The organism is Streptomyces sp. NPDC091972 (assembly GCF_044756385.1).
Classification (GTDB): Bacteria; Actinomycetota; Actinomycetes; order Streptomycetales; family Streptomycetaceae; genus Streptomyces.
In genome coordinates this window covers 672,715-728,141 of record NZ_JBIVSV010000003.1, presented here as the reverse complement: position 1 = coordinate 728,141, position 55,427 = coordinate 672,715, and the positions used below count along the sequence as shown (strand labels likewise).

51 protein-coding genes (2 of these 51 only partly in view) are annotated in these 55,427 nt (G+C 72.5%); 28 read left to right on the top strand and 23 right to left on the bottom strand.

The genetic code is table 11. From position 1 onward, the window contains the following. Together ACIQJT_RS12415 and ACIQJT_RS12410 are read right to left on the bottom strand one after the other, a co-directional pair. A protein-coding gene (locus ACIQJT_RS12415; protein ID WP_365449500.1) for an ATP-binding protein crosses the window boundary here: on the bottom strand, positions 1-303 show its 5' portion. It extends 141 nt beyond the left edge of the window; the window shows 303 of its 444 coding nt (coding positions 1-303); it begins with the start codon at positions 301-303; its stop codon lies off the left edge, out of view. Between the two features lie 14 nt (positions 304-317). After that, entirely contained in the window at positions 318-455 is a 138-nt protein-coding gene (locus ACIQJT_RS12410) for a hypothetical protein (protein ID WP_159044259.1), read from the bottom strand. Between the two features lie 62 nt (positions 456-517). On the opposite strand from ACIQJT_RS12410, the gene ACIQJT_RS12405 reads away from it, so the two are divergent. The 3 genes from ACIQJT_RS12405 (at position 518) to ACIQJT_RS12395 (ending at position 2,975) form a co-directional block, all read left to right on the top strand. Continuing rightward, positions 518-727 carry a hypothetical protein gene (locus ACIQJT_RS12405; RefSeq protein WP_365449498.1) on the top strand — a complete coding sequence of 70 codons (210 nt, stop codon included), beginning with the start codon at positions 518-520 and terminating at the stop codon, positions 725-727. Positions 728-782: 55 nt separating this feature from the next. Continuing rightward, positions 783-2,261, top strand: coding sequence for an aminotransferase class I/II-fold pyridoxal phosphate-dependent enzyme (locus ACIQJT_RS12400; RefSeq protein WP_402642550.1), 1,479 nt, complete (start codon positions 783-785; stop codon positions 2,259-2,261). Between the two features lie 258 nt (positions 2,262-2,519). Then, positions 2,520-2,975: a cyclic nucleotide-binding domain-containing protein gene (locus ACIQJT_RS12395; protein ID WP_402642548.1), complete on the top strand. Its 456-nt coding sequence runs from the start codon at positions 2,520-2,522 to the stop codon at positions 2,973-2,975. A gap of 3 nt (positions 2,976-2,978) precedes the next feature. Here the strand turns inward: ACIQJT_RS12395 and ACIQJT_RS12390 are convergent, their stop codons facing one another. Together ACIQJT_RS12390 and ACIQJT_RS12385 are read right to left on the bottom strand one after the other, a co-directional pair. Beyond that, entirely contained in the window at positions 2,979-4,277 is a 1,299-nt protein-coding gene (locus ACIQJT_RS12390) for an MFS transporter (RefSeq protein ID WP_402642546.1), read from the bottom strand. Positions 4,278-4,384: 107 nt separating this feature from the next. Further along, positions 4,385-5,002: a LysE/ArgO family amino acid transporter gene (locus tag ACIQJT_RS12385; protein WP_365449490.1), complete on the bottom strand. Its 618-nt coding sequence runs from the start codon at positions 5,000-5,002 to the stop codon at positions 4,385-4,387. A gap of 69 nt (positions 5,003-5,071) precedes the next feature. Here ACIQJT_RS12385 and ACIQJT_RS12380 point away from each other — a divergent pair, with 69 nt between their 5' ends. After that, complete coding sequence (locus ACIQJT_RS12380; protein ID WP_402642639.1) at positions 5,072-5,962, top strand: LysR family transcriptional regulator ArgP; 891 nt, start codon at positions 5,072-5,074, stop codon at positions 5,960-5,962. Between the two features lie 104 nt (positions 5,963-6,066). On the opposite strand, the gene ACIQJT_RS12375 is transcribed toward ACIQJT_RS12380, so the two are convergent. Next, on the bottom strand, positions 6,067-6,795 hold the full coding sequence (locus ACIQJT_RS12375) for a TetR/AcrR family transcriptional regulator (protein WP_365449488.1): 729 nt from the start codon (positions 6,793-6,795) through the stop codon (positions 6,067-6,069). A 111-nt stretch (positions 6,796-6,906) separates the two neighbouring features. Here ACIQJT_RS12375 and ACIQJT_RS12370 point away from each other — a divergent pair, with 111 nt between their 5' ends. Next, entirely contained in the window at positions 6,907-8,127 is a 1,221-nt protein-coding gene (locus ACIQJT_RS12370) for a saccharopine dehydrogenase family protein (RefSeq protein ID WP_402642542.1), read from the top strand. 109 nt (positions 8,128-8,236) lie between these two features. Beyond that, positions 8,237-8,491, top strand: a complete 255-nt coding sequence (locus ACIQJT_RS12365; RefSeq protein WP_053852174.1) for a WhiB family transcriptional regulator — start codon at positions 8,237-8,239, stop codon at positions 8,489-8,491. Between the two features lie 39 nt (positions 8,492-8,530). Here the strand turns inward: ACIQJT_RS12365 and ACIQJT_RS12360 are convergent, their stop codons facing one another. From ACIQJT_RS12360 to ACIQJT_RS12340, 5 genes are all read right to left on the bottom strand, one after another. Beyond that, positions 8,531-8,980, bottom strand: coding sequence for a DUF6098 family protein (locus tag ACIQJT_RS12360; RefSeq protein ID WP_402642539.1), 450 nt, complete (start codon positions 8,978-8,980; stop codon positions 8,531-8,533). Positions 8,981-9,048: 68 nt separating this feature from the next. Beyond that, entirely contained in the window at positions 9,049-10,866 is a 1,818-nt protein-coding gene (locus ACIQJT_RS12355) for a sensor histidine kinase (RefSeq protein WP_402642537.1), read from the bottom strand. After that, complete coding sequence (locus ACIQJT_RS12350) at positions 10,863-11,564, bottom strand: response regulator (protein ID WP_402642535.1); 702 nt, start codon at positions 11,562-11,564, stop codon at positions 10,863-10,865. Before ACIQJT_RS12350 ends, ACIQJT_RS12355 begins: the two co-directional genes overlap by 4 nt. Positions 11,565-11,582: 18 nt before the next feature. Continuing rightward, complete coding sequence (locus tag ACIQJT_RS12345) at positions 11,583-12,326, bottom strand: L,D-transpeptidase family protein (protein ID WP_402642533.1); 744 nt, start codon at positions 12,324-12,326, stop codon at positions 11,583-11,585. 41 nt (positions 12,327-12,367) lie between these two features. Next, the gene (locus tag ACIQJT_RS12340) at positions 12,368-13,753 is read right to left on the bottom strand and encodes a M1 family metallopeptidase (protein ID WP_402642530.1); all 1,386 of its coding nucleotides are present in this window, start codon (positions 13,751-13,753) and stop codon (positions 12,368-12,370) included. Between the two features lie 140 nt (positions 13,754-13,893). Between ACIQJT_RS12340 and ACIQJT_RS12335 the strand changes: the two genes are divergently transcribed. Then, entirely contained in the window at positions 13,894-14,244 is a 351-nt protein-coding gene (locus ACIQJT_RS12335) for a DUF488 domain-containing protein (protein ID WP_402642528.1), read from the top strand. On the opposite strand, the gene ACIQJT_RS12330 is transcribed toward ACIQJT_RS12335, so the two are convergent. Both ACIQJT_RS12330 and ACIQJT_RS12325 read right to left on the bottom strand, forming a co-directional pair. After that, positions 14,241-15,914 (bottom strand): FAD-binding dehydrogenase, encoded by a 1,674-nt coding sequence (locus ACIQJT_RS12330; protein WP_402642526.1) that lies wholly within the window; start codon positions 15,912-15,914, stop codon positions 14,241-14,243. The two genes, ACIQJT_RS12335 and ACIQJT_RS12330, sit on opposite strands and share 4 nt — an antisense overlap. Positions 15,915-15,931: 17 nt before the next feature. Then, complete coding sequence (locus tag ACIQJT_RS12325) at positions 15,932-16,558, bottom strand: TetR/AcrR family transcriptional regulator (RefSeq protein WP_402642524.1); 627 nt, start codon at positions 16,556-16,558, stop codon at positions 15,932-15,934. A 116-nt stretch (positions 16,559-16,674) separates the two neighbouring features. On the opposite strand from ACIQJT_RS12325, the gene ACIQJT_RS12320 reads away from it, so the two are divergent. From ACIQJT_RS12320 to ACIQJT_RS12310, 3 genes are all read left to right on the top strand, one after another. Then, positions 16,675-17,304, top strand: coding sequence for an alpha-ketoglutarate-dependent dioxygenase AlkB (locus tag ACIQJT_RS12320; RefSeq protein WP_402642521.1), 630 nt, complete (start codon positions 16,675-16,677; stop codon positions 17,302-17,304). A 463-nt stretch (positions 17,305-17,767) separates the two neighbouring features. Then, complete coding sequence (locus tag ACIQJT_RS12315) at positions 17,768-18,514, top strand: MBL fold metallo-hydrolase (protein WP_402642519.1); 747 nt, start codon at positions 17,768-17,770, stop codon at positions 18,512-18,514. Between the two features lie 40 nt (positions 18,515-18,554). Beyond that, positions 18,555-19,796, top strand: a complete 1,242-nt coding sequence (locus ACIQJT_RS12310; protein WP_402642517.1) for a DUF4032 domain-containing protein — start codon at positions 18,555-18,557, stop codon at positions 19,794-19,796. Positions 19,797-19,798: 2 nt separating this feature from the next. On the opposite strand, the gene ACIQJT_RS12305 is transcribed toward ACIQJT_RS12310, so the two are convergent. Next, positions 19,799-20,671 (bottom strand): universal stress protein, encoded by an 873-nt coding sequence (locus ACIQJT_RS12305; protein ID WP_402642514.1) that lies wholly within the window; start codon positions 20,669-20,671, stop codon positions 19,799-19,801. A 61-nt stretch (positions 20,672-20,732) separates the two neighbouring features. On the opposite strand from ACIQJT_RS12305, the gene ACIQJT_RS12300 reads away from it, so the two are divergent. From ACIQJT_RS12300 to ACIQJT_RS12280, 5 genes are all read left to right on the top strand, one after another. After that, a complete protein-coding gene (locus ACIQJT_RS12300) occupies positions 20,733-21,086 on the top strand; it encodes a VOC family protein (protein ID WP_365449462.1) in 354 nt (117 codons plus the stop codon). Positions 21,087-21,206: 120 nt separating this feature from the next. Beyond that, entirely contained in the window at positions 21,207-22,883 is a 1,677-nt protein-coding gene (locus tag ACIQJT_RS12295) for an FAD-dependent oxidoreductase (protein ID WP_053852161.1), read from the top strand. Further along, positions 22,880-24,337, top strand: coding sequence for an ATP-binding protein (locus ACIQJT_RS12290; RefSeq protein WP_365449460.1), 1,458 nt, complete (start codon positions 22,880-22,882; stop codon positions 24,335-24,337). The genes ACIQJT_RS12295 and ACIQJT_RS12290 overlap by 4 nt, the downstream gene beginning before the upstream one ends. Further along, positions 24,334-24,687: a UBP-type zinc finger domain-containing protein gene (locus ACIQJT_RS12285; protein WP_365449458.1), complete on the top strand. Its 354-nt coding sequence runs from the start codon at positions 24,334-24,336 to the stop codon at positions 24,685-24,687. Before ACIQJT_RS12290 ends, ACIQJT_RS12285 begins: the two co-directional genes overlap by 4 nt. 113 nt (positions 24,688-24,800) lie before the next feature. Then, on the top strand, positions 24,801-27,746 hold the full coding sequence (locus ACIQJT_RS12280) for a helix-turn-helix transcriptional regulator (protein WP_402642510.1): 2,946 nt from the start codon (positions 24,801-24,803) through the stop codon (positions 27,744-27,746). A gap of 7 nt (positions 27,747-27,753) precedes the next feature. Here the strand turns inward: ACIQJT_RS12280 and ACIQJT_RS12275 are convergent, their stop codons facing one another. Genes ACIQJT_RS12275 through ACIQJT_RS12260 form a run of 4 tightly spaced genes read right to left on the bottom strand, consistent with a single transcriptional unit; the run spans position 27,754 to position 34,314 of the window. Next, positions 27,754-28,959, bottom strand: a complete 1,206-nt coding sequence (locus tag ACIQJT_RS12275; protein ID WP_402642507.1) for an SGNH/GDSL hydrolase family protein — start codon at positions 28,957-28,959, stop codon at positions 27,754-27,756. Beyond that, positions 28,956-31,298: a glycosyl hydrolase family 95 catalytic domain-containing protein gene (locus ACIQJT_RS12270; protein ID WP_402642504.1), complete on the bottom strand. Its 2,343-nt coding sequence runs from the start codon at positions 31,296-31,298 to the stop codon at positions 28,956-28,958. The genes ACIQJT_RS12275 and ACIQJT_RS12270 overlap by 4 nt, the downstream gene beginning before the upstream one ends. Positions 31,299-31,318: 20 nt before the next feature. After that, positions 31,319-33,106, bottom strand: coding sequence for an alpha-galactosidase D (locus ACIQJT_RS12265; protein WP_402642502.1), 1,788 nt, complete (start codon positions 33,104-33,106; stop codon positions 31,319-31,321). Between the two features lie 29 nt (positions 33,107-33,135). Beyond that, the gene (locus tag ACIQJT_RS12260; RefSeq protein ID WP_402642499.1) at positions 33,136-34,314 is read right to left on the bottom strand and encodes an ROK family protein; all 1,179 of its coding nucleotides are present in this window, start codon (positions 34,312-34,314) and stop codon (positions 33,136-33,138) included. Positions 34,315-34,489: 175 nt separating this feature from the next. Between ACIQJT_RS12260 and ACIQJT_RS12255 the strand changes: the two genes are divergently transcribed. The 7 genes from ACIQJT_RS12255 (at position 34,490) to ACIQJT_RS12225 (ending at position 42,957) form a co-directional block, all read left to right on the top strand. Beyond that, on the top strand, positions 34,490-35,701 hold the full coding sequence (locus ACIQJT_RS12255) for a serine hydrolase domain-containing protein (RefSeq protein WP_402642496.1): 1,212 nt from the start codon (positions 34,490-34,492) through the stop codon (positions 35,699-35,701). Between the two features lie 68 nt (positions 35,702-35,769). After that, a complete protein-coding gene (locus ACIQJT_RS12250) occupies positions 35,770-37,218 on the top strand; it encodes a CAP domain-containing protein (protein WP_365449444.1) in 1,449 nt (482 codons plus the stop codon). Positions 37,219-37,288: 70 nt separating this feature from the next. Beyond that, on the top strand, positions 37,289-37,966 hold the full coding sequence (locus tag ACIQJT_RS12245; RefSeq protein WP_365449442.1) for an AIM24 family protein: 678 nt from the start codon (positions 37,289-37,291) through the stop codon (positions 37,964-37,966). 172 nt (positions 37,967-38,138) lie between these two features. Next, positions 38,139-39,179 carry a tetratricopeptide repeat protein gene (locus ACIQJT_RS12240; protein ID WP_402642492.1) on the top strand — a complete coding sequence of 347 codons (1,041 nt, stop codon included), beginning with the start codon at positions 38,139-38,141 and terminating at the stop codon, positions 39,177-39,179. Further along, positions 39,176-40,150 carry a polyprenyl synthetase family protein gene (locus ACIQJT_RS12235; RefSeq protein ID WP_402642490.1) on the top strand — a complete coding sequence of 325 codons (975 nt, stop codon included), beginning with the start codon at positions 39,176-39,178 and terminating at the stop codon, positions 40,148-40,150. The genes ACIQJT_RS12240 and ACIQJT_RS12235 overlap by 4 nt, the downstream gene beginning before the upstream one ends. Before the next feature lie 72 nt (positions 40,151-40,222). Further along, a complete protein-coding gene (locus ACIQJT_RS12230; RefSeq protein ID WP_365449437.1) occupies positions 40,223-41,182 on the top strand; it encodes a threonine/serine dehydratase in 960 nt (319 codons plus the stop codon). A gap of 152 nt (positions 41,183-41,334) precedes the next feature. Then, a complete protein-coding gene (locus tag ACIQJT_RS12225) occupies positions 41,335-42,957 on the top strand; it encodes a serine/threonine-protein kinase (protein WP_365449435.1) in 1,623 nt (540 codons plus the stop codon). 44 nt (positions 42,958-43,001) lie between these two features. On the opposite strand, the gene ACIQJT_RS12220 is transcribed toward ACIQJT_RS12225, so the two are convergent. Next, positions 43,002-44,429, bottom strand: a complete 1,428-nt coding sequence (locus ACIQJT_RS12220) for a serine hydrolase domain-containing protein (RefSeq protein WP_365449433.1) — start codon at positions 44,427-44,429, stop codon at positions 43,002-43,004. A gap of 87 nt (positions 44,430-44,516) precedes the next feature. On the opposite strand from ACIQJT_RS12220, the gene ACIQJT_RS12215 reads away from it, so the two are divergent. From ACIQJT_RS12215 to ACIQJT_RS12200, 4 genes are all read left to right on the top strand, one after another. Continuing rightward, positions 44,517-45,488, top strand: coding sequence for an LLM class F420-dependent oxidoreductase (locus tag ACIQJT_RS12215; protein ID WP_402642486.1), 972 nt, complete (start codon positions 44,517-44,519; stop codon positions 45,486-45,488). Positions 45,489-45,582: 94 nt separating this feature from the next. Continuing rightward, a complete protein-coding gene (locus tag ACIQJT_RS12210; RefSeq protein WP_402642484.1) occupies positions 45,583-46,650 on the top strand; it encodes a hypothetical protein in 1,068 nt (355 codons plus the stop codon). A gap of 60 nt (positions 46,651-46,710) precedes the next feature. Beyond that, positions 46,711-47,148 (top strand): SsgA family sporulation/cell division regulator, encoded by a 438-nt coding sequence (locus ACIQJT_RS12205; RefSeq protein WP_365449431.1) that lies wholly within the window; start codon positions 46,711-46,713, stop codon positions 47,146-47,148. A gap of 110 nt (positions 47,149-47,258) precedes the next feature. Next, positions 47,259-47,951, top strand: coding sequence for a DUF2238 domain-containing protein (locus ACIQJT_RS12200; protein WP_402642481.1), 693 nt, complete (start codon positions 47,259-47,261; stop codon positions 47,949-47,951). On the opposite strand, the gene ACIQJT_RS12195 is transcribed toward ACIQJT_RS12200, so the two are convergent. Together ACIQJT_RS12195 and ACIQJT_RS12190 are read right to left on the bottom strand one after the other, a co-directional pair. Further along, entirely contained in the window at positions 47,872-48,357 is a 486-nt protein-coding gene (locus tag ACIQJT_RS12195; protein WP_053849650.1) for a DUF6328 family protein, read from the bottom strand. The two genes, ACIQJT_RS12200 and ACIQJT_RS12195, sit on opposite strands and share 80 nt — an antisense overlap. Before the next feature lie 81 nt (positions 48,358-48,438). Then, the gene (locus tag ACIQJT_RS12190) at positions 48,439-49,422 is read right to left on the bottom strand and encodes an aldo/keto reductase (protein ID WP_402642478.1); all 984 of its coding nucleotides are present in this window, start codon (positions 49,420-49,422) and stop codon (positions 48,439-48,441) included. 136 nt (positions 49,423-49,558) lie between these two features. Here ACIQJT_RS12190 and ACIQJT_RS12185 point away from each other — a divergent pair, with 136 nt between their 5' ends. After that, a complete protein-coding gene (locus ACIQJT_RS12185; protein WP_402642475.1) occupies positions 49,559-51,271 on the top strand; it encodes a cholesterol oxidase substrate-binding domain-containing protein in 1,713 nt (570 codons plus the stop codon). On the opposite strand, the gene ACIQJT_RS12180 is transcribed toward ACIQJT_RS12185, so the two are convergent. From ACIQJT_RS12180 to ACIQJT_RS12170, 3 genes are all read right to left on the bottom strand, one after another. Beyond that, positions 51,268-51,852, bottom strand: coding sequence for a TetR family transcriptional regulator (locus ACIQJT_RS12180; RefSeq protein ID WP_365449425.1), 585 nt, complete (start codon positions 51,850-51,852; stop codon positions 51,268-51,270). The two genes, ACIQJT_RS12185 and ACIQJT_RS12180, sit on opposite strands and share 4 nt — an antisense overlap. A gap of 142 nt (positions 51,853-51,994) precedes the next feature. Then, positions 51,995-53,473, bottom strand: a complete 1,479-nt coding sequence (locus ACIQJT_RS12175; RefSeq protein ID WP_402642472.1) for an MFS transporter — start codon at positions 53,471-53,473, stop codon at positions 51,995-51,997. A 94-nt stretch (positions 53,474-53,567) separates the two neighbouring features. After that, entirely contained in the window at positions 53,568-54,785 is a 1,218-nt protein-coding gene (locus ACIQJT_RS12170; RefSeq protein WP_402642470.1) for an FAD-dependent monooxygenase, read from the bottom strand. Positions 54,786-55,118: 333 nt separating this feature from the next. Here ACIQJT_RS12170 and ACIQJT_RS12165 point away from each other — a divergent pair, with 333 nt between their 5' ends. Beyond that, positions 55,119-55,427, top strand: partial view of a tyrosinase cofactor gene (locus tag ACIQJT_RS12165; RefSeq protein WP_365449419.1) — the 5' portion only. The gene runs 36 nt beyond the window's last position; 309 of the gene's 345 nt are visible here — the first part of the coding sequence; it begins with the start codon at positions 55,119-55,121; its stop codon lies beyond the right edge, outside the window.

The following is a 55,427-nucleotide window of genomic DNA, read 5'->3' as shown; positions in this document are numbered from 1 at the left end:
GGCGACCGGCAGCGCGGCGCTGCGGTCGCTGACCGAGACGCACACGCCCCTGCCCTCGACGGTGACGCGGAAGTCGGTGACGCCGCCACCGTGCAGCATCGCGTTGGTGGTGAGCTCCGAGGCGACGAGCAGGGCGTCCGAGAGTGCCTGCGCGTCGCACGGGGTGTGGGTGGCGCGGCAGCGTTCGGACACGGCTCGTTCGACCGCCTGGCGGGCCTCGGCGGGCCGGTACGGCCGCGGGCTCACGCGCCGGCGCGCGACAGAGATTTCGGGGGTGGCTGCGGTCCTGTGCTCGTCGCACATGACGTGGCTCCTGATCAGTGGATCGACTGGTCGTTGAGGTCGGTGAAGCAGAAGCCGGGCCCGGCCGGACCCACGGACACGGTGACCGTGCTGTACGGTGCGCGCCCTCCGTAGGCCTCCAGTAATCGGCTCACCTCTGTGCGCGGGGTCAAACCTCCCCGTTCCGGGCGGGAACCCGGGCGATTCGATCGTGATCCCTGGGTACGCGAAGTGCATGACGGATGTCGTGGACTCAGATGAACTGCTGCGCCGTATCCAGCGCGCCCGGGCCTGTGCGGCGGAGGAGGAGCGCTCCTGGCGGGCCCGCAGCGACGAGCTGGAGGCCTCCGATCCGCAGGCCGCGCGGGACGCCGCCGTGCGCACCCTGGCCTACGAGGCCGTGACCCGGGTGCTGGACGAGGTGCTCAGGCCGGGCAGTCGCTGACCGCCGGGCGCCACGGTCCGGATTGACGCACGTCCGGGCCGGGCACCCGGGGCCAATGACTGTGGATCACACCCGAGCACCGGTTCTGGAAGCCCTGGCCGACTACCACCGCAGGGGGCAGCTCTCCTTCGCGCCCCCGGGGCACAAGCAGGCGCGCGGGGCCGATCCGGCGGTGCGGGAGGTCCTGGGGGACGCGGTCTTCCTCGGGGACGTGCTGGCGTCGGGCGGTCTGGACGACCGGCTGACCCGGGGACGGGTGCTGGAGCGGGCCGAGGAGCTGATGGCCGACGCCGTGCACGCCGACCACACGTTCTTCACCACGTGCGGGAGTTCCCTGTCCGTCAAGGCTGCGATGCTGGCCGTGGCGGGCCCGCACGAGAAGCTGCTGATCGGGCGGGACGCACACAAGTCGGTGGTGTCCGGGCTGATCCTGTCCGGGATCGAGCCGGTCTGGGTCGAACCGCGGTGGGACGCCGAGCGTCACCTCGCGCACCCGCCGTCCGCCGAGGAGTACGAGCGGGCCTTCGAAGCCCACCCGGACGCGAAGGGCGCGCTGGTCACCAGCCCGACCCCGTACGGAACGTGCGCGGCTCTCGGGGACATCGCCGAGGTGTGCCACCGCCGTTCGGTGCCGCTGATCGTGGACGAGGCGTGGGGCGCGCACCTGCCCTTCCACCCCGACCTGCCGTCCTGGGCCATGGACGCGGGCGCCGACATCTGTGTGACCAGCATCCACAAGATGGGCAGCGGTCTGGAACAGGGGTCCGTCTTCCATCTGCGGGGCGATCTGGTGCCGCCGGACCTGTTGAAGATGCGGGCCGACCTGCTGGGCACGACGAGCCCCTCGGTGCTGCTGTACGCCGGTCTGGACGGCTGGCGCCGTCAGATGGCGTTGCGGGGCAAGGAGTTGATGGGCGGGGCACTGGATCTCGCGGCCCGGGTCCGTGCCGCGATCGAAGAGATCGACGGGATGCACGTCAACGACCGCGACGACTTCTGCGGGCCCGGCCTGGCCGACGACCTCGATCCGCTGCCCGGCGTCATCGACCTCTCGGAACTCGGCATCTCGGGGTTCCAGGCGGCGGACTGGCTGCACGAGCACCGGCACATCGACGCCCACCTCAACGACCACCGGCGCATCGGCATGCAGATCACCCACGGCGACGACGAGGAGACCACGGACGAGCTGCTCGCGGCGCTCAGGGATCTCGCCCGGGTCGCGCCGGAGCTGGCCCCGGCCCCGCGGATGGAGGTGCCGCCGCCGTCCGAGCTGCGGATGGAGCAGGCCAGGCTGCCCCGGGACGCGTTCTTCGGCCCGGCCGAGAACGTGCCGGTCGCCCGGGCCGCCGGGCGGATCGCGGCCGAGATGATCACGCCGTACCCGCCGGGGATCCCGGCCGTCCTGCCCGGTGAGCTGCTGACCGGACCCGTACTGGAGTATCTGCGGACCGGGCTGGCCGCGGGCATGAACCTGCCGGACCCCGCCGACGCGGAGCTGGAGACGATCCGGGTGGTCGACACGTCCGCCGAGTGAAACCGGTCACGCGCCCCGGATCCGATTGCGCGAAATCGCCATGGATGGTTTACGGTTCATCCATACGTGGTGACGGGGTCGACACACCGTCCTCCGACACCGCCTCTGACTGCCCTGGCTGGCCTCCCCCGTCCAGCCAGGGCTTTTTCATGCCCTTCGCAGATCCTCACATCCGCCGAGGTGCCCCGAACGGCGGCAGCCGCTGAAATGGGCGTAGGCACAACACCGGAATCCATCGCCGGCGAGGAGCCCCGCGTCATGACCAAAGCGACAAAACTGCTGACCGCACTACCGCAGCCGCAGCGCCAGAGCCTGATGACGCTCGCCAGGGAGGTCTCCTTCCCCGAGGACTTCCACATCTTCGAGGCCGGCGGTACGGCCGACCGCTTCTGGGTCATCCGCTCCGGAGCGGTCTCGCTGACCCAGCAGGTGACCAGCCATCACCTGGTCACCGTCGCCGGACTCGGCTCGGGCGACCTGCTCGGCTGGTCCTGGCTGTTCCCGCCGTACCGGTGGGACTTCGGCGCGGAGGCCTTCAGCCCGGTGCGGGCCTACGAGTTCGACGCGGCGGCGGTGCTGCGGCTGTGCGAGGAGGACCGGCAGCTCGGCATGATCCTGGTGCGCAGCGTCGCCGAGATCCTCGCCCACCGCCTGGAGACGACCCGGGGCAAGCTCATGGAGCAGTACGGCTCGCACCGCAGGGGGGCTCTCTAGGGTTCAGATCCGGTAGCGGCGCAGCGCGGGCACGGCGAAGGCCAGGGTCAGCATGACGGCGACGACGAGGAGGCCGCCGCCGGCGACCGCGCTGCGGGCGCCGAAGACCGAGCCGGCGGTGCCGTGCAGGACGTCGGCGAGACGGGGGCCGCCCGCGACGACGACGGTGAAGACGCCCTGCATCCGGCCGCGCATCTCGTCGGTGGCGGCGGAGAGCAGGATCGCCCCGCGGAAGACCATCGAGACCATGTCGGCGACCCCGGCAACGGCCAGGAACACCACCGCGAGCCACAGACTGCCGCTCAGCCCGAACCCGGTGACGGCCACACCCCAGGCGACGACCGCGCCGATGACCATCCAGCCGTGCCGGCGGGCCCGGGAGAACGTGCCGGAGAACAGTCCGCCGACCACCGCGCCGATCGGGATCGCGGCGAACAGCAGTCCCAGCGCCAGCTCTTCGCCGTAGGGGGCGTAGGTCTCGGAGGCGAGCTGCGGGAACAGGGCCCGGGGCATGCCGAAGACCATGGCCACGATGTCGGCGAGGAAGGACAGCAGCAGCACCTTGTGCGCGGAGATGTACCGGAAGCCCTCGGCTATCTCGCGCACGCCCGCCCGGCGTGCCCCCGCGGCGGCGAGCGGCGGCAGGGAGGGCAGCCGGTAGACCGCCCACACCGTGACGCACAGCGCCAGCGCGTCGACGAGGTACAGCTCGGGCAGGCCGATCACCGGGATCAGCACCCCCGCGAGCAGCGGTCCGACCACCTGCCCGGTCTGCATGACCGTGGAACCGAGGGCGTTGGCGGCGGCCAGTTGCCCCTCGGGGACCAGGCGGGCGATGGAGGCGTTGCGGGCAGGGGCGTTCAGGCCCCAGAACGCCTGCTGCACCGCGAGCAGGACCATGAGGACGGCCACCGAGTCGAGGCCGCTGACCGCCTGGAGCCAGAACAGGACCGAGGTGACGGCGATGCCTGTGTTGGTGATCAGGAGGAGCTTGCGACGGTCCATGCTGTCGGCGACCGCGCCGCCCCACAGCGCGAACACGATCAGCGGCAGCAGTCCGGCCAGGCTCGCTGCGCCGACCCAGGCCGAGGAGCCGGTGATGTCGAATATCTGCTTGGGCACCGCGACGGCGGTGAGCTGGCTGCCGACGGCCGTGACGATGGTCGAGCTCCACAGCCGGCGGTAGGCCGGGATGCGCAGCGGGCGGGTGTCCATCGCCCAGCGGCGCCAGCCGCGACGGGGCGGCGGCGCCTCTTCCGTCGCGGGTGTCTGGGATGCGGTGCTGCTCTCGCCGGTGTCCACAGGATTCCTGGTTGCTCGCTACATCTATCGGGGCCAGGGTTCACTATCGCAGCATCGGCCGGGTGTTCGGGACGCCATGTCTCAGGTCGTGGACGCGGACCTGGGGTTCATGCGCCGGCCACGAGGGTGACGCCCAGGGCGATCATCGTCGCGGCGACCAGTCCGTCCAGGACCCGCCAGGCCGTGGGCCTGGCCAGGAAGCGGCTGAGCAGCCGGGCCCCGAAGCCGAGCGCCGCGAACCAGCACAGGCTCGCGAGCACCGCGCCGAGGCCGAAGGTCCAGCGCAGCGGGCCGCGGTCGGCGGCCACGGAACCGAGCAGGAACACGGTGTCGAGGTAGACGTGCGGGTTGAGCCAGGTCATCGCGAGACAGGTCAGCACCGCCCGCCTGCGGGAGCCCGTCGCCTCGCCCTCCGTCCGCAGGCCCGACTGCCCCGGCCGCAGGACGCGGCGTGCGGCGAGAGCGCCGTAGCACAGCAGGAACCCGCCGCCGATCCAGCCGACCAGGGTCAGCGCGCCGGGCCAGGCCACCACCACGGCCCCGACACCGCCGACCCCGAGGGCGATGAGCACGGCGTCGGACAGGGCGCAGATGCCGACCACGGCGAGGACCGCGTCACGGCGGACCCCCTGGCGCAGGACGAAGGCGTTCTGGGCGCCGATGGCGACGATGAGCGAGAGGCCGGTGCCGAAACCAGCGGCGGCGGCGGACAGAGCAGCGGGCATGACGTCGACGGTACGGAGACGATCACCGCACGTACAGCTAAAGATTCTTGCGTATCATTAGCCTCTGTGATGATGACGGAGCTGCCCCTGGATCAGGTGCGGACCCTGCTCGCGGTGGTCGACGAGGGCACGTTCGACGCGGCGGCCGCCGCCCTGCACGTGACGCCCTCGGCGGTGAGCCAGCGGGTGAAGGCGCTGGAGCAGCGCACCGGCCGGGTCCTGCTGGTGCGCACGAAACCGGTGCGGCCGACCGAGTCCGGCGAGGTGGTCGTGCGGTTCGCCCGCCAGCTCGCCCGCCTCGAACGGGACGCGCTCGCCGAGCTGGGCGTGCCGGGCGAGCAGGAGGTGACCCGGGTGTCGGTCGCGGTGAACGCCGACTCCCTGGCGACCTGGTTCCTGGAGGCGCTCACGCGGGTGCCGGGCCGGGAGCGGCTGTGCTTCGAGCTCCGTCGCGAGGACGAGACCCGTACCGCGGAGCTGCTGCGCGAGGGGCTGGTGATGGCGGCGGTGACGTCCTCCCCGGAGGCAGTGGCGGGCTGTTCGGTGCGTGCGCTGGGGCGCATGCGGTATCTCGCGGCCGCGGAGCCCGGGTTCGTCGAGCGGTGGCTCGCAGGACCGTCGCCGGACGGGCTGGCGGACGCTCCGGTGGTGACCTTCGACCGGAGCGACGACATCCAGGACGGGTTCCTGCGGGGCCTCGGCCTCGACGGGGCGAGCCGGGTCCGGCACGCGGTGCCCACGTCGGAGGGGTTCGTGGAGGCGGTCGCGCGGGGCCTGGGGTGGGGGATGGTGCCCGAGGTGCAGGCGGAGCCCCTGCTGCGGACCGGGCGACTGGTCCCGCTGGCGCCGGACCGGCCGGTGGACGTCCCGCTGTACTGGCAGCAGTGGAAGCTGGACTCCCCGGCGCTGGCCGCGCTGGCCGACGCCGTGACGGCGGCTGCCTCGGCCGCGCTCCGCTGATCCGGCGCCACCTCGGCGCCGGTTCGCCTCATCGACGCTCCACCTCGCTGGTCAGCCGATCGAGGCTCTGCCTCATCGACGCTCCACCTCGGCGCTGCTCAGCCTCAGGGACGCTCCGCCGGCCCGGCCGCCCCCTCGATCCCGATCCGCCGCTCCACGCTGTCCAGGAGCATGTCCAGCGCCGTCGGATAGGCGCTGGTCACCATGCGGGTCGCCAGGAGACCCGCCGCCTCCGCGATCCGCGGATACCGGTCGGCGGGCAGCCGCGCGTACGTCGAACGCCACTTGTCCTCGTCGGCGTCCAGCGCCGCGCTCGGCAGGGCCAGGGAGGCCGCGTCCAGCGCCGCGAAGGCCAGCGTCTGGTCGATGAAGGCGTGGTAGATCCGCACGGTCTCCGGGAGGGGGAGGCCCGCTCCGCGCAGGATGTCCAGGACGGCCTCATCCGCGGCCAGTTCGTTGGCCCGGCCGGTGACCCTGCTGGCCGTCAGCACCGCGGCCTGGGGATGGGCGACGTACGCCCCGTGGATGCGCAGGCCCACCTCGCGCAGGTCGTGCCGCCACTCCCCCGTCGGCGCCCAGCCCTGGAGCGCCTGGCCGATCAGGGCGTCGCCGATGGCCAGCGTCAGTTCGTCCATGCCGCGGAAGTAGCGGTAGAGGGTGCTCGGGTCGGCGTCCAGAGCCAGGCCCAGACGGCGAGCGGTGAGACCGGTGCTGCCGTGCTCGCGGAGCATGCGCAGGGCGGTCTCGACGATCAGTGCCTCGGACAGCACGGTGCCGCTCCTGGTGGGGCGGCGTCTACGGCGTTTCTCCTCGGGAACCACCGGCTTGGGCATGGGGCGCCTCCTTATGCCAACGCCATTGACCTTAAACGGTCGCGCGGCGTTGTATCTCCGCCAGGGGCCCCGTCCATCTGCGACCTTCCACCCTGTTGGGGAGTGTTTGTCATGCGTGTACTGCTCGTGGGCGCCGGGGGCGTCGGCACCGCCGTCACCCGGATCGCCGCCCGGCGGCCGTTCTTCGACGCCATGGTCGTCGCCGACTACGACCCGGCCCGCGCGGAGGCCGCGGTGACCGCGCTCGGCGACCGGGGTGAGCGGTTCCGCGCCGAACGCGTGGACGCGGGCGACGAGTCGGCCGTGGCCGCCCTGCTGGAGCGGCACGCCTGCGACGTCCTCCTCAACGCCACCGACCCGCGGTTCGTGATGCCGCTGTTCCGGGCGGCGCGCTCCGCCGGGGCGACCTATGTCGACATGGCGATGTCCCTGTCCCGTCCGCATCCCGAGCGGCTGTACGAGGAGTGCGGGGTGAAGCTCGGCGACGAGCAGTTCGCGCAGGCCGAGGAGTGGGCGGAGGCGGGTTCGCTGGCCCTGGTCGGCATGGGGGTGGAGCCGGGTCTGTCGGACGTCTTCGCCCGGTACGCGGCCGACGAACTGTTCGACGACATCGAGGAGATCGGGGTCCGCGACGGTGCGAACCTCACCGTCGACGGCTACGACTTCGCCCCCTCGTTCAGCATCTGGACCACCATCGAGGAGTGCCTGAACCCGCCGGTGGTCTACGAGGCCGACCGCGGCTGGTTCACGACGGAGCCCTTCAGCGAGCCGGAGGTCTTCGACTTCCCCGAGGGCATCGGCCCGGTCGAGTGCGTGAACGTGGAGCACGAGGAGGTGCTGCTCGTCCCTCGCTGGGTCGGGGCCCGCAGGGTCACCTTCAAGTACGGCCTGGGCCGCGAGTTCGTCGAGACGCTGAAGACCCTGCACCTGCTGGGCCTGGACCGCACCGAGCCGGTGACCGTGCCGGGTCCCGCGGGACCGGTGGCCGTCTCGCCGCGGGACGTCGTGGCCGCCTGCCTGCCCGATCCGGCGACGCTGGGCGACCGGATGCACGGCAAGACCTGTGCGGGCACCTGGGTGAAGGGCGTCAAGGACGGGGCACCGCGCGAGGTGTACCTCTACCACGTGGTCGACAACCAGTGGTCCATGGCGGAGTACGGCTGCCAGGCCGTGGTGTGGCAGACCGCCGTGAACCCGGTCGTCGCCCTCGAACTCCTCGCCGGCGGCGCCTGGTCCGGCTCCGGTGTCCTCGGCCCCGAGGCGTTCCCGGCCCGTCCCTTCCTGGATCTGCTGACCGCGTACGGCTCGCCGTGGGGCGTCCGGGAGCAGTGACCGGGCGCGTCCCACAGGACCCGGTTGTTTCACCGCGCATCGACAGGTGACCCGAAAGCGAGTAAGGCATGCACGAGGGCACGTACGACTTCGATCGCAGGTGACTTTGATGGACAACTGGCGAACCCATGCCGCGTGCCGCCAGGAGGACCCGGATCTCTTCTTCCCTATCGGCACCACGGGCCCCGCGCTGGTCCAGACGGAGCAGGCCAAGTCCGTCTGCCGGCGCTGCCCCGTCCAGGAGCAGTGCCTCCAGTGGGCCCTGGACACGGGACAGAGCATCGGCGTCTGGGGCGGCACCAGCGAGACGGAACGCCGGGCCCTGGCCCGGCGCGCTGCCGCCGCGCGGAGAAGGTCCGGCTGACGGGCGAGCCCGGACGGGCCCGGTTCCCACCGGGCCCGTTCAGCGGCCCGTCCGGCGCAGCGGGCCCCAGGGATTCTCCAGCCGCTCGACAGCGGTCCGCGCCTCGTCGATCACCTGGGGGTCGATCCAGCACATCGGACGGACGTCGGCGACGAGCGGCTCGTTGTCCGGCCCCCGGCCCCGCTCACGCCCCTGAAGCACCCAGGGCCGTACACCGGGGCCCTTCTCGTGCGGCAGATGGGAGTAGTCGAAAAGGCGCCGGGCCACCCACAGCTGTACGGGCCGCCCCCGCCACCAGTCCTCGACGCTGAGCGGGTTCGCCGACAGTCCCGGCAGGGACAGGCCGGTGAGCTCGTCGGTGCTGGACACCCGGGCCAGATCGACCTCCGGACCACGCGACCAGCGGACGTACAGCCGCTCGTGCCGTTCGGCCAGGCCCGCGAGTTTGGCGAGTGTCCGCACCACCGACAGCCCGTCCGACACCGTCATCTCACGTCCTCCCTTTCCTTCCGCGGGCACCCGCGGGCCTACGTAGTACCCGCACGCCACGAGGGGAATCAGGCGTCCGGCCCCGGCGCGGGACGGCCGGGCATCCGCAGGGTGAAGACGCTGCCGGTGCCGGGCTCGCTCGCCGCCGCGACCGTTCCGCCGTGGGCCGCGAGCAGGTGCCGGACGATGGGCAGGCCCAGGCCGGAGCCGCCGGTACGACGGCTGCGGGACTTCTCCGCGCGCCAGAACCGGTCGAAGACGTGCGGCAGGTCGTCGGGCGCGATGCCGGTGCCGGTGTCGGCGACCTCCAGGACGATGTCGTCGCCGTCCCGGCGCGCGGACAGGGTGACCCCGCCGCCGGCCGGGGTGTGGCGCAGAGCGTTGGACACCAGGTTGCCGAGCGCCTGCCGCATGCGGACCGGGTCGGCGTCCAGCCAGGGCTCACCGTCGACGTCGGTGCGCAGTTCGACCCGGGCCGCGCCGGCGGCGACGCGGTGGGCCGCGGCGACCTGCTGGAGGAGTTCGTCGCAGCGGACGGGCTCCCGGTGCAGGCGCAGCGTGCCGGCGTCGGCGTCCGCGAGGTCCTGGAGGTCGTCGATGACACGTTGCAGGACGAGGGCCTCGTCGTGCAGGGAGGCGAGCAGCACGGGGTCGGGGTCGACGACACCGTCCCGGGTGACCTCCAGCCAGCCGCGGATGTTGGTGAGCGGGCTGCGCAGTTCGTGGGCGATGTCGCTGACCATCGCCTTGCGCTGGGCTTCCAGGCGCTCGCGGCGTTCGGTCAGGTCGTTGAAGGCGACGGCGAGGATGCCGGTCTCGTCCCGGGTGGTGACGGGGACGCGTACATGGAGTTCGGGCGGCTGCTGGGCCGCCGCGGTGAGCGCGCGCAGCGGCCGCACCAGCCGGGTGGCGACCAGGGCCGTCGCGGCGACGGTGACCGCGAGCACGAGACCCGCGGTGCCGACGACCTTCGCCTTGTTGGCCGACGACATGTCGAACAGCACGGCCGGCGTGTCCCCGGTGCCCAGGAAGAGTTCGGCCACGGGTGCCACGTACGGGTCCAACTGGGCGCGGCGGGCCTGGTCCAGGCAGGGCTGGACCAGACGCGCCTCCTTGGCGGCGAGCTTGCCACCCAGCGGACCGCGCAGATCCAGGCCGCTCGGCTCGGTCCCCAGCAGCGCGGCCATGCCGGGGTCCAGTCCGGCCTTGGTCAGGCAGTCACGGGCGAGACCCTGGAGCTCCTTGACGGCCTTCGCCTCGGTCGGAGTGGGCGTGTTGAGCAGTCCGTCGGCGCAGGCGTCGGGCACGTAGTCGGGTGCGGAGCCGGTGTCCGGGTCGGTGAGGACGGTCCGGCCGCTCGGCTGACGGCGCAGGCCGGTCTCCAGACCGGACCGCGCGAAGCAGAGCTGCCGCTTGCGGGCCAGGGCGTCCACCGTGGCGCGTTCCGCCCGGGTGAGCCGGTACGGGCCGACCGCCCGCGGGTCGGTGCCGGCGATCTGGGCACCGCGCTCGCTGTAGGTGTCGGTGCGCAGCGGGTCGACGGTGGCGGCGGCGCTCGGCGGCAGGGCGGTGCCGCGGGGCGCGGAGTCGGCGATGGCCGTGCGGTCGGGGGCGGTCAGGGCGATGCGCCGACCGGTCCTCGCCGACAGCTCCCGCACGGTGGCGGCCACACCCGTCCAGTCGGGGTGGGTCGCCGCGTAGCCGCTGAGTTCGGCGAGGACGTCCATGTCGTCGGCGAGGGCCTGCCCCTGTTCCTCGCGCAGCGCCTGGGTGGTGGTGGCCACGGCCAGCCAGGCGGTCGCGGCCACCGAGCACACGGCGATCAGCCCCGACGTGATCAGCAGGCGGACCAACAGCCGCTTGTGCAGGGGTATCCGCGCGCTCATCCGCGGCCGCCGCTGAGCTTGTAGCCCACCCCGAACACCGTCAGCAGCCGCACCGGGCGGCGCGGATCGGCCTCGACCTTGCGGCGCAGGTTCATGATGTGCACGTCCACGGCCCGTTCGGTGGAGGCCCGGTCGGTCCCCCGGGTCACCTCCAGCAACTGCCGCCGTGAGAAGACCCTTTCTGGTTCGGCGACCATGGCCAGCAGGATCTCGAACTCGGCCGGGGTGCACTCCACCGGCGTCCCCTCGCACCGCACTTCGTGCCGCACGGGGTCGACGGAGAGGCCCGCGGCGCGGACCACGGGATCCTCGCGACGGTCGGACACGGCGGCCCGTCCGCTGCGCCGCAGGACCGTCCGGATGCGGGCCATCAGTTCCCGGGGACTGTACGGCTTGGTCATGTAGTCGTCGGCGCCCAGTTCCAGGCCCAGCAGGACGTCGTCCTCGGCGGAGCGCGCGGTGAGCATCACCACGGGGACGTCCGCGTCGCGGCGCAGCACCCGGCACACGCCGAAGCCGTCGATCACCGGCAGCATCAGGTCCAGCACGACGAGGTCGGGGGCGACCCTCCGGACCGCGTCCAGGGCGGCCCGGCCGTCGTGGACCACGGTCGCGGTGTGACCCTCGGCGAGCAGGGAGCGCCGGATGAGCTCGGCCTGCATCTCGTCGTCCTCGGCGACCAGCACATGTGCGCACACCTGGCGGATCCTAGGCGCTCAGCGGTTCAGGGAGCCGGCGTCGCCCATGACGACGATGGGACGGAGGTCCGGGTCCAGGGCGAGGAGCAGCTCCTTCATGTGCTTCTCCGCGATGCTCACACAGCCGTGGGTGGGGCCGCCGTGGTCGACGTGCAGCCATATCCCGCCGCCGCGCCCCGCGCCCATCGGCCGCGTCCAGTCCAGTGGTGAAGTGCCCGGCCGCCGGTTGTAGTTGATGGCGATCACGTAGTCGAAGGACCCGGCCAGCGGCTCGCCCTCGAAGCCGGTGCCGGGTGCGGTGAATCCGACACCGCGGTCGTACGGCAGCTTCGTGCCGGGGTTCTTCAGCAGTCCCCCGGCGTCGGTGAGGGTGTACACGCCGATCGGTGACCGCAGGTCCCCGGCCATGTGGTGGTCGCTCCAGCCCTTGAGGGCGTTGTGCGCGGGCCAGCTCGCGCCGGCCCGCCAGCCGGCCTCCGTGCGCTCCCACAGCACCACCGTGGACAGCGGCGAGTCGCGGCCCCGCCCTGTGACCACGACGGCCTGCCGGGCGCGGGCCGGGATCTTCGCCCGCGTCCTCGGTCCGAGGCCGGGTATCTGCTGGGGTGCGACCTCGACGGAGATCGCCGGCGAGGGGGTGGCCCTGGCAGGCGCCGGGGAGGGCGGGGGCGCGGTCCGCGTGCCGGCCACGGCGCCCCCGCCGCATCCCGTGAGAAGCAGGGACGCGGCGAGCAGGGCGACATGGGTTCTGCGTGTGATCATGAGGCGACTGTGGCCGACACTTGTGATGAACTCGTCAGTTTCTAGGGCCGGTTCGGCTTGCCGGGCGTCTCCAGCCAGGTCCGGAACAGTGCGTCCAGGTTCCTGCCCGACACCCGTTCCGCGAGACGCTCGAACTGCGCGGTGGTGCCGTTGCCGTAGCGGTGCCCGGTCGCCCAGGCGCGCAGGATCAGGAGGAACGCCCGGTCGCCGACGGCCGTGCGCAGGGCGTGCAGGGTCATGGCTCCGCGGGCGTAGACGGGGGTGCCGAAGATGTTCGCGCCGCTGCCCGGGTCGCCGGGCGGGAAGTCCCACAGCTCGTCGCCCGCGGGTTTCGCGTACAGCTCGTCGAAGGTCTTCTGCGCGCTGTCTCCGCCGTGCTGCTCGGCGTAGAGCCACTCCGCGTAGGTCGCGAAGCCCTCGTTGAGCCAGATGTCCTTCCAGGAGGTGAGCGAGACGGAGTCGCCGAACCACTGGTGGGCGTTCTCGTGGACGAGGGTGCTCAGGTCGGGCGCGCGGTCGTAGACCGGACGGGACTGGGTCTCCAGCGCGTAGCCCACGTTCGGGGCGCGGTCGACGATCGATCCCGCGGCGCGGAACGGGTAGGGCCCGAACAGCCTGCTCTCCCACTCCAGGACGGACGGCAGCTTCTTGAGCACGGGCGCCGCGGCGGCGGCCTCGCGCGGGTCGACGGCGTTGTAGACACGGATGCCGTTCCTGGTGGTGAACTGCTCCACCTTGAACTTCCCGACGGTCGCGGTGGCCAGGTAGGCGGCCATGGGCTCGCTCTGGCGCCAGTGGAACGTCGTCTTCCCGTGCGTGGTGTGCCGGGAGAGGAGCACGCCGTTGGCAACCGCGGTGCGCCCCTCGGGGACGGTGATCGTGAAGTCGTACGACGACTTGTCCGTGGGGTGGTTGTTCGCCGGGTACCAGGTCATCGCACCCTGCGGCTCCCCGGCGACGAAGGCCCCGTCGTCGGTGGGGATCCAGCCGTCGAGCGAGCCGTCCGGGTCGGTGACCGGGGCGGGCTTCCCCTGGTAGGTCACGGTGATGGTGAAACGTTCCCCCTTGCGCAGGGCGCGCTGCGGGGTGACGACGAGTTCCTGTCCGGCACGGTGGAACGCCGCCTTGGCGTGCCCGACCGTCAGGCCGGTGACGGTGAGCCCCTTGAAGTCGAGGTCGAAGCGGGTCAGACGCTGGGTGGCGCGGGCGGTGAGGACGGCCCGGCCGTCGAGATGCCGGCTGCCGGGGTCATAGCGGAGTGTCAGGCCGTAGTGGCCGACGTGGTATCCGCCGTTTCCGGCGAGCGGGAAGTAGGGGTCCCCGGCGCCGGACGAGCCCGTCGACGCGGGCGCGGCGGCCCCGAGCAGGGCGGTGAGGGCGAGGGGGGTGGTGACGAGGACGAAGGTGCGTCTGACGGCCTTCGGCACGTGCTCTCCTACGGTCGGGGGGCGGACGACTGCTTCACACTAAAGGCCCCCTCCCCCGCAACTCGCCCTTGATCAGGTCAAGTCGCGCCGGGCCCCGCAGTACGCTCCGACACACCCGCCCCTGCGTCGAGAGGCCGCCCGTGAGCGTGCGCGTCCGCCGTGTCCACGAACCGCCCGAGCCCGCGGACGGCGTCCGCGTCCTGGTCGACCGGCTGTGGCCGCGCGGCCTGTCCAAGGACGCGGCCCGGATCGACGAGTGGCCGAAGGCGCTCACCCCGTCGACCGAACTGCGCCGCTGGTACCACGCGGGCGAGGGCTCGTACGAGGAGTTCGCCGAACGGTACGAGGCGGAGCTGGACGATCCCGAGGCCGCTGAACTCCTGGACCGCATCCGGGAGTCGGCACGGAACGGCGACGTGACCCTGCTGACCGCGTCGAAGACGCCGGAGCAGAGCCACGCCACCGTGCTGGTGCGCCTGCTGGAGTCCTAGCCGACCTGCTTCGCCGCCGCCCGCCCCGCCGCGCGCCCGGAGAAGAGGCAGCCGCCGAGGAAGGTGCCCTCGAGCGCGTTGTAGCCGTGGACGCCGCCACCGCCGAAGCCGGCGACCTCGCCCGCCGCGTACAGCCCTTCGAGGGGCTTGCCGTCCATGCCCAGGGCACGGGAGTCGAGGTCGGTCTGGATGCCGCCGAGGGTCTTGCGGGTCAGGATGTGCAGCTTGACGCCGATCAGAGGGCCGGCGGCCGGGTCGAGGATGCGGTGCGGGGTGGCGACCCGGCCGAGTCGGTCGCCGATGTAGCGGCGGGCGTTGCGGATGCCCTGCACCTGGGCGTCCTTGCTGAAGGAGTGGGCGATCTGGAGGTCGCGGGCCTCGATCTGGCGGCGGATCGAGGCGGCGTCGAGGAGGGCCTTGTCCGTCAGGCCGTTCATCTTCTCCACGAGCTGCTCCAGGTTCGGCGCGGTGACGAAGTCCGCGCCCTTGCGCAGGAACGCGTCGACGGGCCCCGGGGCGCCCTTGCCGAGGATGCGCTCCTTGAGGAAGCCCGTCCGGTCCTTGGCGGTGATGTCGGGGTTCTGCTCGGAGCCCGAGAGCGCGAACTCCTTCTCGATGATCTTCTGGGTGAGGATGAACCAGGAGTGGTCGTGCCCGGCGATGTCCTCGGTGGTGCGCAGGTGCCTGAGGGTGCCGAGGGTGTCGTAGCCGGGCAGGCACGGGTCGGGCAGCCGGCGGCCGAGGGCGTCGAACCACATCGAGGACGGGCCGGGCAGGATGCGGATGCCGTGGCCGGGCCAGATGGGGTCCCAGTTCTGGATGCCCTCGGTGTAGTGCCACATCCGGTCGCGGTTGACCAGGCGGACGCCCGCGCTCGCGCTGATGTCGAGCATCCGGCCGTCGACGTGGGCGGGGACACCGGTGACCATCTCGGCGGGCGGGGTGCCGAGCCGCGCGGGCCAGTAGCGGCGGACGATGTCGTGGTTGGCGCCGATGCCTCCGGTGGTGACGACGACGGCCTGGGCGGTGAGTTCGAAGTCGCCGATCCGGTCGCGGTTGGAGGCCACGCCGCGCGCGGAGTCGTCCTCGGCGAGGACGGTCCCGCGCACGCCCCGCGCGGTGCCGTCCTCGACGACCAGCTCGTCGACCTGGTGGCGGTGGTAGAAGGTGAGCAGTCCGTCCCGCGCGGCCTGCTTGGCGTACCCGACGAACGGCTCGACGACTCCGGTGCCGGTGCCCCAGGCGATGTGGAAGCGGGGCACGGAGTTGCCGTGGCCGTGGGCGGTCAGATCGCCGCGCTCGGCCCAGCCGACGGTGGGCAGGAACCTGATGCCGTGTCCCTCCAGCCAGGACCGCTTCTCTCCCGCCGCGAACTCGACGTAGGCGCGGGCCCAGCGCACCGCCCAGGCGTCCTCGTCGTCGACACGGTCGAACCCGGCACTGCCCTGCCAGTCGCTCCAGGCGAGGTCGAAGGAGTCCTTGACGCCGAGGCGCCGCTGCTCGGGGGTGTCGACGAGGAAGAGCCCGCCGAAGGACCAGAAGGCCTGGCCGCCGAGGTTGGCGGCGTTCTCCTGGTCGACCAGCGCGACCCTCCTGCCGCGGCTGGTGAGTTCGTGCGCGGCGACCAGGCCCGCGAGCCCCGCTCCGACGACGATGACGTCGGCATCCATGGCGACCGTCCCTTCCCTCATACGGTGGTGTCGCTGCCGTCGGTGAGCAGCGCGGTGAGCAGTTGCTTGAGCCAGGCGCGGGCGCGCTCGACGTCGCCGTCCAGCAGCAGTTGCACGGTGACCCCGTCGTAGGCCGCGACCACGGCCTGGGCGGCGCCCTCGACGTCGACCAGGACGGCGGGCAGTTCGGTGTGCCCACGCGCGCGTGCCAGCCGGTCGGCGACGGCGCGCCTGAGCCTGGCCCGGTGTTCGAGCAGGGTCCGGGCGACCTCGGGCGCGCGGGCGGCGTGCACCAGGAAGTCGGTCTTCACCAGGAGCCAGTCGCGGTCCAGGAGCAGCACCTCGGTGACCCGGTCGACGGCGGCCGGCACGTCGAGTCCGGGTCCGTCGAGGGCGAGTGCGCCGGAGACCTGGTCCGCGATGAGGTCGGCGCGCTGCCGGTAGAGCGCGAAGAACAGCTCGTCGAGGCTGGCGAAGTTCGAGTAGAAGGCGCCGCGGCTGTATCCGGCGGCCTCGCAGACCTCCTCGATGGAGACCCGTCCGAAGCCCTTGGCGGCGAACACCTCGAAGGCCGCGTCCAGGAGGTTGGCACGCGTGCGGACCCGGCGCCTGGTCACACGCCTGGTCGTGTTCTCCACCGCCATGTGGCCCTCCGTTCGATACGGCAATGTATCCGATACACCGATGTATCAAAAGAGCCGCACTCTCCCCGACGAAATCTCATGGGAACAAATTTTCGATTCAGGAGTACGCTGGATCCATGACCGCGCACCTCCAGGGCTCCCTGTTCGACCAGACCGACCAGCTCCGGCTCGGCCCGCTCGACGGGATCCGCCGTACCGTGCTCGCCCACGGCGCCTGGATCGACGTGCTGCCCGGATGGCTCGGCGGCTCGGACGCCCTGTTCGAACAGCTCGCCGCCGAGGTGCCCTGGCGTGCCGAGCGCCGCAAGATGTACGACCACGTCGTCGACGTCCCGCGGCTGCTCGCCCACTACGGCGTGCACGACGAGCTGCCCCATCCCGTGCTCACGGAGGCCCGGGAGGCCCTGACCGCGCACTACGCCGACGAGCTCGGCGAGCCGTTCACCACGGCCGGGCTCTGCTACTACCGCGACGGCCGGGACAGCGTCGCCTGGCACGGCGACCGGGGCGGGCGGGGCGCGAGCCAGGACACCATGGTCGCGATCGTCTCCGTGGGCGCCCCGCGCGACCTCCTGCTGCGGCTGGCCCGTGGTGGCGGCGAGACGCTGCGGCGGCCTTTGGGACACGGCGACCTGATCGTGATGGGCGGCTCCTGCCAGCGCACCTGGGAGCACGCCGTACCGAAGTCCACGCGCGCCACGGGACCGCGCATCAGCGTCCAGTTCCGCCCGCACGGCGTGCACTGAGGCAGAGAGGCGGCTGCTTCGGAGGCACGCGGGGGCTGCCTCCGGCGGACGGTGCCGGAGGCAGCCCCGTCCCTCCGGGGACCGGACGGGCACGACGGGCACGACGGGCTCGGCCGCGGCGACGGGCCGGGGGCACGGCATCGCGCCGTGGGCGGGCGGTCCCGTGCTGTTCGTGGGGCTGACGGAAGGCGCGGACCCCGCCGTCCGACGCGGCACGCGGGAGTCACCCGGACGGTGCTCGTCGCTGCGGGGGGGGCGGGTGGCGAGGACCGGCGAGCAGCCGCTGTCGCGGCGGGCCGGGACCCGGAGCACATGCCTCCACGAGTGCGCCGGTCCCGTGGTGCCCGAGGCCACCCGGCGGCAGGGAAGTTGAGCGCTGGAGAACCGGTACCCGCCGCTCCGGATCGCCTGAGCGTCTGCTTTGCTGTCTGCCGTCGGCAGCAACTCACCGGGCGGGGCGATCATGAGCGCAGGCGTGCAGCAAGTGGCGGAGGGCACCTATCTGGTGCACGGCAGCAACACCAACTGGGTCATCCTGACCGAGGGAAGCTCCGCCACCCTCGTCGACACCGGCTACCCGGGCGACCGGGAGCAGGTGCTCGCCTCCCTCGCCGAGGTGGGGAGTTCACCGGAGGCGCTCACCGCCGTGCTCGTGACGCACGCCCACAACGACCACCTCGGGTCCGCCGAGTACCTGCGCACCACCTACGGCACCCCGGTCTACCTGCACCAGGCCGAAGTGCCCCACGCGCGGCGGGATTTCCTGCACCAGGTCTCCGTCGGGACAGTGCTGAAGAACGGCTGGCGCCCCGGTGTACTGCCCTGGGCGGTGCACGCGATCCGCGTGGGCGGCACGGCCCACGTACCGGTCGCCTCCCCGCAGCCCTTCCCCGCGCAGGGCGCCCTCGACCTGCCGGGCCGTCCGGTGCCCGTGCACACCCCGGGCCACACCGACGGGCACTGCGCCTTCCACCTGCCCGACCGCGGTGTGGTGATCTCCGGCGACGGTCTGGTGAGCGGCCACCCCACCTCACGGGTCAAGGGTCCCCAACTGCTGCCCGACATGTTCCATCACGAGCGCGCCCGCGCCGTGGCCTCGCTGGACGTGTTCGCGGAACTGGAGGGCGACGTCCTGGTGCCGGGACACGGCCCGGCACACCGCGGTCCAGTCCGTGAATCGGCACTTCAGGCCAAGGAGCGCGCGCTCTAAGGTGAGGTGACGATCACCGGCCGGACAAGGACACCGCACCATGGCACTGCAGATCAGCGCGACGAACCCGGAGCACCCCGCGCTCCTGCTCGAACTGCCGTGGCACCTGCCGCTGGAGGAGTGGCCGGAGGAGGTCCTGGTCCCGCTGCCGCGCGGCATATCCCGGCACGTGGTGCGCTACGCCCGGGCCGGTGACGAGGTCATCGCCGTGAAGGAGCTCGCCGAGCGCCCCGCGCTGCGCGAGTACGAGCTGCTGCGCGACCTGGACCGGCTCGGCATCCCCGCCGTCGACCCGCTCGCCGTCGTCACCGGACGCACCGACACCGAGGAGGCCCCGCTGGAGCCGGTGCTGGTCACCCGGCACCTGGGCGGCTCGATGCCGTACCGCTCGATGTTCGAGACGACCATGCGGCCCGCCACCATGCACCGCCTGATGGACGCCCTCGCCGTCCTCCTGGTCCGCCTGCACCTGGCCGGTTTCGCGTGGGGCGACTGCTCGCTGTCCAACACCCTGTTCCGGCGCGACGCGGGCGCCTACGCCGCCTACCTCGTGGACGCCGAGACCGGCGACCTGCATCCGCAGCTCAGCCCCGGACAGCGGGAGTACGACCTCGACCTCGCCCGCGTCAACATCAGCGGCGAACTGCTCGACCTGGAGGCCTCCGGGGCCCTGCACCCCTCCGTCGACGCCATCGAGTTCGGCATGGAGATCTGCGCGCGCTACGGCAGCCTGTGGGAGGAGCTGACACGCCGGTCCGTCTACCCGGCGGGCAAGTACCACTACATAGAGCGCCGGATCAGGCGGCTCAACGACCTCGGCTTCGACGTGGCCGAGATGCAGATCGAGCACGCGCCCAACGGCGACTCGGTCACGTTCGTGCCGAAGGTCGTGGACGCGGGCCACCACCAGCGCCAACTCCTGCGCCTGACCGGCCTGGACACCGAGGAGAACCAGGCCCGGCGGCTGCTGAACGACCTGGAGAGCTGGATGGCCACCCAGGACGACTACGCTCCGGGCGACCCTCTCGGCGCCCGCCCGGAGGTGCTCGCGCACCGCTGGGTACGGGACGTCTTCAGGCCCACGGTGCGGGCCGTACCGCTGGAGATGCGCGGTTCGATGGACCCGGCCGAGATCTACCACGAGCTCCTCGAGCACCGCTGGTACCTGTCCGAGCGGGCCCAGCACGACATCGGGCTGGACACGGCGGTGGACGACTACATCAAGAACATCCTCCCCAAGGCCCGCGAGTCGCTCCAGCCCACCCCGGCCACCGCGGACTGACCTCAGACGTGCGGCACCACGGCCACCGGGCAGTCGGCGTGGTGCAGCACCCCGTGCGCGACCGAGCCGATCCGGGCACCCACGGCGGTCCGGCGGGCCCGGCGTCCGACGACCATCAACTGGGCCCGCGCGGTCACCGAGAGCAGCACCTGGCCCGCGCTGCCCATCTCCACGTGCTCGACGACCGGCACGTCGGGGAAGCGCTCCCGCCACGGCTGGAGCGCCGAGGCCAGCGCCTTCTTCTCGTACGGCTCCAGGCCGCCGGCCTCGTCGAGGAGCTTCAGCGAGCCGGGGCTGTAGGCGAACACCGGCGGCAGCGTCCAGGCCCGTACGGCACGCACGGTCGCTCCCCGGGCCGCCGCCGTCTCGAACGCGAACCGCAGGGCCTTGGCGCTGTCCTCCGGGTCGCCCTCCTGGCCCACGACGATCTCGCGCCCCGCGACCTCCGCGGTGGCCTGGTCCCCGGCACGCACCAGGACCACGGGCCGGGTCGCCTCGGCGATCACCTGCTGGCCCACCGAGCCCAGCAGGAAGCCCACCACCGGGCCGTGCCCACGGGAGCCCAGGACCAGCAGCTCGGCGTCGGCCGCCGCGGCCACCAGGACCTCGACGCTGCCGCCCTCCACCAGGTCGGTGTCCACGTCGAGCCCGGTGTGCCGTCCGGTGACGGCCCGCACGGCCTCGGCGAGGGCGTCCCGCGCCCAGCCCGCCTGGGTGTCCCGGTCCCCGGCGTCGATCCCCTCGTACGGCTGGAACCGCCAGGCGTGCACCACCCGTAGCGACACGCCCCGCCGGACCGCCTCCCGTGCGGCCCAGCCGAGCGCGGCGAGGCTCTCCTCGGTTCCGTCGATCCCTGCGGTGATCGGGCGGGTCATGCGGGGGCCTCCCTGGTTCGCGGTCACGTGCGTCAGGTCCAGTCTTCACTACGCTTCCCCCATGGCCTTGGAATGGGAGCAAGTCATCGTGGACTCGGCCGATCCCGTCGCCCTCGGGCGCTGGTGGGCCGAGGCGCTGGGCTGGGTCGTGGTCGCGGACGCCCCGGACGAGTTCGAGATCCGCCCCGAGAAGGACCGGATGCCGGGGCTGCTCTTCGTGCCGGTGCCGGAGCCGAAGAGCGTCAAGAACCGGCTCCACCTCGACTTCCGGCCGGACGACCGGGACGCCGAGGTCGCCCGCCTCCTCGCCCTGGGCGCCCGGCACACGGACGTCGGACAGGGCGAGCAGCCCTGGGTGGTGCTCGTGGACCCCGAGGGCAACGAGTTCTGCGTACTGGGCGAGCGCCGAGCCTGACAACGGCAGGGTCAGCCATACCTGCGCACAGCAGGGCGATCGAACATACGATGGGCGGAACCGGGCCGGTGACCACGGGGGGCGCCGGGCCCCGACCGACCGCCCGGCGTGGGGAGACGCATGGCACAGGCCGCCGAATCGGCGCGGACCGTCATCCTGACCGTGGACGACGACCCGGGGGTCTCCCGTGCCGTCGCCCGCGATCTGCGGCGGCGCTACGGCGAGTCGTACCGGATCGTGCGCGCGGAGTCCGGTGAGTCCGCGCTGGAGGCGCTGCGGGAACTGAAGCTGCGCGGTGACCTCGTGGCGGTGATCCTGGCCGACTACCGCATGCCGCAGATGAACGGCATCGAGTTCCTCGAACAGGCCCTGGACGTGTACCCGGGCGCCCGTCGCGTGCTGCTGACCGCGTACGCGGACACCAACGCGGCGATCGACGCGATCAACGTCGTCGACCTCGACCACTACCTGCTCAAGCCCTGGGACCCGCCCGAGGAGAAGCTCTACCCGGTCCTGGACGACCTCCTGGAGGCGTGGCGGTGCAGCGACTACCGGCCGGTGCCCGCCACCAAGGTGATCGGGCACCGCTGGTCGGCGCGTTCCTCGGACGTGCGGGAGTTCCTGGCCCGCAACCAGGTGCCGTACCGCTGGTACTCCACGGACGAGCCCGAGGGGCAGCGGCTGCTGGCGGCCGCCGGCCAGGACGGGCAGCGGCTGCCGGTGGTGATCACCCCGGACGGGACGCCCCTGGTCGAGCCGGAGGCGCCCGACCTGGCCGCCCACGTCGGGCTCGCCACGACCCCGACGGCCGACTTCTACGACCTCGTCGTCATCGGCGGCGGTCCGGCCGGCCTGGGCGCGGCGGTGTACGGCGCCTCGGAGGGGCTGCGGACCGTGCTGGTCGAGCGGTCGGCGACCGGCGGACAGGCCGGTCAGAGTTCGCGGATCGAGAACTATCTGGGCTTCCCGGACGGTGTGTCGGGCGCCCAGCTCACCGACCGGGCCCGCCGGCAGGCGACCAAGTTCGGGGCCGAGATCCTCACCGCCCGTGAGGTGGCCGGTCTGGAGGTCAACGGCGCGGCCCGCACCGTGCGGTTCTCGGACGGGTCGGCGGTGGCCGCGCACAGCGTGATCCTGGCGACCGGTGTGTCGTACCGGCAGCTGGAGGCGCCCGGCTGCACGGACCTGACCGGGTGCGGGGTCTACTACGGCTCGGCGCTGACCGAGGCCGCCTCCTGCCAGGGTCAGGACATCTACATCGTCGGCGGCGCCAACTCGGCGGGGCAGGCGGCCATGTACCTGTCCCGGGGCGCCAAATCGGTGACCCTGCTGGTGCGCGGGCCCGATCTCGCGGCGTCGATGTCGCACTACCTGATCCAGCAGATCGAGGAGGCGCCCAACATCTCGGTCCGCGCGCGTACCGTCGTCGAGGCCGCGCACGGCTCCGACCACCTGGAGCAGCTGACCCTGCGCGACGTGGACACCGGGGAGACCGAACTCGTCGACGCGCAGTGGATGTTCGTGTTCATCGGCGCGGCCCCGCTCACCGGCTGGCTGGACGGCACGGTGCTGCGGGACGAGCACGGGTTCATCCTGGCCGGACCGGACCTCACCCCCGACGGGCGACCGCCGGCGGACTGGGAACTGGACCGGCCGCCGTACCACCTGGAGACCAACATTCCGGGCGTGTTCGTCGCGGGCGACGCGCGCGCCGAGTCCGCGAAGCGGGTCGCGTCCGCCGTCGGAGAGGGAGCCATGGCCGTGATGCTCGTCCACCGGTACCTGGAGCAGTCGTGAGCGGGCAGCTGATGCCGTGCAGTCCCACGGAGATAGGGTCGCTGTTCCTGTTCGAGAAGCTGACCCCGGAACAGCTGGGGCAGTTGTGCGCCGCGGGACGGGTCGAGAAGTTCGAACCCGGCCCGGTGTACACCGAGGGTGAGCCCGCCACCTGCTTCTACGTGATGATCGAGGGCACGGTCGTGCTCTCCCGGCGGGTCGGCGGCGACGACATCGAGATCAACCGCACCTCGCAGCGCGGGGTGTACGCGGGCTCCATGCAGGCCTACCTGGGTGACCGGGTGCAGCAGACGTACAACGGCTCCATGCGGGTCACCGAGCCCTCGCGGTTCTTCGTGCTGCCCGCGGAGACGTTCTCGGCGTTCATGCAGGAATGGTTCCCGATGGCCGTCCATCTGCTGGAGGGGCTCTTCTTCGGTTCCAAGAACACCCAGCGGGCCATCGGACAGCGGGAACGGCTGCTGGCGCTCGGCTCGTTGTCGGCCGGTCTCACCCACGAGCTCAACAACCCCGCGGCGGCGGCCGTACGGGCGACCGCGACCCTGCGCGAGCGGGTCGGCAAGATGCGGCACAAGCTCGCCGTCATCGCCCAGGGCTCCTACAGTCCCGAGGTGATGGCGAACCTCATCGACATGCAGGAGCGCACGGCCGAACGGGTCGCCAAGGCGCCGACGTTGAGCCCCCTGGAGGCCTCCGACCGGGAGGACGCCCTCGCCGACTGGCTCGACGACCACGGCATCCAGGAGGGCTGGCGGATCGCGCCCACCTTCGTGCAGGGCGGGCTCGACGTGGACTGGCTCGACCAGGTCGCGGCAACCGTGGGCGAGGAGATCCTGCCGAACGCGATCGGCTGGCTCAACTACACCGTCGAGACCGAGCTGTTGATGGACGAGATCAACGACTCCACGGCCCGCATCTCGCATCTGGTCGACGCGGCCAAGCAGTACTCCCAGCTGGACCGGGCGCCCTACCAGGTGGCCGACGTGCACGAACTCCTCGACAGCACCCTGCTGATGCTGTCGGGGAAGATCGGCCGGCAGATCAAGGTCGTCAAGGAGTACGACCGGACCCTGCCGAAGATCCCGGCTTACCCCGCCGAGCTCAACCAGGTGTGGACGAACCTGATCGACAACGCGGTGCAGGCCATGAACAGCGTGGGCGGGGAAGGGACGTTGACCGTCCGTACCGCGCTCGAGCACGACCGGCTGCTGGTGGAGTTCCGGGACACCGGGCCCGGGGTGCCGCCGGACATCCGCGGACGCATCTTCGACCCCTTCTTCACCACCAAGCCGGTGGGCGAGGGGACGGGACTCGGGCTCGACATCTCCTGGCGGATCGTGGTCAACAAGCACCACGGGACGCTCCAGGTGGAGTCGTCGCCCGGCGACACCCGCTTCCAGGTGCTGCTTCCGCTGACCGCCGTGGACAACGACTCGACCGAGGAGCCGGAATGACCGACGTCAAGGGGATCGACCCGACCGTGCCGCCCAGCGGGGACGGATGCGTGGAGTGCGACGCGGCGGGCGGGTGGTGGTTCCATCTGCGGCGGTGCGCGCAGTGCGGGCACGTGGGGTGCTGCGACTCCTCCCCCGGCCAGCACGCGACCGGGCACTTCCGGGACTCGGGGCATCCTCTGGTGCAGAGCTTCGAGCCCGGTGAGGAGTGGTTCTGGAACTTCGAGACGAACGAGATGTTCGAGGCGGGGCCGGAGTTGGCGGGTCCGGCCAGTCATCCGGAGTCGCAGCCGGCTCCTGGGCCGGAGGGGCGGGTGCCGGCGGATTGGGCGCGAGTGTTGCGCAGGTGAGCTCGGGGCGACCTGTTTGACGGCGGCCGCGGGTTGACTGTGGCTGGTCGCGCAGTTCCCCGCGCCCCTGGGTGGATCGACCGGCTGTCAGTGCGAAGTGCCAGGATGTGTTCGTGTCGCAGATCTCCAGCAGTACTCCGCTCATCGGGCGGGACGACGAACTCGGCAGGCTCTCCGGTGTTCTTGAGCGAGCCCGGCGCGGGGAGGCGCGTGCTGTTCTCGTCGCCGGGGACGCCGGGGTCGGCAAGACGCGGTTGCTGGACGAGGTCAGGGGGCGGGCCGCGGCGGCCGGGATGACCGTGCTCGTCGGACACTGCGTCGACCTCGGTGATGTGGGGCTGCCGTACCTCCCCTTCACGGAGGTGCTGGGGGCGATCGCGCAGGACGAGCGGTTCGCCGGTGCTCTCGCCGCGTACCCGGTGGTGGAGCGGCTGCTCGGCGGCGGCTCCGCCGGGGACTCCGGTGGGCGGCTGCGGCTCTTCGAGTCGATCGCCGGGCTGCTCGCCGACCTCTCGGACATCGCTCCCCTGCTGCTCGTCCTGGAGGATCTGCACTGGGCCGATCAGTCCTCCCGGGACCTGCTGCGGTTCCTGCTCAGCCGGGGGATCCTCCAGCGCTCTGCGGGCGGGACCCCCACGCACCGGCTGGCCGTGCTCGCCTCGTACCGGGCCGACGACCTGCACCGGCGGCATCCGCTGCGGCCGCTGCTCGCCGAGCTCGTGCGGCTGCCCGCCGTCGAGCGGCTGGAGTTGCGGCCGATGGCCGACAGGGAGGTGGCCCGACTGGTGCGGGCCCTGCGCGAGGAGCCGATGCCGGACACCACCGTGCGGCGGATCGTCGAGCGGGCCGAGGGCAACGCCTTCTACGCCGAGGAGTTGCTCGCCGCCACGGGCAGCGGACAGGGCGGGGTGCCCAGTGGGCTGGCCGACGTCCTGCTGATCCGGTTCGAGCAGCTCTCCGGCACCGCTCAGCAGGTGCTGCGCACCGCCGCCGTGGCCGGGCGGCGCGTCGAGCACGACCTGCTGCGGGACGCCGTGCGCCTGCCGGACGAGGAGCTGGAGGCGGCCCTGCGCGAGGCCGTCGGGCGGCAGCTCCTGGTGCCCGGCGAGGGGGACACGTACGCGTTCCGGCACGCCCTCGCCCGTGAGGCGGTGTACGCCGACCTGCTCCCCGGTGAGCGGGCGCGGCTGCACGGGGCGTTCGCCCGGCTGCTCGACGGGCGGGGACCGCGGGCCGAGAGCGCCGCGGAGCGAGCCCACCACTACCGCGAGAGCCACGACCTCGCCCCCGCGCTCGCCGCCTCCCTGGAGGCCGCGGACCACGCCGAGCGGGTCGGGGCGCCCGCCGAGGAGCTGCGGCATCTGGAAGCGGCCCTCGACCTGTGGTCGGCGGTGGAGCCGTCCGCGCGGCCCTCGGGCGAGGGCGTCGACCGGGTCCGGCTGATGCTGCGGGCCTCGTCGGCGGCCGCGCACGCCGGCGAACTGCACCGGGCGGTCTCGCTCACACGGGCCGCGCTCGCCGGTGTCGGCCAGGAGGCGGACTCCGAACTCGCCGCCCGGGTGCGCTACACGCTCGCGGGGAACCTGATGAGCGTCGACAACCTGAGCGCGGCCTTCGCCTACAGCAGCGAGGCGCTCGCCATGATCCCCGCCGATCCCCCGTCCCGTACCTGGGTGTGGGCCGCGGCCACCCACGTGGTGGCGGCCCGGCAGGTCGGGGAGAACGAGGTCGCGCTGCGGGTCGCCCGGCAGGCCCTCGGCGTCGCCGAGCAGTTGGGCGTGCCGGACGCCCAGGCTGATCTGCTGATCTCCCTGGCCGTCCTGGAGGGCGGCGGCCGCCGTACGCCGGCCGGGCGGGAGCGGTTGCGGCAGGCCCGGGAGCTGGCCCGCGAGGCGTGCAACACGCCCGTGGAGATGCGCGCGCTGTTCAACCTCGCCGTCGGCTGCTTCGAGTCCGGGCATCTCGACGAGTGCCTGCCCTGGCTCACCGAGGGCCTGGACCGGGCCCGTCGCGCCGGGCTGCTGTCGTCGCCGTACCCGATGGAGATGCGCTATCTGCAACTCCTGGTCCTGTACACGTTGGGCCGCTGGGACGAGTGCGTGCGCGCGGCGCACGCCGACGCGGAGGTGCTGCCCGCGGCCGGCGGGTACACGGTGGCGCCCGCCCTGTACGTGGCGCTCGCGCGCGGCGACTTCGGGGCCACCGACCGGGCCCGGGCGCTGCTGGAGGGGCCGTTCGACTGGATGGCGACGCTCGTCGCGGGCATCGTGCTGACCGACGCGGCGGCGCTGCGGGGTGATCCGGAGGAGGCCGTGGGGCGGGCGCGGGCCACCGTCACGGCGCTGACCGACGACATGGGCACGGCTCCCCACGTCACCGTCCGGCTGGCCGCCCTGGCCCTGTCGGCGGTCGCCGACCGGGCCGCCGATCTGCGCCTCGAGGGGGACGAGGCCGGGGCTGACGGCTGGGCGGGGACCGCGACCGAGCTGGTGGAGCTGGCCAGGACCGCGGCCGTGCACGGGGAGGGCGGCATACCGCAGGGCCCCGAGGGCCAGGCATGGCTGGCCCGGGCCGAGGCGGAGTGGACCTGGGCCGTGTCGGGGCCGGATGCCGAGGCCTGGGCGAAGGCGGTCGCCGCGTTCGACTTCGGTGACGTGTACGAACCGGCTCGCTGCCGGCTGCGGTACGCCGAGGCTCTGCTCGCGGCCGACCGGCGGGAGGAGGCCGCGGCCGAGGCGCGTGCGGCCCGTGAGGTGTTCGCCCGGCTCGGCGCCACGCCGCTGCTGCGACGCGTGGACGAGCTGCTACGGTGCGCCAGGCCGAGCGGAGCCCCGCCGGCCGCGTCGCCGCTCACCGCCCGGGAGCGGGACGTGCTGCGGCTGCTGGCCCGGGGCCGCAGCAACCGCCAGATCGGCGAGGAGCTGTTCATCACCGGGAAGACGGCCAGCGTGCACGTCTCCAACATCCTCGCCAAGCTGGGCGCGGCGAGCCGCACCGAGGCCGTGGCCGTCGCCTACCGCGAGGGGCTGATCACCCCGGAGACGACGGCCCGCGGCTGACTGCTCCTCAGCGGTGTGCGCAGTCGAGGCTGTTCAGGTCGACGGAGTCGGCCATGGCCTGCATTCCCTTGTCGTTGGGGTGGATGTGGTCCCCGCCGTCGAACACGGGCAGCATCCGCTCGTGGTCGTAGGGGCTGCGCAGGACGCGGTCGAAGTCGCTGACCGCGTCGAACTCGTCGCCGTGGCTCCTGACGAAGTCGTTGACCTCCTGCCGTACGGCCTCGGCGGCCGTGTCCCATTCGGGCCAGCCCTTGAAGGGGGCGACGGTGGAGACGACCACGCACTTGCCGGCGTCGTGGGCCCGGTCGACGATCTCGCGGTAACCGGAGATCAGGTCGGCGGCGGTGACACCGCTGTGGGCCTTGAGGTCGTTGACGCCCTCGAAGAGGAACACGGTGCGCACGCCCGGCTGCGAGAGCACGTCCCGCTCCAGCCGGTTCAGGGCGCTCGGCCCGGCGCCGTCGGCCAGCACCTTGTTGCCGGAGATCCCCTCGTTGGCCACCCCCTTGACCGTGGTGTGCGCCTTCTGCAGGCGGCGGGCGAGGTAGTCGGGCCAGCGGCGGTTCCGGTCGGTGGTGGACTGCCAGCCGTCGGTGATGGAGTCGCCGAGCGTGACCACGGCTCCGGTGGCCGGGGCCGTCCGTACCGAGACCGCGTCGAGGTAGAACCACGACCCGATGGTCTCGGTCCAGTGGGCGCCGCTCTCCTCGGCGGTGTGGTCGCCCCGGGTGGCGTACGACGTCTGCAGAGCCATCGAGTGGCCGGTGACCGGGCCCGCCGCGTCCGGGGTGTGGACGCTGACGACCAGGTTCGACCCGGCGGCCAGCGTGCCGGGCAGCGGGTCGCTGTACACCGTGTCGCCGGGTTCCACGGTGACGGAGGACGAGCCGTCGAAGGTGAGCCGCCGGTTGCTGCCGCGCACCAGGTCGGCGTCCTTCCGTTGCAGGCCGGCGTAGACGCTGTCGAAGGTCACCGGTTGCTGCCCGAAGGCGTTGGACAGCCGGATGCGCGCGTCGCGGCCGCCGACGCTGGTGTGGACGACCATGCGGTAGCCCCGGTCGCCGGCCGATTCGCCGATGGAATAGGCGCTCGCGCCCCAGGTGATCACCCCGTCCGGCGGGGTGACGGCGGCCTGTGCGGGCGTGGCCTGGAGGGCCGCGGCCGCGACCGTGACCGCGAGCAGCCGGGCCCAGCGGGCCGTTCGGCGGCTCATCGGCCGAAGCCCTTCAGGGTGACCGTCTCCCCCGGCTTCAGCGTCACCGTGCGCGTGCTTCCCGCGTGGGCGACCGTCGTGGTGCGGCCGCCGGTACTGCGGATCCGTGCTTCGGTCGGTTTCCCATCCCGCCAGCGTAGGTCGACGACGAAGCCGCCGCGGGCGTTCGCTCCGCTGAGGGAGCCGGAGGCCGCCCAGGCGTCGGGCAGGGCCGGCAGGAGTTCCAGGTGGCCGGGGCGTGAGTAGAGCAGCATCTCGATCATCGCCGCAGGGGTACCCAGATTCGCGTCGATCTGAAAGATCCCGCGCCCCTGTTCCACCTGGTAGATGTCGAAGAGGTTGAAGGCGGTGCCGTTGCTGCCTCCGCTGGAGGGGCGCAGGTTGTTGAGCACGAGCTGGTAGGCGTTGTCGGCGTTCTTGAGGCGGGCCCAGCACAGGGCGCGCCAGGCGTTGGCCCAGCCGAAGCTCTCCATGCCGCGTGCGGTGAGCAGGGCGGTGGCGCCGTCGACGATCTCGGCCGGGGTGGAGCCGTCGGGGCGGATGCGGTCGCCGGGGAAGAGGCCCACGAGCGGGGACAGGTGGCGGTGGGTGGTCTCGCCGAGGTTGTCGGGGGACATCCACTCCTCCAGCCAGCCGGTGGTGGGGCTGACCTGCGGGAGGTAGAGGCGTTTGCGGAGGCCGGCGATCGTGGCGGCGAAGGCGGTGTCCTTCTTCAGCTCGGCGGCGGCCGTGCAGTAGTTGCCGAACAGGGCCCACACGAGTTCCTGGGCGTAGGTGATGCCCTTGGCGTCGAGGGGGCCGTGCTCGGGCGACCAGTCGCTGTCGGCGATCAGGACCTCCCGCGAGGTGCCCGGGAGGGTCGTGGTGAGCAGCCGCGCCTCCCAGAACTCGCAGGCGCCCTTCAGGAGCGGGTAGATCTTCTCCAGGTGGGTGCGGGAGGTGGTGAACTCGTAGTGCTCCCAGAGCGAGTTGCACAGCCAGGCGTTGCCCGCCGGATGCCACCACCAGCCGCCCCCGCCGTAGGGGTTGGTGGAGATGGCGACCGTCCAGCCGGCGTTCTTGCCCGTGGAGTTGCGGTAGCGGTTTCGGGGGTCGTTGAACAGTCTGCGGGTGAGGTCGGTCCAGGACGGGAGCTGGGCCACGCAGTAGTCCGTGAACGCGTCGAAGCACTGGGACAGGCCGGCCCGGTCGGTCGCCCAGTAGTTCATCTGGATGTTGATGTCGGTGTGGTAGTCGCCCATCCAGTCGGGGTCGTTGCCGTCGAGCCACAGTCCCTGGAGGCCGAGCGGCAGGCTGCCGCGGGAGGCCGCGATCGTCAGGTAGCGGCCGAACTGGAGGTACTGGGCCTCCAGTTCGGGGTCGGGTGTCGCGTCCGTGGCGCGTGCGCGCAGTCGCTCCCAGGTGTCGAGGGAGCGCTGCTCGGCGGAGGAGGTGCCGAGCGAGAGGTCCAACTGTCCGTACAGGGCGTGGTGATCGGCCGTGTGGGTGCGCAGCAGGGTGGCCGCCGAGTGGCGGGCGGCCGCGCGGACCTTGCTGTGGGCCAGTTTCTGCGGGTCGAGGGAGGGGTCGCGGTAGTGGGCGGCGGCGTCGGGGGTGTAGTTGGTGCCGCCGCTCAGGACGACGGTGAGGTCCCGGCACCCGTTGAACACGATGTGCGGGCCGTCGACGCCGACGCTGCCGCCGGAGCCGTACGCCGTGATCGCGGCGCCGTAGCGCAGCCCGTTGGGGAGGGTGGCCCCGAAGGAGACCGCCGGTTCCTCGCCGTGCGTGCCCTCCAGAGTGACCGTGCCGGTGTAGCGGCCTCCTCCGCTCTGGGTGAAGTGCAGGACGATGACGTCGTCGGGGTGACTGGCGAAGACCTCCCGTCGGTAGGTGACCCCGGAGCGGACGTAGGACGCGGTGTTCACGCCCCGGTCGAGGTCGAGGGTGCGGCGGTAGCCGGAGACGGCGGACAGGTCGTGGTCGGGGATGTCGACGGTGAGCCGGGCCAGCAGGGTGAAGGAGCCGAAGTCCCCTCGCCCGTAGGGGAACTGGCCGTCGGCGTCGAGGGTGTCGTTGAGGCCGCCGGTCCACATCGTGGCGTCGGTGACGAGGAGGAGTTCCCGGCCGGGGTCGTTGCTCACGAGGGCACCGAGACGGCCGTTGCCGACGGGCAGGCCCTGTTCGATCATCGAGTGCTCGTCGGCTGGGGCCTGCCACCACAGGCGGTGGCGTGCGTCGGTGCCGAGGGCGGACGAGTCGGCGGGCCGCTGCGGTGCGGCCGTCGCCTTGAAGGCGGGCAGGGTGGCGAGCGCGGCGGTCAGCGCGAGGACACCGCGTCTGGAGGGGGCGGGGGTCATGGCGGCTCCTGGTGGCTCGGTCAGGACTTCGGGACGTCGATCCGGTCGATGTCCGGCGCGTAGCCGGTGCCGCTGTCGACAGTGATCGTGTTGGCGCCGGCCTTGAGCGTCACGGGCACGTAGACGCTGGCGACGGTTCCCCAGTCGCCGGTGGAGGGGAGCTTGTGGCGGGTGGCGGCGCCGCCGTTCGCGGAGATGTCCACCGAGCGGGCGTCACCGCTGATGTAGGAGACCTTGATCTGGTAGGTGCCCGCCTTGGCGACCATGACGTCGTTGAAGGTCAGCTTGCCGCCGAGGTACAAGTTGCCCACCTTCTTTCCGTTCGAGCAGGCGGAGCAGTCGGCGACGGAGGCGTTGCCGCCGAGGGTGTTGGCGGACGACTCGGCCTCGTACCCGGTGAGGGCGACCGCGGTGCCGCGCGGGGTGACGGTGAACAGGCGGGAGCCGTGGGCGGGGAGGGCCTGGGTGATCCTGTTCTTGTACGTGCCGAGGTTCTCGTGGTTCCACAGGTCGCGGACGGAGGCCTTGCCGGTGAAACCGAGGGCGGTCCAGTCGGCGGTGACGGCGGCGGGGGCGTCGGCGAGGTTGAACAGGGCGACGGTGTAGGTGCCGTCGGTGTTCTCGGCGGCCCAGACCTGCTGCGGGTCGGACGGTGTGACCGGCTGGGCGGGCGGGTTGGGGCCCTGGTCGACCGCGATGACCTCGCGGTTGGTCAGCAGGGAGAGGCCGTAGGAGTCGAGGCGGGTGAGGTCGTCGCCGGTGTAGAGGGGGGACTTGGCGATGGCCCACAGGGTGGCGTAGCTCTGCCGTTCGGCCTTGGTCAGGCCGTCCATCTGTCCGTTGCCGACGTCGAGGGAGTCGAGGTCGTTCCAGCCGCCGGGTCCGGCGTGCCGGGTCCAGGCCGGGGTGTCGTCCCAGCGGTCGTCGACGGAGTTCTCCCAGCTCACGAGGGTGTTGCAGTAGCACTCGACATCGGTGTCGATGCGCCAGCCCTGCGAGTACTTCTTCCAGTCGGCGGCGTGTCCGATGTCGAGGGACCAGGAGAGTTCGAGGTGGATCGGGCGGCCGGTGGCGGCTATCGCCTGGTGCCAGGCGGCCACGTCGGCAACGTTGTCGTACTGGTCGCCGCTCTTGCCGGAGCCGGGACCGACGCCGTCGAGCTTGAGGAAGTCGAAGCCCCAGTCGGCGATCATCTGGGCCTGGGAGTCGATGTACTTGCTGGTGCAGGGCTTGGAGAAGTCGAGCTTGTAGGCGCTGTCCCAGCCGTTGGTGGTGCGCAGGTCGTCGTAGACGATGTCGGCGGTGGTGCAGCCGTCGGTGTTCCAGACCGGCGTCTTCCCGTCGCCGTAGGCCCCCTTCTCCAGGCCGGCCGGGAGGTAGATGCCGGCCTTGAGGCCCTTGGCGTGGATGCGGTCGGCGACGGCCTTCATGCCGTGCGGGAAGCGGCCCGGGTCGGGCTTCTGGCGGCCGTACTGGTCGAACCCGGACTTCCAGGTCTTGTCCATCCACCAGCCGGCGTCGATGTTGACGTACTCGTAGCCGTACTTCTTCAGCTTGGCGGCCAGGGCGTCGGTCTGCTTGAGGACGTTGGCCTCGGTGAGGTAGCTGTAGTCGCCGTCCGGGTTGAGCCCGGGGTACTTGGACGACTGCATGCTCCAACTGGACCAGCCCATGTAGGGCTTGGCGGCGAGCACGGGGGCGGGAGTGTCGGCGGCGTGGGCGGCCTGGGCGGTGGGGACGGCGACCGCGGTGAGGGCGAGCACCAGCAGGGCTCTGGCGGGCATGGCGAAGTACGAGGATGACCGCATGGGTCGTGCCTCCAATGGGGTGCGGGTACTTATCGGCTCGTGTCCGGGCTGATGAAGGACTGGATGGCGGTGGCGGCGGCGCCGCGGGCCCACTCGTCGAAGGGCAGCGGGTGGGTGCGGACGTCGCACTGGGCGGCGGAGCCGAAGGCGGCCGCGACGAAGGCGTCACGGATCTGCTCGGCGAACAGGTCGTAGGCGGCGAGTCCCTCGCCGGAGATGATCACGCGTTCGGGGCCGAGGAGGTTGGCGACGGTGGCGATGCCCCGGCCGATCGCCTCGCCGGCGCGCGCGTACACGTCCCGGGCCTCGGGGACGCCTTTGCGGGCCAGGGCCAGGGCGGCCGCGGCGTCGGGGAGTCGGGCGCCGGTGGCCTCGCGGACCTGCCGGAGGATCGCGGCCTCGCCCGCGATCGCCTCCACGCAGCCGCGGTTGCCGCAGTGGCACAGCGGGCCGGACGGATCGACGGTGACATGTCCGATCTCCCCGGCCACTCCGTGCGCCCCGGCGACCACCCGGCCGTGCACCACCAGACCGCAGCCGATGCCGGCGCCCACGGTGACCACGGCGAAGTCGGACAGGCCGACCCCGGCGCCGAACCACTGCTCGGCGACCGTCAGGGCGCGGACGTCGTTGTCGACGGTGACCGGCAACCCCGTGGTCATGGAGGCGAGTTCGGCGAGCGGAACGTCGCGCCACTCCAGGAACGGCGAGTAGCGGACCGTTCCCTCGCCCCGGTCGACGTCGCCGGAGACCGCGATGCCGAGGCCCAGGACCGCGGCCGTGACCTCGTCCGCCTCGGCGAGGAGCTGCTGGACGACTTCCGCGATGCCCGCGAGCACCGCCTTGGGGTCGCGGTCGGGCAGCGGCAGGTGCCGGGCTGCGCGGATACGGCAGCACAGGTCGGTGAGGACCCCGATGACCTCGTCGCCGGTGACCTTGACGCCGATGAACAGGGCCCGCCCCCCGTCGACGCGCACGAGGTTCGCGGGGCGGCCGAGGGCCGGGCGGGCCTCCTCGTCCACGCCCTCCACCAGATAGCCGGCCTCGATGAGCGGCCGGACCGCCTTGGTGACGGCGGCCGGGGACAGGCCCACGCGCCGGGCCACCTCCAGTCGGGGCAGGGGCCCCTGGGACAGCACGGTGGTGAACACCTGGGAGGCGGCCGGTGTGTTGACGGGAAACGTCTCGGCCGCGGGGGTGGAGCGCATGGCCGGAAACCTAGGGTGATTCTTTTCCTTCGTCAATAAAAGAAGCAGGATTGGCTGTGCGCACCCGAAGAGACTTCTGTGCCACCGGAGCGGTAAATCATCACTTTTCGTACTCTTCATGGCGATACTCTCCGCATTCGTACCGGAACTGACGAAGCGACAGGAGTTCAGCCGGATGACAACAGCACGAGTGGTGGTCGGCGCGGTGGCCGGAGCGGTCCTGCTGCCCCTTCTCGCGGTCCCCGCCCACGCCGGGTCAGCCTCCGCGCCGGAGGTGGATCTCGCAGGTCTGCGCGGCGTGCTGCGTTCCGCGCAGGCCCAGGGCGCGCCGGGGTCCATGGCCCGGATCGACGACGGGGGCACGGTGTTCCGGGCCGCGGTCGGCGTCGCGGACCGCGGGAGCGGGCGGGCCATCGACGACGCCGACCGGTTCCGCATCGGCAGCGTCACCAAGATCTTCACCGCCGTCGTGCTGCTCCAACTGGTCGACGAGAAGAAGCTGCGCCTGGACGCACCGGTCAACCGCTATCTGCCCGGGCTGCTGCCGGACGACCGGATCACGGTCCGGCACGTCCTGGGCCACCGCAGCGGCCTGTACGACTACACGAACGACATGTTCGCCCGGACGGTCCCGGGGTTCGAGGCGGTCCGCAAGAGGGTCTTCACCCCCGCCGAACTGGTCCGCCTCTCGCTCGGCCGGCCCCGCACGAACGCGCCGGGCGCGGTGTACTCGTACTCGAACACCAACTTCGTCGTCGCCGGGATGCTCATCGAGAAGCTGACCGGGAACCCGGTGCGCACCGAGTACGAGCACCGGATCATCGCTCCGCTGGGGCTGCGCGACACGCTCTACGTGCACCCGGGCATGAAGATCCCCGGCCGGCACGCCCGCGGCTATCTCACCCCGGACCAGGCGGGCGCCCCGCTCGTCGACGCGACCGAGCAGACCGTGTCGTGGGCGCAGAGCGCGGGCGCGCTCATCTCCAGCACCCGGGACCTGAACACCTTCCTCTCCGCCCTGCTCGGGGGCCGGCTGACCTCGGCCGCGCAACTGGCGCAGATGGAACGGTGGATGCCGTCGGGGACGGGCCAGGCGTACGGTCTCGGGCTGCGCCGCCGCGATCTGTCGTGCGGGATCTCGGTGTACGGCCACACCGGTGCCGTGCAGGGCTTCTACACGTACGCGTTCGCCTCCAAGGACGGCAAGCGCGCCCTCTCGGCGGTCGCCAACACGTCCAACAACGGCACGGTCCTCAACACCATGCTGCGCACCCTGGACTCCGCGTTCTGCGGCAAGACCGTCAAGGCCCTGCCCGGCAGGACCCCGCGCGGGAAGGCCCCGGTGGAGCGGCACGAGGACGTGGCGCCGGCGCTCACGCGGGACTGAGAGCGGGCCGGGAACCCCTGTGCCCCGGTGTCCGTTCTCCGGGCGAGCGACGACATCAGGGCGGCACGATGAGCGAGTTGGTCCCCGGAGGCAATCTGGCCCTCCCCGACGGGGCCGTCACCGTGCGGGTGCCCGGCCCCTTCGACGTGTCCGCGCTCGTCACGGACGAGGGCGGCAAGGTCCGGGGCGACGCGGATTTCGTGTTCTACAACCAGCCCTCCGCTCCCGGAGCCCGGCTCCTGGGGGACACGCTGACCGTCGATCCCCGGCGGCTGCGCGCGGGTGCCGCCCGGGTCACGGTCGTCGTCAGCCCGGCCGACCCCGGCGCTCCCCTGGGCCGGCTGCCCGCCCCGGTCCTCCAGGTCACGAGTGCGGGCGGCCGTGCACTGGCCCGGTTCACGCCTCCGCGGCCACGGCAGGAGACCGTGCTGCTGCTCGCGGAGATCTACCGGCGCGGTGACGGCTGGAAGCTGCGGGCGCTCGGACAGGGGTACGCGGACGGACTGGCCGGGCTGGCGCGAGACTTCGGGGTGGACGTCGTGGACGACCCGGCGACGGGGGCTGTGCCTTCGGCGTCGGCGCGGGCCGCTGTGCCGTCCGCGTCCCCCGCGGACACCACGCCCGCCGCGTGGCGTTCGGCCGCCGCGTCTTCGGGAGCGCCGACGGCCCCAGGGGCACGTCCCGCCACCGTTCCCTCCTTCCGGGCGGCACCGGCGCTCCACCCGCCCGCCCCCTCCCCCGACACGGCCGCCTTCCTCGCCCTGGTCAACTCGGCCCGCGCCACGGCCGGTTCACCTCCGGTCGCACTCGACCCACGGCTCACCCGGGCTGCCCGCGCGCACGCCTGGGCCATGGCCGCCGCGGGCCGGCTCGGTGTCGAGGGCGCGGACGGCGTCTCCGTCTTCCAACGGCTCACCGCCACCGGCTACGCCTACCTCACCGTCGGCGAACACCTCGTCTCCGGCCCCCGCGACCCGTCCGAGTTCGTCGAGTACTGCCTGCGCACCGAACAGCCCGGGCGGACCCTGCGCGACCCCGTCTTCCGCCACGTCGGCCTGGCACAGGCCGCCGAGGCCCGCTCCGGCGACACGTACTGGACCGCGCTGTGGGCCGCGCCGCTCACCCCCGGCGCCCTGACCCGGACCACCGACGAGGTCGTCGACCTCACCAACCACGAGCGCGTCCGGGCCGGTCTGCCGCCGCTCGCCGTCGATCCCCTGCTGGCCCGGGCCGCGCAGGCGTACAGCACCGACATGGCGGACCGCGCCTTCTACTCCCACACCTCGCCGGAGGGCACCCAGCCCTGGGACCGGGCCGCCGCCGCGGGCGCCGGCCGCCGCTCGATCGGGGAGAACATCGCGTGCGGCCAGCGCTCCGCCGCCGAGGTCGTCGAGGGCTGGATGAACAGCCCCGGTCACCGCGCCAACATCCTCGGTCCGGGCTTCACCCACATCGGGACCGGATTCGCGGGCGGCGGCCCGGCGGGCACGTACTGGACCCAGCTCTTCGGGGCCTGACCCGGGCCGGGGAACGGGAGTCGGGGCCGCGATCTTGGCGGAGGGGATCCCTCCGGGCCAGGATGCCCTCATGAAGGGTGACCTCTTTTCCAGTGAGCACATGGTGCAGCCGGCCACGGCGCCGGGCATGACGGTCGAGAACTCCAAGTGCATCAGGTACGCGGTGCACGGCGAGATGCTCGCCCGCCAGGGGGCGATGGTCGCCTACCGCGGCAATCTCCAGTTCGAGCGCAAGGGCCAGGGCGTGGGCGGCATGCTCAAGCGGGCCGTCACCGGCGAGGGTCTGCCGTTGATGGCGGTGCGCGGGCAGGGCGAGGCCTGGTTCGCGCACGAGGCCCAGAACTGCTTCGTCGTCGACGTGGAACAGGGCGACGAGTTCACGGTCAACGGCCGCAACGTCCTGTGCTTCGACGCCTCGCTGGCGTACCGGATCTCGACCGTGAAGGGCGCCGGCATCGCGGGCGGCGGTCTGTTCAACAGCGTCTTCACGGGCCACGGCAGGCTCGGCCTCGTCTGCGAGGGCAACCCGCTGGTGATCCCGGTCTCGCCGGAGTTCCCGGTGTACGTCGACACGGACGCGGTCGTGGGCTGGACGGCGGGGCTCGCGACCTCGCTGCACCGTTCGCAGTCCATCGGGTCGATGCTGCGCGGCGGTTCCGGCGAGGCGGTGCAGCTCATGCTCCAGGGTTCCGGTTTCGTGGTCGTACGGCCGAGCGAGGCGACCCCGCAGAAGGCGCAGCAGCACTGACCCCGCGGACAGTGATCTGCGCCGCACAGGCAACCCGTCCGCCTCCGTCCCCGTCTTGACCGGCGACGGATGACGCCCCGGCCCACCGGCCGGGGTTCATTTTCGAGGAACTATGCACACCATGTATACACGACGCGTATACATGCGGTGCATACGCGACGGAAAGGCGTACATGTACGGCAAGGCATTCGCCCCGGAGTACCAGGGCGCGCTCACCGATCTCTCCGTGAACTCCTCGCTGGAGGACGTCCTGGCGGCCGGTACCGAGCAGTTGAGGGCGGCCGAGCGGGCCGGACGGCACGAGGAGGCGGCGCGCTCCGGACTCGCGGTCGCCGAGGCGCAGCGCAGGCTCGGCAGGGTGGCCGACGCTGACCGGGCGTGGAAGGCGAGCTACCGGGCCGCCCGTCGCGCCGGGGACACCGGGGGCATGGCGTGGGCCCTGTGGAGCGGGGGCACACTGGCCCGGCAGCGGGGCGGGTTTGCCCTGGCCCGCCGACTGCTGGGGCTCGCGGCCGAGCTCGGCGAGCGCTCGGGGGACGTCGTCGTACGCGGCTACTCGCTGGCGGGACTGGCCGAGACCGGCCGCATCCAGGGCGACTACGAGGCCGTCGGCCGGTTGCACGAGCAGCTGCTGGCCGAGGCCAGGCGGCGCGGCGAGGCCCGGCACACGGTGTGGGCGCTGTCCGGGATCGCGCAGATGCACCGCAACACCGGCTCGTACGACACCGCGTTCGCCATGTTCGAGGAGGCGGCCCGGATCGCCGCGGACGCCGACGACCGGCGCGGCCACGCCTGGGCCCTGCGCGGGCTCGCCGACCTCGCCTCCGTGCGTGACGGCGACACCGAACGGGCCCTCGCCCTGCTGTCCGAGGCCGAGGTGACCTGCCGGGAGATGAACCTGTCCAGCGCGCTGGCCTACAACCACAAGATGCGCGGCAACGTCCTCTACCGGGCCGGGCGTTACACCGAGGCCCGCGAGCTGTACGAGCGGGCGCTCGCCGAGTTCCGTGCCATGAGCGAACCGCGCGGGGAGGCCCTGGCCCGGCTCGGGCTCGCCAAGGCACTGGCCCGCCTGGGCCGCGACCGGGCCGAGACGGCGGCCGAACTGGACGATCTGGCCCGCGTGCTGGAGCGGACCGGGCTGCGGCACGCCAGGGAGATGGTGAGCCGGGCCCAGGAGGAGTTCGGCGTCCGCACGGAGGTGGCTCTGTGACGACGGTCGCCGCTCCCGAAGTCCTCACCCGCTGCCGCGCGTTGGTGCGCCCCGCGCTCCGGGAAGCCGTCGGCGGACTGCACCCCTGGGTGCGCGAGATGGCCGCCTACTCCTTCGGCTGGTGCGAGGTGGGCGGCGTCCCGGCCACGGCGTCCGACGGCAAGGGGGTGCGCCAGGCGCTCGCCGTGCTGGGGGCCGAGGCGGCCGGCGCGTCCGGGCGGGCCGGGGTGCCCGCGGCGGTCGCGGTGGAGCTGGTGCACGCCTTCTCGCTGCTCCACGACGACATCATGGACGGCGATCCGGCCCGGAGGGGCCGCCCCACGGTGTGGAAGGCGTACGGCACCGGGCCCGCCGTCCTCGCGGGCGACGCCCTGTTCGCCCTCGCCGTGGAGACCCTGGCCGGGTCCGGCCCCGGTCCCGTGCGGCTGCTGTCCGCGGCCCTGTCGGATCTGGTGCGGGGGCAGGCGGACGACCTCCTGTTCGCCACCCGCCCCTGGACGGGACCGGAACGGGTGCGACCGGAGGAGTACCGGGCCATGGCCGAGCACAAGACCGGGGCGCTGCTGGGCTGCGCGGCGGCGCTGGGCGCCCTGCTCGGCGGGGCGCCCCCGGCCACGGTGGCCGCGCTGGACCGGGCCGGACGGCATCTGGGGGTCGCGTTCCAGATCGTCGACGACGTCCTGGGCATCTGGGGCGACCCCCTGGTCACCGGCAAACCCGTGCACGGCGATCTGCGGGAGCGGAAGAAGACGTTCCCGGTGCTGGCCGCGCTCGACTCGCCCTCTCCCGCGGCGGCGCGGCTGGCGCGGCTCCTGGAGTCGGACGGGGCACCGCGGCGGATCGCGGCCCTGGTCGAGGAGTGCGGTGGCAGAGCGGCCGCGCTCGCCGAGGCCCGCCGCCACATCGCGCCGGCGGAGAAGGAGCCCGCGCTGCGGCCGGTGCTGGACTACCTCCTGCGGCGTGATCTCTGAGACGGAGTTGACCTGCGCCGCGCGTGGGGACAGGGTTCGAGGAGAGCTCTCCGCGCCGGAAGGAAAACCCCCTTGATCGGGATCACGGACATCGAGCGGCAGGCCGGGCTGATCGCCGGACACGTCGTACGCACCCCCACCCTCCCCAGCCCCGGTCTGTCCGCACTGCTCGGTGCTCCCGTCACCGTCAAGCTCGAACTGCTCCAGCGCACCGGCTCGTTCAAGGCGCGCGGGGCGACGGCCAAACTGCTGTCGCTGAGCGAGGCGGAGCGGGCGGCCGGGGTCGTCGCGGTCAGCGGCGGCAACCACGGGATCGCCCTCGCGCACATGGCGGCCGCCCTCGACGTCAAGGCGACGGTGGTCATGCCGCGCTCGGCGCCCGCCCGGTCCGTGGAGCTCGTCGAGGCGGCCGGGGCCTCGCTGCGGCTGACGGACGACATGGACGGTGCCTTCTCGCTCGTGAACCGGCTGCGGGACGAGGGCCTGACCCTGGTCCACCCCTTCGACGACCCGCTGGTGATCGCGGGGCAGGGGACGGTCGGGCTGGAGTTCGCCGACGACGCCGGCGACCTCACCGACCTCCTCGTCAGCGTCGGGGGCGGTGGGCTGATCGCCGGGGTCGCGGCGGCCCTGCGGGCGCGCCGGCCGGATGTCAGGGTCTGGGGCGTGGAGACCGAGGGCGCCGAGGCCATGTCCCGGGCGCTCGCGGCGGGCGGGCCGGTGCCCGTCGCCCTGTCCTCCGTCGTCTCCACGCTGAGCGCCCCGTCCGTCTCCCGGCTCACCTACGACCATGTGGCGGCTCTGGTCACCGAGGTCCTCGTGGTCCCGGACCGCGAGGCCGTACGAGGCTGCCTCGACCTCGCCGACCACGCCAAGGTGTGGGGCGAACCCGCGGCCGGGTGTCTCCTGCCCGCCGCCCGGACGGTGCTGGAGCGGGTCGGCGACGGCTGCCGACTGGGCCTCGTGGTGTGCGGCGGCAACGCGACCACCGCCGACGTCATGGACTGGGCCGCACGGTTCGGCCTGCGCTGACAGGGGCGCTCGGCTCCGCCCGCACTACTGACCCGTGAGTCAGGAATCGGGCCATCGGAAAGCGGAATCCATCGGTTGGGGAATTCATTGAACACACCCCGCCGCACCCGCCGTACCTCTGTGAAAGGTGAGAGCCAGGGGTTCAGCGAGGGATGACCATGGTCAAGGCGCACGTCTCCACACACGAGTTGGTCGCCGGACGGTACCGGCCCCTGGACGTCCTGCACCGCGAGACCAACCGGACGTGCTGGTACGGCGAGGACGTCTCGACCGAACGTCCCTGCCTGCTGACCGAGATCGGGCTGCCGGCCGGCACGGACGAGGAGACCTCGCTGCGCACCGCCGCGGGAGTCGTCAGGATGTCCAAGACCATGCGGCTGCTCCGCCCGGGCCGGATCGCCTCGGTCGTGGACGCCGTGGCACAGGAGGACACCCTGTGGACGGTCACCGAGCCGGTCGACGGCGTCCCGCTGGGCGAACTCCTCGGCCGGCAGGGGACGTTCGACTCCGCGCGGGCGGCCCGCATCGGCCTGGAGCTCCTCGACGTGCTGGAGGCGGCGCACGCCGAGGGCATCACCCACGGTGAACTCAGCCCCGGCCAGGTGTTCGTGCACCACCGGGGCACGGTCGTCGTCACCGGCTTCGGGCTGGCCGGGGCGACCCTCGCGCCCAGGCTCTCGGCACCCTCGTACGCCTCCCCCGAACAGGCCCGTGACGAGCGCATCGGGCCGGCCGCCGACCTGTGGGCGCTCGGCGCGATCCTCTACACGCTGGTCGAGGGACGTCCGCCGTTCCGGGACCGCGACCGTCCCGCGGCCACCCTGAAGGGCGTCGACCGGCTGCCGCTGCGGGCGCCGGTGCGGGCCGGGCCGCTCACCCCGGTCGTGCAGGGCCTGCTGCGCAAGAACTCCCAGGAACGGCTGAGCCGTACGGCCCTGCGCAAAGCGCTGCTCCGGGTCCTGGAGGAGGGCGCCGAGCCGGTCCCTCCGGAAGAGCCCCGGCCGGGCGTGGCCCCGGGCCGCGGCGGCCGGCTCCTCGTCGCGGGGACCGCCCTGGCCGTCGTCACGGTGGCCGCCGCCGTCCTCACGGTCGTCAAGGCGCTGCCCGACGGCGACAGCGGGACGACCGGTGAGGCGCCCGCCCCGTCCGCCTCGGCCTCCGCCACCACGTCCGCCCCGGTCCCGCCCGCGCCCTCCCTCTCGGTGACCGCGTCCGGGAGCCGCCCCGACGAGAGCTCCGCCCCGCCCGCGTCCCCGACGCCCACGCCGAGCCCCAGCAGGACGGCCACCCCGACCGCGGGCACGGGGCAGACGCCCGGATTCCGCACGTACCGCTCCCCCGAGGGCTTCTCCCTCGCCCTCCCCGAGGGCTGGAAGCCGCTGGAGACCTCGCGCCAGGCCGATCTGGCGTACCGCGTCACCTTCGGCGCCCCCGGAGACCCGCGCACCCTCGCCGTCACCTACAGCGAGGCCGTCGGCACGGACCCGGTGGCCGTGTGGCGCGACGACGTGGAACCGGGGCTGCGGGACGACCACGGCTACGAGCGGCTCGGTGACATCCGCGCCACCACCTACCAGGGCCGCCGGGCCGCCGACATGCAGTGGGTCGAGGACGTCGACGGCACCCGGGTGCGCACCTTCGGCCGCGGCTTCCTGATCGGCGGGGGCCGCGGCTACTCGCTGCGCTGGACGACCCCGGCGGCGGACTGGAACGACGACGCGAACCAGAAGGCCCTGGACACCTTCCTGGGCTCCTTCCGGGCGCCGTCGCACTGAGCGCGCCCGAGGCCTGAGCGGGTTTTCGGACCTCGGGCGGGTGCTCAGGCCGGGCGCGGTGCCCGCATCCGCCGCAGCGAACCGCCGTGCAGCGGCTGGGTGCGCCAGCGCGCGGTGAACGTCCGGTCCGCGAGCGAGCAGGTCACGAGCAGGTGGTGCGGGGTCTCCAGGAACGCCACGTCGACGGCGAGGGTCTCCGCGTCGGTCCAGCCGCCGCTCACCGCGACGGGTACGGGCTCGTCGGTGACCGTCCAGCCGCCCTCCCCCGCTCCGAACCCCAGTTCCAGCCGGTCGCCGTCGTCGACGAGGGTCACCCGGCCGCCCGGGTCCACCTCGACCGCGGTCAGGGTCGGCCGGTCGGCGCATGTGCCGCCGTGCGGGGCGAAGACGGTGTCCCAGTCGTCCGCCCGGCCGACGGGGGCGGGCTCTCCCTCGGCCGGCGGCAGGGCGAGCCGTGCCAGCCGCTCGGCCAGGGCCGCGTCCGCCGCCTCGCCGCCGGGCAGGGGGCCGGCGGCCAGGGCGGGCAGCAGATGCTCCCAGACCAGGTCCAGGATCCTCTGCATGTCCTCGGTCTGCGAGGTGATCGCGAGCACCGCGTCCTGCTCGGGCAGCACCACGCAGAACTGCCCGTAGGCCCCGTCCCCGCGGTAGCCGTGCCGGGCCATCCAGAACTGGAAGCCGTAGCCCTGGTGCCAGTCCGGCCAGCCGCCCTCGGGCACGGCCTCGTGCGTGATCTGGACCCGCGTCGCCTCGGCCACCCACGACGCGGGCAGCAGCCGCTCGCCCTGCCACACCCCGCCCCGGAGGTACAGCTCGCCGAGCCGGGCGACCGCGTCGGTCGTGGCGTGCAGCCCGCTGAAGCCGAGCTCGCGGCCCCGCCGGTCGGCGATCCAGGCCGCCTCCTTGATGCCGAGCGGTTCGAACAGCCGGGGCCGCAGGTACTCGGTGAGTCTCTGGCCCGTGACCCGCTGGACGATCGCGGCGAGGGTGTAGGTGGCGGGCTGGTTGTAGGCGAAGACGGTGCCCGGGTCCCGGTCCGGCGGGACCAGCAGGAAGCCTCGGACGAGCTCGTCGCGGTCCTGTGCGCGCGCCCGGTCCAGGGTCTCCTCCGCGTGACCGCTGGCCATCGACGCCACATGCCGTACGAGCATGGCGCGGCTGCGCGGGTCGGTGACGTCGGCCTCGAACTCCGGGAAGTAGGAGATCACCGGGTCGTCCAGGCGGATCAGCCCCTCGGCGACGGCGAACCCGGCGGCCGTGGCCGTGAAGCTCTTGCTGAGCGAGTAGAGGAGCTGGGGCCGGTCAGCGGCGTACGGCGCCCACCAGCCCGAGGCCACGACCCGGCCGTGGCGCAGCAGCACCAGGCTGTGCGGTTCGACGCGTGGGTCGGCTTCGAGGGCGTCGAGGAGGGCCTGTACGCCGGCGGCGTCGACGCCCTGGGCGGCGGGGGTGCTCATGGGCAGGGAACTCATGGGCGCATCCTCCCCCGCGCGGCGGCCGTGATCGAGAGGGCGCCGGAAGGCCGTTTTCCCCTCCGGCCGCCGGGGGACCCGGGCCCCATGGTGCAAATCGGATACACGATGATGACCGAGCAGGCGGGCCCCCGTGAGCTGGTGGGCCATGTGGTGCGGGCCGAGGAGGTGGGCTACGACTTCTCCGTGACCTCGGACCACTACTTCCCGTGGCTGCGGACGCAGGGACACTCGCCCTACGCGTGGAGCGTGCTCGGGGCCGCCGCACAGGCGACCTCGCGCATCCCGCTGATGACGTACGTGACCTGTCCCTCCTTCCGCTACCACCCGGCGGTGGTGGCGCAGAAGGCGGCCACCATGCAGCTCCTCTCGGAGGGCCGGTTCCGGCTGGGGCTGGGGTCCGGCGAGAACCTCAACGAGCACGTGGTGGGCGGCGGCTGGCCCTCGGCCGACGTGCGGCACGAGATGCTGGAAGAGGCGGTGGAGATCATCCGCGCGCTGTTCCGGGGCGGTCACGTGAACCATCGCGGGACCCACTTCGACGTGGAGTCGGCCCGGCTGTGGGACCTGCCGGACGAGCCGCCGCAGATCGGTCTGGCCGTCTCCGGCGAGCAGTCGTGCGCCCTGGCCGGCCGCCTGGCGGATCTCGTCATCGCCACGGAGCCCAAGGCGGGCCTCCTCGACGCGTTCGACCGCAACGGCGGCGAGGGCAAGCCGCGGGTGGGGCAGCTGCCCGTCTGCTACGACCCCGACCGGGACACCGCGGTCAAGCGGGCCCACTCCCAGTTCCGCTGGTTCGGCAACGGCTGGAAGGTCAACTCGGAGCTGCCGCACCCCGATTCCTTCGAGTCGGCCACGCAGTTCGTCACCCCCGACGACGTGGCGGCGTCGATTCCGTGCGGTGACGACCCCGACGCCTTCGTCGAGGCCGTACGGCCGTACGCGGAAGCCGGGTTCACCGAGGTCGCGCTGGTGCAGATCGGCGGCGAGTCCCAGCACGCGTTCCTGGACTGGTCGGAGAAGACGCTGCTGCCCGCGCTGCGCGACGCGTTCGCCTGAGCGGCCGGGCTGCCGAGGCCGTCCCCTGGGGTGGAATAGGCTTTCCGACTCGCACGTCGTGCGGTCCGAACGAGCCTGACCAGGAGAGACACCCGTGACCCTAGCGATCGACCCGTCCGAGGCGTCGGCCCCTGCCTCCTCCGGAACACCGGAGGAGGCGTCCCCCGCGCCCCTGAGTGACCTCGTCGCGCGGGACGCCCGCGAGTTCGGGGTCTACGCGCGGACCGGCGGATGGGCCTTCGGCCTGATGGTGGCGCGCAGCGTGCGGCCCGGCGGCCAGAGCGCGGACGAGACGCCGAAGGTGTCCGCGAAGGAGTTCGCCGAGCTCGCCGGCTGCTCGCCCGAGCGCGTCATGCGCTACTACAAGGCCTGGGACCGGGCCGCCGACGACGGCATGGTCCCGCACTTCGAGGCGCTGGCGCCGGGCCAGGAGGTGGAGCTGCCGGACGCCGACGTGTGGCTCAGCTACTACGTCTCCCGCAGCAGCGCCGCCTCCGAGCGCGGCACCGCCATCGCCGAGGCCGCGGAGGCCGAGGGCATCCGGCCGACGAAGGCACTGGAGGTCGCCGAGAACCCGACCGCGCTGCGCGCCGCCATCCTCGCCGACCCCTCCACGGCACGGGCCGCGCGCAGCGCGCTGCTCGACCGGATCAAGGAGGACCCGGAGCTCCAGGCCTCGCTGGCCCGGGACGTGGTGCGCACCGACGATCTGAAGAAGGCCGTGGCCACCGAGAGCAGGGCGGCCGACCGAATCGGGTACGTCCGGCAGATCGCCGAGTCCGGGCAGGTGAAGACCCCGGCCGGGCAGACCATCGACGCCCCCGTGGACCTGCGCCAGGAGGCCGAGCGGCACCTGTCCCTCCTGGAGGAGCTGGAGGAGGACGAGGACACCGGCGAGTGGGCGGCCGAGGCGTTCGACACCATGAAGTCCCTCGTCGCCGAGGCCGTGGAGGCCGATCCCGAACTCCGGGTCCAGGAGCGGCGGACGAAGTTCTACAACAGCCTCCAGAGAGCCACCAAGGTGTTCGAGGAGCTGACCTTCGACGACGCCCAGGACTTCTACGAGGACGACATGGTCCAGCAGCTGGAGGAACTCCAGCAGGCCATCGCCTCATGTATCACGGCTCTGCGCACCGCGAAGGGGAATCACCCGGACGGCTGAGCATCTTGGCCGTGGAAGGGGTACTAGAGGGCTCTACGTCGTTTTCCCGGAGGCCCCCAGGTGAACCCCTTCGTCCGCAGAACCGCGCACAAGACCCTCGTCGTGCAGTTGCAGGCGGGCGGTACGGGCCGGTGCCCCGTGCTCGCCCACCTGGGGTACGACGCCGCGGACCCGTTCGCCGTCACCGCTGTGTTCAGCCACGACGGGCGGGTGCTGGCGCGGTGGCGACTGGACCGGGAGATGCTCGCCGAGGGTCTGCGCGGCCCGGTCGGGATCGGTGACGTGCGGTTCAGTCCGGTCTCGACGGGTGTCTGGGAGGAACTGCGCATGGAGTTCTTCGGGGAGGCCCGTCCGGACGGGGGCCGCCAGCACGCCGTGGTCTTCGCGTGGGCCCCGGCGCTGGCGTCCTTCCTGCGGGAGACCCGCGAGATCGTGCCGCCGGGGCAGGAGGAGGTCAGAGTGGACGACTTCCTGGCCTCGGTCATCGCGGGCGGCTGAGACAGGGCGGGTGCGCACGGCGGGTACGCACCCGGCCTTGAGTAGCCGTACTCATGCCGTGGTCGTCCCCGTGCCCCGACGATGGGGGCTCCTACGACGAGGAGCTCCTCATGACCGCTGTGCGCCGGCCCCTGCCGGTCCTGCTCGCCTGGGCCGTGCCGGCCGCGCTGGCCCTGTCCGCCTGGGGGCCGCGCGACCGCACCACCTGGTTCCTGGAGACGGTGTGGGTCCTGGTCGGACTGCCGCTGATCGTCCTGACGTGGCGTCGCTTCCCGCTGACCGACCTGCTGTGCTGTCTGCTGGCGGTCCACGCGCTGGTGCTGATCGTGGGCGGCCACTACACCTACGCGCAGGTCCCGCTGGGCGACTGGGCGCGGGACACGTTCGGGCTCGACCGCAATCCGTACGACCGGCTCGGCCACCTCATGCAGGGCTTCGTGCCGGCGGTCCTCGTACGGGAGCTGCTCGTCCGTACCTCGCCGCTGCGGGGCAGCCGCTGGCTGGCGCCGCTGACGGTGTGCGCGTGCCTGGCCTTCAGTGCCGTCTTCGAGATGCTGGAGTGGGCGGCCGCGGTGACCGGCGGTCAGGCGGCGGACGCCTTCCTGGCCACGCAGGGCGATGTGTGGGACACCCAGTGGGACATGTTCTGCGCGCTGATCGGCGCCACGGCGTCCGTGCTCGTGCTGAGCCGCGCGCACGACCGGCAACTGGAGGGCCTGCGGGTCACTTCGTCGTGTAGCGGCGCCGGGTCCACAGGGGTACGCCGAACCAGCACGTCAGGTACCAGGCCACTACTCCCGTGACCAGCCACGGCACCCAGTCGTCGTGGGTCGCGACCCGCAGGATCAGCAGCAGGGCGCAGGTCATCGTCGTCAGCAGCAGGACCAGCCCGACGAAGGTCAGCCGGGAGGCGATCCGCACGGCCTGGGGTTTGATGCGCCGCCCGGAGACCAGGCGGTGCAGGGAGACCGGCCCGATCAGGGCTCCGGTGGCGCAGGAGCCGAGGACGACGGTCACGATGTAGATGACCTGGTCGGTGTCGGTGAGGTGGGTGTACCTCGGGGTGAACACCACGGTGAGCAGGAAGCCGAAAAGAATCTGCACACCCGTCTGCGCGACCCGTATCTCCTGGATGAGTTCGCCCCACATGCGGTCCGCGCGCTCGTCCTCGGTCTCGTCGCGGCCCGTCCGCCTCACCGTGTCGACCATGCCGTACGGGTATCCGGTGACTGATCGTTCAAACAGCTCGGCTCCGGGTCCGGTGGGGCCGGGTCCCGGAGCCGGGCGGGGTCACCAGCGGTTCTCCACCTGGTCCTTGATGCGACGGTCGTAGAGGTCGCGGACGGCCGAGAGGGTCTCCTGGGACAGCGGCGGCAGCTTGGCGGCGGCCGCGTTGGCGCGGGCCTGCTCGGGGTTGCGGGCGCCGGGGATGACGGTGGTGACGCCGGGCTGCTCGATGATCCAGCGCAGGGCGAGCTGGGCCGGGGTGTACCCCTCGGGCGTCAGGGCGGTGAACTCGGCGGCGGCCTCGACGCCGGTCGTGTAGTCGACGCCGGAGAAGGTCTCGCCGACGTCGAAGGCCTCGCCGTGCCGGTTGTAGGCGCGATGGTCGTTCTCCGGGAAGACCGTGTCCTTTGTGTACTTGCCGGACAGCAGGCCCGAGGCGAGCGGGACGCGGGCGATGATGCCGACGCCGGCCTCCTGGGCGGCGGGCAGCACCTCGCGCAGCGGCTTCATGCGGAAGGCGTTGAGGATGATCTGCACGCTCGCCACTCCCGGCCGGGCGATGGCGGTCAGCGCCTCCTCGCAGGTCTCGACGCTGACGCCGTAGTGGGCGATGCGCTCCTCCTCGACCAGGGTGTCGAGGGCGTCGAAGACCTCGTCGGTGGAGTACACGGGCGTCGGCGGGCAGTGCAGCTGGACCAGGTCGATGCGGTCGACACCGAGGTTGCGGCGGGAACGGTCGTTCCAGGCGCGGAAGTTGTCGAGGACGTAGTTCTCGGGGATCTGGTCGACGCGGCGGCCCATCTTCGTCGCGACCAGCACATGCAGGTCGGGCCTGGTGCTGAGGAAGGTCGCGATGGTCTGCTCGCTGCGTCCGTCGCCGTACACGTCCGCCGTGTCGAAGAAGGTGACCCCCGACTCCGCGGCCGCCTCCAGCACCGCGAGGGCTTCCTTGTCGTCGACGTCCCCCCAGTCGGCCCCCAGCTGCCAGGTGCCGAGTCCGACGACGGATGCGTGCTGCTGCGACCTGCCGAATGTGCGCTCGTCCATGGCGTCAGTGTGTCATCTGTCGTCGACGTGCGCGGAACGAGGTGCTCCGGGGCGGGACCGGTGCATTGTTCACTCGCACGTGTGACACGCCGCCGCGAGGGGCATGCACGTGTCAACGTCCGCCTAGCGTGACCCCGTGACTGATCGTTCCGTGAGCAACCACCCGCAGGACAACTCGTCCTGGACCCGTCGCGGCTTCCTCGCGAGCGCCGCCGCCCTGGCCGCCGTACCGATTCTGCTGCCGGCCGATCCCGCGGCCGCGGCCGAGGAGCTGCCCGGCTTCCCGGCGGGCGTGGCCCTGCGCCGTTCGGCGTACCGGAACTGGGTCGGCGAGATCACCGCCGACGGGCTGTGGGCCTGTACGCCGACCGGCCCGGACCAGGTGGTCGAGGTCGTCAACTGGGCCTGGCGGCACGGCTGGCGGGTCCGCGCGCGGGGTTCCTCGCACGGCTGGTCGCCCCTCACCGTGACCGAGGGCACCGCCCCGGACGCGCCCGTCCTCCTCGTCGACACCGCCTCCCACCTCACCGGGCTGTCCCTGGACTCCGCCTCCGCCGTACGGGCGGGCACCGGCGTCACCCTGGAGGCGCTGCTGACCTATCTGGAGGAGCACGGTCTCGGGGTCACCGCCGCGCCCGCGCCCGGCGACCTCACGCTGGGCGGTGCCCTGGCCATCGACGCGCACGGCACCGCCGTGCCGGCCGACGGGGAGCAGCGGCAGCCGGGACAGACGTACGGCTCGCTGAGCAATCGCATCCTGTCGCTGACAGCGGTCGTATGGGACGAGGAGAGGGCGGCGTACGCGCTGCGCACCTTCAGCCGGGCCGAGGCCGACAGCGCGGCCCTGCTCGCCCATCTCGGCCGCGCCTTCGTCACCGAGGTCGTGCTGCGGGTGGGCGCGAACAGCAATCTGCGCTGTGTGAGCCGGGTCGACATCCCGGCCGCGGAGCTCTTCGCCGCGCCCGGCGGGGACGGACGGACCTTCGCGAGCTTCCTGGACAAGGCCGGGCGGGTCGAGGCGATCTGGTTCGCCTACACGGAGTTCCCGTGGCTGAAGGTGTGGAGCGTGGCGCCGACCAGGCCCCTGACCTCACGGCGTGTGACGTCGCCGTACAACTACCCCTTCTCCGACAACGTGCCGACCGTGGTGGCGGACCTGGCGGGGCGGATGGTGTCGGACGCGGCCTGGTACCTGGCTCCGGTGCTGGGGAACGCGCAGCTCGACGTGGCGACGGTGGGGCTCACGGCGACGCTGTCGGCGGACATCTGGGGGCCGTCCAAGAACACGCTGCTCTACATCAGGCCGACCACGCTGCGGGTGACCGCGAACGGGTACGCGGTCCTGACCGGCCGGGACCAGGTGCAGCGGGTGGTCTCCGAGTTCACGGACTTCTACCGGGAGCGGCTGGCCGCCTACACCGCCCAGGGGAAGTTCCCGGTCAACGGGACGGTGGAGATCAGGGTGACCGGGCTCGACGATCCGGCGGAGGCCGAGCTGGACGGGGCGCGGGCCCCGCTGCTGTCGGCGCTGCGGGCGGACCGGGCGCGCCCCGAGTGGGACACGGCGGTGTGGCTGGACATCCTGACGCTGCCGGGGACCCCGCACGCGGAGGCCTTCCTGCGGGAGATCGAGCAGTTCCTGTTCGAGGGCTGGGAGGGGACGCGCGTCGAGTGGTCCAAGGGCTGGGCCTACACCGAGGACGACGTGTGGGCGGACGAGGAGGTGCTGGGGACGACGATCCCCGGGTCGTTCGGTGAGGCGGTGTGGGGGCAGGCGGCGGGCGTGCTGGACCGGCTCGATCCGCACGGCGTGTTCGGCAACGCCTTCCTGGACCGGCTGTTCCGCTAGGGCGTCAGGTGGGCCTGCACCGTGGGGGCGTAGCGGTCCACGAGGTCGTCCACGGCGGTCGCCCGCAGCTCGGTGCCCCGGGCGATGCCGTACATCACTCCCAGGCCGAGGAGGGTGCCCACCGCCAGTTCGGCACGCAGGCCGGCGTCGGGGCCCGGCAGCCGCTCCGCGAGGCGGTCGACCACCTGGGCACGGAAGTTGACGCGCAGGATGTCGCCGTGCTCGCCCTGGACCGGGGCGAAGGCGATCCGGAGCAGGGGGTCGGCGCCGCGCTCGATCTGGCCGGTGAGGACATGGCGGACCATGTGACGGCCCAGTTCGGCCAGCGGGGCGTCGAGCAGGGCCGTCGCATCCGACTCGAAGGACATCACGCGCGCGAGGAGGGCGTCCTTGTTGCCGAAGTACTTCACGATCAACGGCGGGCTGACTCCGGCACGTTCGCCGACCGCCTTGAGGGTGATGTCGGCGTGGGGGGTGCGGGCCAGGAGGTAGCGCGCCGCCTTGAGGATGGCGGCCCGGGTCGCCTCGGCGTCACGGCGGGCGGGTGCGGCGGTGGGGGGCGTGGTGCTCACGGCACTCATGCTCCCTCCATCGCCCCGTCCCGCGCGCCCCGGGTGCCGTCCCCCGCCCGGGAACCTCCCTCGCACGCGAAGTCAGCAGGGACGGTCGGCACCGCCACGCGGCGGACGGGCGCGCCGATCGGAGGCGTCGCACTCACGGCACTCATGCTCCCTCCATCACCCCGTCCCGCGCGCCCCGGGTGCCGTCCCCCGCCCGGCGGGTGCCCTCGGGCTTGGCGTCGCCGGGGATGGTGAGGGCCGCCGCGCAGGCCGCGAGGGCGACCGCGCCGGCCATGGCGAAGGCCAGCAGGTAGCCGTGCAGGGTGGGCACGGGCGCGCCGCCGACCGGGCTGGTGTGGTGGACCAGCACGGCTGCGACGGCCGCGCTGGAGGTGGCCTGCCCGATGGTGCGCATCAGGACGTTGACGCCGTTGGCGGAGGCGGTCTGGTCGGCCGGGACGGCACGCAGGATCAGGGTGGGCAGGGCCGAGTAGGCGAGGGTGGTGCCGGTGGACACCACGGTCGCGCCGAGGATGACCATCCACAGGTCGCGGCTGTCCGCGATGCGCAGCGCGTAGCCGCACGCGATGACCGCGGCGCCCAGGGCGAGCGTGATGCGCGGGCCGCGGGAGGCGGAGATCCGGGCCGAGAGCGGGGAGAACAACAGCATGGTGACGCCGCCCGGCAGCAGGCACAGACCGGTGGCCACGATCGACAGGCCCAGTCCGTAGCCGGTGGCTTTCGGCGCCTGGACGAGCTGGGCCGTCACCAGGGAGTTGGCGTAGAACGCGAAGCCGGTGAGCAGGGCGGCCACGTGGGACAGGCCCACCCGCGGCCGGGTGACCAGTCGCAGGTCCACCAGGGGCTGAGCGGTGCGCAGTTGGTGCCACCACCACAGGGCCAGCACGGCGACGGACACCAGGAAGAGGCCGAGGACGCGGGGGCTGGCCCAGCCCCACTGGCCGCCCTGGGAGACCCCGAGCAGCAGGCTGACCAGACCGACGGCCAGTCCCAGGGCACCCGAGACGTCGAAGCGGCCCGGTCGGCGCACCGGCGACTCGCGGACCGCCCATGACACGGCCGCGACGCCGAGGGCGCCGAGGGCGCTGGTCATCCAGAACATGGTGTGCCAGTCGGCGTACTGGACGACCATGGCAGCGAGCGGCAGACCGAGCGCGGCGCCGATACCGACCGTGGAACTCATCATCGCGACCGCGGAACCCCGGCGCTCGGGCGGCAGTTCGTCGCGCAGGATGCTGATCGACAGCGGCACCACGGAGGCGGCGGCCCCCTGTAGGGCGCGGGCCGCGATGAGCACGGCGATGTCGGACGACAGGGCGCACATCACCGAGCCGGCCGTCATCAGCACCAGGGACGCCGTCAGAACCCTGCGCTTGCCGTACATGTCGCCGGCGCGGCCGAGCACCGGGGTGAGGACCGCTCCGGCCAGCAGGGTCGCGGTGACCATCCAGGAGACGGCGCCCGCGGAGGAGTGCGTCAGCCGGGGCAGGTCCGGCAGCAGCGGGACGACCACGGTCTGCATGACGGCCATGAGCATGCCGCACATCGCCAGCGTCGGCACGGTGAGCCGGGCCCGAAGGCTGCTTCCGCGGGACGGGGATATCGGGCCCTGCTGGTCCATCGGCGCTCCGGATGCGACAAGGAAGACGGCGGGTGAATGGCAATTCACTCTAGCGGTGAATCGCCATTCACCCAATCTTTTCCAGCGCTGCGGCTTACTTGCGCGAGGCCAGCTCCCGGGCGTGCACCCCGCGCGCGACCTTCGGTCCGAGCCAGCGCTTGAGCCTGCGCAACGCCTCCAGCTGTCCTGCGGCCCGGTCGATCCGGTAGTAGAGCTGGGGCGGGACGTACGGCAGCAACGGTGAGTGCCGCTGGCCGAGCAGGGCGAACATCTGCTCCGGCGGCAGGTCGATGTAGCGGGGCAGGTTCTCGTACCACTGGGCGCTGTAGCGGGCCGCGCTCTGGGCGGCGAGCAGCTCCGACTTGCGTTGCCGCTCGTACCGGGCGAGGGCCGGCGGGAGGTCGCCGTGCGCCCGGACGGCGTCGGCCAGGGCGATGGCGTCCTCCAGGGCGAGGGTGGTGCCGGCGCCGATGGAGTAGTGGGTGGTGTGGGCGGCGTCGCCGAGGAGGACGAGGTTGTCGCGGTGCCAGGTGCGGTTGGTGAGGGTGCGAAAGTTCAGCCACTGGGCGCCGCCCGAGCCGGTGGAGCGGCCGATCAGCGGGTGGCCGTCGAGGATGCCGGTGAACAGCTTCTCCAGCAGGGCGAGTCCGTCCGCCTCTCCGGCGGTGTCGAGGCCGAGGCCGGTCCAGGTCGGGGGTGCGCACTCGACGACGACGGTGCTGCGTTCCGGGCTGAAGGGGTAGCCGTAGCACCAGATCCAGCCGTGGTCGGTCTCGACGAAGGCGAAGGTGAAGGAGTCGAAGACCTTGCTGGTGCCGAGCCAGATGTAGTGGTTGCGGCCCTCTTCGGTCCGGGTGCCGAAGTGGTCCGCGTACCCGGTGCGCAGGGTGCTGCGCACGCCGTCGCCGGCCACCACGAGGTCGGCCGCGGGGAGGTTCCCGTGGGTGATCTCGTGCTCGTACTCCAGCCGGACGCCCAGGGAGCGGGCGCGGGCGGCCAGGATCTCCAGCAGGCGGTGCCTGCCGATGCCGAAGCCCTGGTCGCCGGGGCGCCGGGTGACCAGGTCGCGCACCCGGGCCTCGCCCTGGTTCCAGGTGACGGAGGCTTCCTCGATCGCGCGGGCCGACTCGGGGTCGCGCACGTGGAGCTTGTCGAGCAGTCCGCGCCAGTAGGTGACGCCCCAGCCGTAGGTCGAGCCCTCCGGGTCCCGTTCGTGGACCGTGATGTCGTGGGACGGGTCCTGCCGTTTCAGCAGGATCGAGAGATACAGGCCGGCGGGCCCGCCGCCGACGCAGGCGACCTTCACACGCACCCCTAGGAATTACCCAAAGCGGTCAATTGGCAACGCAGGGTAGCAGTCGGGGGCGGGGGCCCCGCGCGTCGCTTCGCGCCACTTTCCCGGGGTGAGCAGGGCCACTGCCAGGGCGTTCACCCGAGAAGGATCATCGGATCGACCACCCGCGGGAGGAGGAATTCCTCCGTCCGGGTCTCGGAAAGCCCTCTCCACAGCAAGATCATCTTCGTTCAACTCTGTACGACATGTAGGTAATTGTCTGGATCACAGCCAACCGGTCGCGGACGATTTCTCCCGCTCTCACCAGGGCCGATAGGCATGCGGAGTCCGTCAACTCAGGAGGTACACCGCATGCCGGAACTCACCCGCCGTACCGCGCTCACCGCGACGGCCGCCCTCGCCGCGGCGACCGTCACCGCCCCGCGCGCGTCCGCCGAGGAGCACCACCACGACTCACCCGACTCCTTCGACGAGGTCTACAAGGGACGCCGGATACAGGGCCGGTCCACCGGGGGCCACCACGGGGGCTACCGGGTGACGGTCGACGGCGTGGAACTGCACCTGATGCGCAACGCCGACGGCACCTGGATCAGCGTCGTCAGCCACTACGACCCGGTGCCCAGCCCGCGCGCCGCCGCGCGGGCCGCCGTCGACGAGCTC

Bases quoted from the DNA above. Each gene is read 5' to 3' on its own strand.
- ACIQJT_RS12395 (WP_402642548.1), top strand. From the start codon at position 2,520: ATGACCAAAGCGACAAAACTGCTGACCGCACTACCGCAGCCGCAGCGC.
- ACIQJT_RS12295 (WP_053852161.1), top strand. From the start codon at position 21,207: ATGGCACAGGCCGCCGAATCGGCGCGGACCGTCATCCTGACCGTGGAC.
- ACIQJT_RS12355 (WP_402642537.1), bottom strand. From the start codon at position 10,866: ATGAGCGCGCGGATACCCCTGCACAAGCGGCTGTTGGTCCGCCTGCTG.
- ACIQJT_RS12345 (WP_402642533.1), bottom strand. From the start codon at position 12,326: ATGATCACACGCAGAACCCATGTCGCCCTGCTCGCCGCGTCCCTGCTT.
- ACIQJT_RS12245 (WP_365449442.1), top strand. From the start codon at position 37,289: ATGAAGGGTGACCTCTTTTCCAGTGAGCACATGGTGCAGCCGGCCACG.
- ACIQJT_RS12285 (WP_365449458.1), top strand. From the start codon at position 24,334: ATGACCGACGTCAAGGGGATCGACCCGACCGTGCCGCCCAGCGGGGAC.
- ACIQJT_RS12375 (WP_365449488.1), bottom strand. From the start codon at position 6,795: ATGCCCAAGCCGGTGGTTCCCGAGGAGAAACGCCGTAGACGCCGCCCC.
- ACIQJT_RS12275 (WP_402642507.1), bottom strand. From the start codon at position 28,959: ATGAGCCGCCGAACGGCCCGCTGGGCCCGGCTGCTCGCGGTCACGGTC.
- ACIQJT_RS12405 (WP_365449498.1), top strand. From the start codon at position 518: ATGACGGATGTCGTGGACTCAGATGAACTGCTGCGCCGTATCCAGCGC.
- ACIQJT_RS12260 (WP_402642499.1), bottom strand. From the start codon at position 34,314: ATGCGCTCCACCCCCGCGGCCGAGACGTTTCCCGTCAACACACCGGCC.
- ACIQJT_RS12270 (WP_402642504.1), bottom strand. From the start codon at position 31,298: ATGACCCCCGCCCCCTCCAGACGCGGTGTCCTCGCGCTGACCGCCGCG.
- ACIQJT_RS12240 (WP_402642492.1), top strand. From the start codon at position 38,139: ATGTACGGCAAGGCATTCGCCCCGGAGTACCAGGGCGCGCTCACCGAT.
- ACIQJT_RS12320 (WP_402642521.1), top strand. From the start codon at position 16,675: ATGACCGCGCACCTCCAGGGCTCCCTGTTCGACCAGACCGACCAGCTC.
- ACIQJT_RS12220 (WP_365449433.1), bottom strand. From the start codon at position 44,429: ATGAGTTCCCTGCCCATGAGCACCCCCGCCGCCCAGGGCGTCGACGCC.
- ACIQJT_RS12325 (WP_402642524.1), bottom strand. From the start codon at position 16,558: ATGGCGGTGGAGAACACGACCAGGCGTGTGACCAGGCGCCGGGTCCGC.
- ACIQJT_RS12255 (WP_402642496.1), top strand. From the start codon at position 34,490: ATGACAACAGCACGAGTGGTGGTCGGCGCGGTGGCCGGAGCGGTCCTG.
- ACIQJT_RS12400 (WP_402642550.1), top strand. From the start codon at position 783: ATGACTGTGGATCACACCCGAGCACCGGTTCTGGAAGCCCTGGCCGAC.
- ACIQJT_RS12315 (WP_402642519.1), top strand. From the start codon at position 17,768: ATGAGCGCAGGCGTGCAGCAAGTGGCGGAGGGCACCTATCTGGTGCAC.
- ACIQJT_RS12190 (WP_402642478.1), bottom strand. From the start codon at position 49,422: ATGGACGAGCGCACATTCGGCAGGTCGCAGCAGCACGCATCCGTCGTC.
- ACIQJT_RS12365 (WP_053852174.1), top strand. From the start codon at position 8,237: ATGGACAACTGGCGAACCCATGCCGCGTGCCGCCAGGAGGACCCGGAT.
- ACIQJT_RS12195 (WP_053849650.1), bottom strand. From the start codon at position 48,357: ATGGTCGACACGGTGAGGCGGACGGGCCGCGACGAGACCGAGGACGAG.
- ACIQJT_RS12265 (WP_402642502.1), bottom strand. From the start codon at position 33,106: ATGCGGTCATCCTCGTACTTCGCCATGCCCGCCAGAGCCCTGCTGGTG.
- ACIQJT_RS12175 (WP_402642472.1), bottom strand. From the start codon at position 53,473: ATGGACCAGCAGGGCCCGATATCCCCGTCCCGCGGAAGCAGCCTTCGG.
- ACIQJT_RS12380 (WP_402642639.1), top strand. From the start codon at position 5,072: ATGATGACGGAGCTGCCCCTGGATCAGGTGCGGACCCTGCTCGCGGTG.
- ACIQJT_RS12310 (WP_402642517.1), top strand. From the start codon at position 18,555: ATGGCACTGCAGATCAGCGCGACGAACCCGGAGCACCCCGCGCTCCTG.
- ACIQJT_RS12250 (WP_365449444.1), top strand. From the start codon at position 35,770: ATGAGCGAGTTGGTCCCCGGAGGCAATCTGGCCCTCCCCGACGGGGCC.
- ACIQJT_RS12370 (WP_402642542.1), top strand. From the start codon at position 6,907: ATGCGTGTACTGCTCGTGGGCGCCGGGGGCGTCGGCACCGCCGTCACC.
- ACIQJT_RS12215 (WP_402642486.1), top strand. From the start codon at position 44,517: ATGGTGCAAATCGGATACACGATGATGACCGAGCAGGCGGGCCCCCGT.
- ACIQJT_RS12180 (WP_365449425.1), bottom strand. From the start codon at position 51,852: ATGAGTGCCGTGAGCACCACGCCCCCCACCGCCGCACCCGCCCGCCGT.
- ACIQJT_RS12300 (WP_365449462.1), top strand. From the start codon at position 20,733: ATGGCCTTGGAATGGGAGCAAGTCATCGTGGACTCGGCCGATCCCGTC.
- ACIQJT_RS12200 (WP_402642481.1), top strand. From the start codon at position 47,259: ATGACCGCTGTGCGCCGGCCCCTGCCGGTCCTGCTCGCCTGGGCCGTG.
- ACIQJT_RS12360 (WP_402642539.1), bottom strand. From the start codon at position 8,980: ATGACGGTGTCGGACGGGCTGTCGGTGGTGCGGACACTCGCCAAACTC.
- ACIQJT_RS12225 (WP_365449435.1), top strand. From the start codon at position 41,335: ATGACCATGGTCAAGGCGCACGTCTCCACACACGAGTTGGTCGCCGGA.
- ACIQJT_RS12305 (WP_402642514.1), bottom strand. From the start codon at position 20,671: ATGACCCGCCCGATCACCGCAGGGATCGACGGAACCGAGGAGAGCCTC.
- ACIQJT_RS12385 (WP_365449490.1), bottom strand. From the start codon at position 5,002: ATGCCCGCTGCTCTGTCCGCCGCCGCCGCTGGTTTCGGCACCGGCCTC.
- ACIQJT_RS12330 (WP_402642526.1), bottom strand. From the start codon at position 15,914: ATGGATGCCGACGTCATCGTCGTCGGAGCGGGGCTCGCGGGCCTGGTC.